Origin of the sequence: Croceivirga radicis (assembly GCF_002072105.2) — a bacterium.
Lineage (GTDB): Bacteria > Bacteroidota > Bacteroidia > Flavobacteriales > Flavobacteriaceae > Croceivirga > Croceivirga radicis.
The window spans coordinates 1-57,671 of sequence record NZ_MTBC01000009.1 but is presented as its reverse complement, the minus strand read 5'-3'; the positions used below and the strand labels follow the sequence as shown (position 1 = coordinate 57,671).

Here is a 57,671-nt window from a genome sequence, read left to right as displayed (position 1 = left end):
GGATCTCTTATCATAGGCCTAATTTGTGGTATTGTAGTAGTAATATCCATCGAAACTTTAGATAAGAAATTTAAGATTGATGATCCTGTAGGTGCAATTTCCGTACATGGCGTTTGTGGTTTCTTAGGAACTGTTCTTGTAGGAATTTTTGCCTTAGATGGTGGATTAATCTACGGAGGTGGCGCCAAACTACTTTGGGTACAAACTTATGGCTCTTTAGCCTATATCTTATGGGCCGTGGTAACAACCTTTATCTTATTGTTTATCCTTAAGAAAACTTTAGGCCTAAGAGTTTCTGAAAAAGAAGAGGTAGAAGGCTTGGATATTCACGAACATGGAATGGAATCTTACCCAGAGCACATCTCTAACTCTAACGATTAAATATAAAGGGAAACGGAGCGTTTGGCAGAACGCTCCGTTGAACTAACCATTTTCAATTTAACATTAAACTAAAATTTAACCGACCACTTTGAACGGGTGGTCCTAACATTAAACTTTATGAAAACGATTATTTCCACAAAATACATAAAAAATACAGTTTTAGCCGCTGCCGCTTTATTTGCAGTTAGTGCAACAGCTCAGGACGCTGACGATACAAGTTCTCCATTTTCTCTATCGGGTAGTATAGACACTTATTTTAGAACTGCGCTTACTACTTCTGATGCAGACGGAACGTATGCTCCAGAAGGTGCGTCTACCTCTTTTGCAAACCAGACTGGCTTTGCTTTGGGTATGGCAAATCTAATTGGTACGTACGAAGCAGGAGACACTGGTGTTGTAGTAGACCTTGTTTTTGGACCAAGAGGTACCGAGGCCACTTTTGAAAATGACGTATTGAACGGTATTATAAACCAAGCTTATGCTTATTGGAATGTTTCCGATAAGACTACCTTAACCGTTGGTAGGTTCAACACCTTTTTAGGGTATGAAGTAATTGCACCTGCAGCTAACTTTAACTATAGCGTTTCTTACCTTTTCTCTAACGGTCCTTTCTCTCATTTAGGGGTAAAAGCAGATTTTGAATTATCTGACGATGTAAGTTTAATGTTGGGCGTAATGAACCCTTGGGACACTAATGATATTAGCTTGACTGGTGAATATTCTTTAGGCGCACAACTTGGCTTATACGATCAATTTTTCAACTTTTACTATGATAGTGGTAGAAACGGTGGTCTAGGCTTTGAAGTAGACTATACTGGTGGGTTTGATTTATCCGATAGCTTTTTCTTAGGCATTAACGCGGCATACAATACAAATTCTGAGACTGAAACTGGTTTCTACGGAGCTGCATTGTACCCACAAATAACAGCTTCTGAAGATTTTGCAATAGGTTTAAGAGGAGAATACTTTGCCTACACTGCAGATGGTTTTGATGATGTACCTGTTATTGGACTAACATTGACAGGAAGTTATTCTAAGGAAAACCTTATTATAAAACCAGAGATTAGATTGGATAGCTGGGGCAATGATTTCGAACCATTTACAGATAATGATTTAGCTCCATCTAGTAGCTTAGCAACCTTTGCAATTGCTGCAATCTATTCTTTTGATTAAATAAATATCATTGAGAACTACTTAACCAACTAACTCAAGAACACGTTCAGTGACATTATGCTAAAAGTCCGGCTTAACCACCGGGCTTTTAGTGTTTTTTAAAATCCTTTACTCCTGCCGCAACCTTGGTTTTCATATAATTTTGCCTTGGCACCAAGGGGCAGGAGTATTTTTTATTATATACACAATAAGGGTTGTATGCCTTATTAAAGTCTATAATTATGGTGTCTCCTTTTGGCAAACGCAAATCTATATACCTGCCACCACCATACGTTTCTAGCCCATTGGTTTCATCTAAAAATGGAAGAAATAAATAATCTTCATAACCTTCTTCTTCCATTAAATCTAAACTTTGATAAATTTCCAGTTGATGCTGCTTTCCATTTAGTTGAAAATGCGCGATAGCATATAACCTTTCCAAGGTTTGCCTATCTGTAGTTGTAGGCATTAAAATAGGTTCTGAATCTGGGGTAAATACTAAAGAAGCGGTAACAATATAATTGGTATCAGGTTCATAAAACTCCAAACCTTCAAAATCCTTACGATACCTATCTGGCAAAGGAGAAACATCTGGGTCTTTAAACTCTTTATTTAGATTTTCTTGAAATGTAAGAATTGATTTAATAGCTGGATCAATAGCCTGGACAGATCCCAAATCACCCCCGACATCATGATACTTCTTCTTTTGACCACAAGAAACAAATAACACTAAAAAAACTAAAACAATTTTATTCATACCTTAAAAATACAGCCTTTCAAACTGTCCTTTAAACCAATAGTTAGCTTATTCTTTTATTAATGGTGAATAATTGGCATCACCCAAATATTGCTCTAACAACGCATTAAATTCTGGAGTTATACGTAATAAGGCCGTATTTTCTAATTGGTACAACCCTTCTTTATCCTTATATCCATTTTTAAGCAATTCTTCCAAATAGTAAATAGCGGTTCCAAAATCTTCGTTTTTAGCACTAATACTAATAACTTTCAGGTAGCTATTATAATCTTCCGGTGCTGTTATTGTTTTTAGCATATGTACCAAAAGTAACGCCTCTATATCGTCTGCGTATCCATGTTTAATAATGTCTATTTGGTCATCTACCAAGGCATTAACATACCCTATCAATCTTTTTGCAGACTGTACTTTTAAGGGATTATCACTAGACAATTCTTTTTTAAGTTCGCTCAATTTAAAATTCCACCAACCTAAATTATTGTAATTATAGGTTTGTAAATCTTCTTCTACATAATAGGCAAAATCTTCTTTTTTTAATCCCTCATTAAATAAGATACCTTCTTGCATGCGCTTTAACATCCTATACTCCTTGTTCTTTCGTAGTTCTTTTCTTAGGTTTTTCACCGTATCAATGTCTACCAGGTCCCTATAAACCTCTTCCATTTCCAGTAAATCCCTATGCGCAACTAAATAGTTACCCGCTTTCTTTTTTAGTAAGATTTGATTTAAATCTGTTTCAAACTGAGCGTTAATTAACATGGAATCTTTATAGGTCTTGTCTTTTTTCATCAAAGCCATGTCAAAATAAGATAACGCCTTTACCACTTCTTGCACTTCCAAGGCCCCCTCACTACCATCATAGACAATTAGGTTATTAGGAAATTTTCTCGCATTTAGCACTTTTTCGTCTACTAACATTTGTGCATAACTATAATGTTCTCTTGTAGTTAGACCAATAAAATGAGATTTGCTCTCAACACTCAACAAATCCATATTGGCCAGCGTACCATTGATACTAAGTACACCATCTACATTTTTAATAAACACCGGGACCAAGCTTGCAAAACGCCCTCCATGACTTATACCCCCTGCATAAAAGCGCTTAACATCTATAGGTAAAATAGTAAAGACCAAATCTAAAGCATTCTTTACCTTTAAAATATTATTGGATATAGATGCCGTATCTCTCAAAGAATTAGGAGCCACCAAAATGTAGTTTCTTTTTTCTGCGGCAACAGAAAGCCTTTTCAATGTTCCTGCCGCGTCTTTTTCCAAATCCGTAACCAATAGCAGTGGCCAAGATTTATTCATTTCAAAAGAAGTGGGCAAATACAAAGAAACGGACTCTTTTAAAGAATCATTTATTACCAAAGACTCTATAACCTTACCTTTAATTAAAGTAGTCTTATTTTCTTGGGCCAAAGAAAAAGTTAGCACCAACAAAAATGTGCAGAAGATGTAGTTTTTTATCATACGTTTTAAACCGCAAAAATCTAGCCAAACCATTATTTATTGTTTTTTAGGATTGATCAAAGAATTGGAACCTGCTACCTTAGACAATACAATGTGTGTTCTGGCCTCGCCATAAACAATTAAACGGTCTATAAAATTTTCTAAATGCATTTGGTCTTTGATTACCACCTCCATTATAATATTCTCGTTACCGGTTATACGATAACAATTGATTACTTCCTCATAAGATTTAACTTGTTCTAAAAAAGGCTTTAGCTTACCAACAAATGCCCTAAGCGTTACCATGGCTTTTAATTGATACCCTAGTTTGGCGTAGGCAATTTTGGCTTGGTAACCTGTTATTACCCCCAAATCTTCCAGTTTTTTAATACGTTCTGCCACAGCCGGTGAGGTAAGGCCTACTTTACGACCAATTTCTGCATAAGAAGCACGGGCATTTTCTTGTAAACAGTTTAAAATTTCTTTACTTAAAGGGTCTAGTTTAATTTCCAATCTTAATTGACGTTAAAAATTTAATTTATAAAGCAAATTAATAATTCTGCTTTAATTTTTAAAGATATACATCGATAATCTAGCAGTATCTTTAGCATACTAAATTACTAGGATAAAGATGAGCTCACAAGCGTATAGCAACTTACCGGTATACCAAAAATCACTAGCACTTAAGGATTTAAGTGCTGCCGTAGCACATTATTTTGCAAAAGATTATAGCAACTATAAACTATCTAGAACCGCAAGTTTAAGAGATGTAATTGCCAATTCTTTAATTACAGACACCTCTTTGATCATAGCATCCATTGAAAATGCATCCAATGCTACTTGCTCTGCCAGTAGAGCCAGAAATGCCAGTCAGATAAATATAATCATCAGAAATTTGTTATCTTATTGTAACGGTCTTGAAAAAGATGGGGTAAAGGAAAGAGAATATTTGAATTTGCTACGTTTTGAACTTAAAGCTTTTAGAAAATCGTTTAAGGTTTGGCGTAAGTCAATTTTAAAATAAGTATTTAAAAAGCTGCATTAAATGCAGCTTTTTAAATTTAGTTTTCAATTACATGTTTCTTCTATATTGCCCCCCAACATTGAACAATGCGTTTGTTATCTCTCCTAAGGAACAATATTTGGTTACCTCCATTAAAGTTTCAAAGGTGTTTTTATTCTCCATTGCGGTTTGCTGTAGCTGGCGCAACCATTCTTTAGCTTCTTTTTGATAGGTAGCCTTCAAATTATTCAAAGTATCTATCTGTTGTACTTTCTCTTCTTTAGTTGCCCTAATAACCTCTTGGGGTAAAACCGTTGGGCTGCCTTTAGAACTTAAAAAAGTATTTACACCTATTATTGGATATTTACCAGAATGTTTAAGATTTTCATAATGCAGACTCTCATCTTGTATTTTACTTCTCTGGTACATAGTTTCCATAGCGCCTAGCACCCCTCCTCTTTCTGTAATTCTATCAAACTCCAATAAAACCGCTTCTTCCACCAAATCTGTTAATTCTTCAATAATAAAAGAACCTTGTAATGGATTTTCGTTTTTAGCCAAACCTAATTCTTTATTAATAATTAACTGTATGGCCATGGCCCTACGTACAGATTCTTCTGTAGGTGTTGTTATTGCCTCGTCATAAGCGTTGGTATGCAGCGAATTACAGTTATCATAAATAGCATATAAAGCTTGCAAGGTGGTTCTTATATCATTAAAATCAATTTCTTGGGCGTGCAGGCTCCTACCCGATGTTTGTATGTGATACTTTAACATCTGAGCACGTGGACCAGCTCCGTATTTTTCTCTCATTGCCTTGGCCCAAATACGCCTTGCAACCCTACCAATTACAGCATATTCCGGATCTATTCCATTAGAAAAGAAAAAAGAAAGATTAGGGCCAAATTTATCTATATCCATGCCCCTACTTAAATAATATTCCACATAAGTAAAGCCATTAGACAATGTAAATGCCAATTGTGAAATTGGATTAGCTCCTGCTTCTGCAATATGGTAACCAGATATGGATACAGAATAAAAATTACGTACTGCTTTAGCAATAAAATATTCCTGGACATCTCCCATTAACCGGATAGCGAATTCCGTAGAAAAAATACAAGTATTTTGCGCTTGGTCTTCTTTCAAAATATCTGCTTGCACCGTGCCCCGTACCTGTTTAAGAGTAGCTGTCTTTATTGTTTCATAAACATCTTTTGGTAATACCATATCCCCAGTTACCCCTAAAAGCATTAACCCCAAACCATCATTACCATTGGGCAAATCTCCTTGATAAGTTGGTATTTTGGTTCCTTTGTCTTTATATAGGGCGGCTATTTTAGCTTTTACTTGCTGTTCTAAGCCCTTCTCTTTAATGTACTTTTCACAATTTTGGTCTATAGCAGCATTTAAAAAGTAACCTAACAACATTGGTGCGGGACCGTTTATTGTCATACTCACAGATGTTAAGGGGTTACTTAGATCAAAACCAGAATACAACTTTTTAGCATCGTCCAAACAACAAATAGAAACACCAGCATTACCAATTTTACCATAAATATCTGGCCTATAGTCCGGGTCATTACCATATAGGGTTACAGAATCAAAAGCAGTAGATAATCTTTTGGCCGGCATTTCTTGACTTACATAATGAAAACGCCTGTTGGTTCGTTCTGGCCCACCCTCACCAGCAAACATACGGGTAGGGTCTTCACCCTTTCGTTTAAAAGGGTATATACCTGCAGTATACGGGAAACTTCCTGGCATGTTTTCTTTATATTTCCATAACAGTAAATCTCCCCAGGCCCTGTATTTTGGCAACGCTATCTTTGGAATCTGGTTATGGGACAAAGAGGTGGTATGCGTTTCCATTTTTATTTCCTTATCTCTTACCTTAAAAACAAACTCAGGACCGGCATATTTCTGTTTTGTTGTTTCCCAATCACATATCCACTGCCAATTTCTAGGATGCAAATCCATCAAAACCTTATCAAATTCTGCAATTAAGAGCTGTAATAATTCTTCGTTTTCTAAAGTTACCGCTTGCTCTAATGCTTCCTTTTGCAGTCCAGATAGCTCTATAAAAGATTCTGTATTATTAGCCTGCTTAGTTAATCCAATAATAGTAGTATACAAACCGTAAAGCCGTTGGGCTATATTAGATTGATAAGTTGCTGTATCATCTTGCTGTCTGCTGTTTTCCGCAATTTCAGAAAGGTATCGCCCACGTGCAGGTGGAATAATAAAACGTTTTTCTGAATCTGATACCGATAATGAATCCGGTACGTTAAATTCTGCACTGGTCCTAGTATTTAGCAGTTCTAGGACAGCTAAGTACAACCTATTCATTCCCGTGTCATTAAACTGCGAAGCTATGGTTCCAAAAATGGGCAGGTCTTCTTGGTTAATATCCCAAAGATTTTGATTTCGCATGTATTGTTTGCGCACATCTCTCAAGGCATCTTTAGCTCCTCTTTTGTCAAATTTGTTTATGGCAACAATGTTGGCAAAGTCTAACATGTCAATTTTTTCTAATTGTGTTGCCGCCCCAAATTCCGGTGTCATTACATAAAGGGATACATCGCTATGATCTAAAATTTCGGTATCTGATTGCCCAATACCAGAAGTTTCTAAAATTATTAAATCGTACGCTGCAGCCTTTAGTACCTGAATAGCATCATCTACGTGTTTGGACAACGCCAAATTGGCTTGCCTTGTAGCCAAGGAACGCATATAAATCCTATTACTATTAATCGCATTCATTCGAATACGGTCTCCCAATAGTGCCCCACCCGTTTTCTTCTTGGAGGGATCAACAGAAATTATAGTTATTTGTTTATTGGTATTATTCAAGAGAAATCTTCTAATAAGTTCATCTACCAAACTAGACTTACCCGCACCACCCGTTCCCGTAATTCCAAGAACCGGAACCTCTTCTTTAATCATGCTTTTGGAAAAAACAGCTTCAAAAGCATCTGGTCTGTTTTCTGCCAATGATATTAAACGAGCTATAACATTAACATCTTTGTCTTTTAACCTTTGGGCTAGTTCCGTTGTCTGTTGAATGGTCAAATCTGGTACCGAAAAGTCTGATTTTTGAACCAAATCGTTTATCATTCCCTGTAAACCTAGCTGCCTACCATCATCTGGGGAATAGATACGCGTTATACCATAATCCATCAAATCTTTAATCTCTTCTGGAAGAATAACGCCTCCACCGCCCCCAAAGATTTTAATATGACCAGCACCTTTTTCTTGCAACAGATCAAACATGTATTTAAAATACTCATTATGGCCACCTTGGTAAGAGGTCATTGCTATAGCATGTGCATCTTCTTGTATTGCACAATTAACCACTTCTTCTACACTGCGATCATGGCCTAAATGGATAACTTCTACCCCGGTTGCCTGTATAATTCTTCTCATGATATTGATGGCCGCATCATGGCCATCGAATAAAGAGGCAGCTGTAACAATTCTAATTTTATTGTTGGGCGAATATGCCGTAATTTGCTCCATAATTTAAGAATAAATAGGCTGGCTATTGATTTACGATAAATTCAATTTAACGCCAATTTTATTCAAATATATCCAATAATCATTTAAATATGCGGCTTCGTTTTTAGAATACCGCAATTTTATTCAGAAAAAGAATGAATTTAACCGTACTTATTCATTGTCCAGACCAAAAGGGCATCATCAGTGCCGTTACCAATTTTCTTCATGAAAAAGGAGGCAACGTGGTTTATTTGGACCAACACGTAGATAAACAAGCAGCAATTTTTTTTATGCGATTAGAAGCTGAATTTGAAAACGGATATACACAGCAACTTTTTGATTCTGAATTTAAAGACACCCTAGCTCCCCGTTTTAATATGAAGTGGCAGAGCCATTTAAAGAAAATAAAACCTAGAATGGCTTTGTTTGTTTCTAAGTACAATCATTGCCTGTATGATTTGTTGAGTAGATACCATTCTGGCGAATTAGAAGCTGAAATTCCTTTTATTCTAAGCAACCATAAAGATTTAGGGTTTATAGCAGAACAATTTGGCATTCCATTTTACCATGTTCCTTTTTCTAAAGAAAATAGAGAAGAAGCAGAGGCGGAACAATTAAAACTCTTAAAAGAACATAAAGTTGATTTTATTGTTTTGGCCAGATATATGCAAATTGTTAGTAGTACAGTAATTGCACAATATCCTAACAAAATTATAAATATACACCACTCTTTTCTGCCTGCCTTTGCAGGTGCCAAACCGTACCATGCCGCTTTTAAAAGAGGGGTTAAAATTATTGGGGCAACAAGCCATTACGTAACCGAAGAATTAGATGCTGGTCCTATAATAGAACAGGACGTAGTACCGGTTTCCCACACCCATACCATAAAAGATTTTATAGCTAAAGGTAGAGATTTGGAAAAAATTGTTTTGGCAAGAGCGGTTAAGTTGCATCTTAAGCACAAGACAATGGTATACAACAATAAGACCGTGATTTTTACTTAAGTCTAAAAAATCTTATTTTTTACCCAAAATTATACTGATAATCAACAATATAAATCAAATTAATGCGTTACTTTATTAGACAAAACAATTATAACATATTACTAAAGTTTAATTAACCTTAAACCGTAATAGAAAATTGAATTTTGTCTCGAGTTATTTGAGTTAGCATTTTTTTGAGTTAGTTAGTTTAAAAACCGGTGTAATACACCGGTTTTTTGTTTTTATGTTGTTAAGTAAGCCAAAACAACCTGATTAAACTTTTCTGGTCTTTCTATATTCACCACATGCCCTGTTTCTTGAAAAACTTCTAATTTTGTTTGCTTATGCTGTGCAACCATTTTCTTAACAGCAGGTAAAAAAAGATAATCTTCTTCTCCCATAACATAAAAAGTTGGTAGATTAACATCTACTGTTCTAAACCATTTGAGCAACGGATTTACTTCAGAGGTTAATTTGAACCATCTAATAAACTCTTTTTGATATAATTTTTTGGCTTCTTTTACAAAAAGGTTTCTAGACTCCTTATGGTTTTTATTTGGCATAATAACAAAGGCAAAAAACTTGTACAACCATATATAAGGCACAACGGATTTTAGTAAAACCCCCATTTTCATTAAAAACTGACTTCTAAAATTAAGTTTCATGACGGCTCCACCCAAAACCATCTTATCTATTCTATGCGGTTGTTTTTCTGCTATGTTCCTTATTAATATTGTACCTAATGATATACCTACAAAGTGTGATTTCTGGATTTTTAGATGGTCTAATACCTCAAGAATATCATCTGTGATAACTTCAAAAGTATATTTTTCCTTAAACGCTTCCGTTAGATGAAATTTAGACCTACCATGCCCTCTTAGATCTATAAGCAAAACATTAAAGTGTTTCTTAAAATCTTTAATTTGTTTATACCATATAGTAGAGCTTCCGCCAGCACCATGTACAAACGTAACCCAGGGTGTATTGTTAGACTTTATATATGTATTGTAATTGAGCAATTTTCTAATAAAACGGCAAGTTAATCTATTCTGTTGAAAACATATGTTTTGTTCAGTTTCAATATTTATATATTATTCTCAATTAAAACACAATATCTTTAATAATTATTAAATTTTACGGACAACATTAACTCATTATTAACAATTCTTAAAAAAAACAAAAGAATTTTAATAATCAAAAAAATCTACATTTGCGGCTCAACGGCTAATCAATAAAATGAAAATGGAACTTTTTTTAAAAGTTTTCTATCAATTGCTATTTCCCATATTTGAGATAGAATTAAAAACCACTACATGTTTACTAACAACACTCAACACAAACCCATACGGTAGTCCCAGTATAAAAATTGATGGTAATGCATTGGCAACAGATGTGTTAAACTACTTTTTTTTAGTTTGCGCTTTAAATGGATTTGCTTTTGGCATTTGGTTATTGGTAAAATATTTTAAGTCAAAAGAAGACACAACAATCTTCTTAAGTCTTGTACTTTTAAGTTGCGCCAGTATAGTTTTAGAGTTATTTATGTTTTCTTGGGATGGTATAGCCTACAATCCAAGAATACCTTTTTTCAGAGTAAATATTTTAGGTTTTACACCACTTCTATTTCTCTATATTAATAGAAGGTTTTACAAGCAAATCAATTGTAAATCCAAATTTTGCCTATTACATTTTATTCCTTTTTTGATTGCATTAATGGGTTTTAGTTGGGTACTGTTGGCAAGAGAAAGCTATATAACCCAAGAAATAACATCAGTTTTAAACAATGTTTGGCTGCGATCCCTGTATGTTGCAATTTATTTAGGATTGCTGATTTACAATTTTTTTCGTCTTAGAATACAGATTGAAAGAAAAGACATTAAGCTTTTACTTGCACTTATTGGTACGCTATTTATCATCTGGATATTTTTAAGCCTAAAAGCGGAATTACAATACAACCTAAACTATGCTATAACTATTAATCTTATTGCCTCTTTGTTTTTAAGTTGCTTTCTCATTCTGCTAATTGGCCAACTTTTTATGAATGCTTCCCATGTTTTGGATAACAAAGTAGGTTCACAAGTAACAAAATATAAGAATAGCCCATTGACCAAAGACATGGCCATAGATTTAAAAACAAGACTTATAACGTCTATGGAGGTAGAAAAACTTTACTTGGATTCTAATCTTAACCTTCAAACCCTAGCAGAAAAACTAGATACGGACAGGTACAGCATATCTCAGGTAATCAATGAAAACTTTAATAAGAATTTTTATGAGTTTGTAAACGACTACCGAATCAGCTATGCCAAAACAATGCTAGAGAACAAAATAAATCAAGATATAGTAATTAGCGATATTGTCTTCCAGGTAGGTTTTAACAATAAGGTATCTTTTTACAAAGCCTTTAAAAAAAGGTTAAACAAAACTCCTTTAGAATACCACAAAACACTATAGTATTAAGGATTTATTAATTTTTCCTTTATTTTTTGCCAAAATCACAATTAGCTATTAATCTATTTATTTACAGTAACTTAAATGCAACAGTAAAGGTTAATATGTATCGGAAACCGTTCACTTAGGTCGGAAAATACCCATTTTACTGTTTAATCTAGTTCTTTTGATCCAAACAGATATTAGAAATACTTTAACTAAGGACTTCGCCTTTTCAAAAACATTATTGGTTTTGATTTTCATTTAATTATTGAATTAGCTATCACAAATAAATGAAGGCGGGTCCTTTTTTATTCATTTCAATATCTCATTAATATTTCTAACTCAAACTCAAAATGATCTAGATGAGAACAAAATTGAAATTTATTTTGACGCTCCTCACGGCGTTTACTGTGCATCTATCTTTTGCGCAGCAAGCAATTTCAGGTACAGTGACGGACCAAGATGGCCTACCATTACCTGGAGTAAACATTATGGTTAAAGGGACCACCAATGGTACCCAAACCGATTTTGATGGTAATTACACCATAACAGCCAGCAATGGCGATGTATTGGTTTATACCTATATAGGTATGACGGATGCAACTAGAACTGTTGGTGCCAATACCACAATAAATTTGGCCATGCAAGAAGATGCACAAGCCTTGGATGAAGTTGTGGTAACGGCTTTGGGTATTTCTAGAGAAGAAAAGTCTTTAGGATATTCTTCTCAACAACTAGAAAGCGAAAGTATTGCAGATGTACCTACTACTAACGTTGTTAACGCACTTTCTGGTAAAATTGCAGGTGTAAACATTACGCAATCTTCAGGAGATATAGGTTCTTCTTCAAGAATTACGGTAAGAGGTGTCTCTACTATTTTTGGTAACTCACAGCCTTTAATTGTTGTAGATGGTGCCGTTGTAGACAACAACACTTACAATGGTGGAAATGCTGGTACAGATGTTCCAAACGGCCTGGCAGATATTAATCCACAAGACATTGAAAGCATAAACGTTCTTAAAGGTGGTGAAGCTACTGCACTTTATGGAATGCGTGGTACAAACGGGGTATTGGTTATTACCACAAAAACCGGAAAAAAAGGTAAAGCTTTAGGTATAAGTATCAATAGCACAGTTTCTTTCTCTAACCCTTACATATTCCCAGATTACCAAAATGAATACGGTCAAGGACACAGTCCAGATTTGTTTCATTTTATAGATGGTTTTGGTTATGATGAAGGTTTAGCTGGTGGTGATGGTGGTACTGACGAAAGCTGGGGACCTAGATTAGATGCAGGTTTAGAATTTGTACAATTTGGATCTTACATTCAAAACCCAGATAACCCACAACCACTACCATGGGTATCTTACCCAAATAGCGTTGTAGACAATTTTTACCAAACCGGATTATCTACGGATAACACCGTTGCACTATCTGGTGGTACAGAATCTACTTCTTATCGCCTATCCCTTGGTTTAACAGATGCCACAGGTATTGTTTACAATACAGATCTAAAAAAATATAACATTGCAGGTAATGTTTCTTTCGATTTAAATGAAAAATGGAGCGCTGGTTTTAGTGCGCGTTACACTAAAAGTACGTCTGACCAAAGAAATGGTGTTGGATACGGTGAGGTATCCAATCAGGTGGGACAGTTAGTATGGTCTGCTAGACAGGTAGACTGGTCTCTTTTAAAAGATTGGAGAAATTTGCCTTTAATCAATACCGTGGACGACGGTAGAGAAAGACTTACTCCGCTTAACTGGAACTTAAGATATAACAACAACCCTTTTTGGGCACTGGACAATAACTTAAATCCTTGGGAGCGTAACCGCTTTATAGCAACCGCCAATATTGGTCACCAATTCAACGATAAATTCAGATTTGACGTTAGTACTGCCATCGATTATTTTGATGATACTAGAGAAAAACAATTCAAGTACGGTACTGTAGATTTTAGAAATGGTTACTACCAATTAGAAGAAAGAAATAGATATGAGGTTAACTCACAAGCTATGTTTTCTTATGATGACAGGTATGGTGCGGATGACCAATGGAAACTAAACCTTTTGGTTGGTGGTCAAATAATGGTAAACAAATATTCTTATTTTGGAGGTATAGCCCAAAACTTAGTAATAGACAACCTATTTAACCTAGCTAACTCAGATGGCGCACCTGTATTGTCAGATGATAGCAGCCAACAACGTATCAACAGTTTATATGGTACAGGTTCTTTAAGCTATAACGATAACATTTACTTAAACTTTTCTGGTAGAAATGACTGGGCTAGTGTATTACCAATCCAGAACAATAGTATTTTCTACCCTGCAGTTTCAACTAGTGTATTGGCACATGATATTCTTAACATAGAATCTCAGCAATTAAATTTCTTAAAATTAAGAGCTTCTTGGGCACAAACTGGTAGTGCAGGTCCATTAAGTGCATATAGTGTAAACCCAGTCTATGAATTGTCTGGAAACCCACTTAACGGCAGTACACCTACAGCTTTTGTTCCTAATACCGCTTGGAACAGCGATATTAAAGCACAAACGGAAACAGCAATTGAAGCGGGTATTGAAACAAGATTGTTTCAAAATAGGGTTAATCTTAATTTAACCTATTACAACAAGAAAAACGAAGATGTAATTATGCCATTAGACGTTTCTTCATCATCTGGTTTTACCAGTACATGGAAAAATGCAGCCACCATTACCAACGAAGGTGTAGAGGCATTTTTGGGCATAGACATTTTAAGAAGTGCTAAAGACAATGGTTTAAATCTTGGTGTGGACATCAACTTTGCTAAAAACGTAAATGAGGTTTCAGACATTGAAGGTTCTGGTGTTATTAACCTTTCTGCCGGTGGTTTATGGAACGTAAATACACAAGCTAGAAACGGAGAGTCTATTGGAGCTATTTTTGGTCCAGCATTTGCTCGTGACGAGGCGTCTGGTAAAATTATTTATGAAAATGGTCTTCCTGTTATTGGAGACAATAAAATTTTAGGAAACTCTCAACCAGACTGGGTAGGTGGTGTTGGTATAAACGCCTCTTTCAAAGGATTTAGGTTCCGTACGTTATTTGATGCTAAAATTGGTGGAGAAGTTTACTCTCAAACCAATACTTGGGGTATGCTATCCGGTATCTTAGAAGAAACGGTAATTGGTAGAGAATCTGGTATTATTGGAGACGGTGTAATGTCTGATGGTGCAGGTGGTTTTGTACCTAACAACGTAGTTGTTCCTGCAATAGATTATTATTCTTCTGCATTTAATCAAAACATAGCAGAATCTTCAGTTTACGATGCAACATTTGTAAAGTGGAGAGAGCTTTCTTTAAGCTATGATATTCCAAGACAGTTTTTCGAAAACATAGGCGTACAGTCTGTTAATCTTGGGGTTAACATTCGTAACCTAGCCGTGTTATACAGAAAAGCACCACACATTGATCCAGAAACAGCTTTTGGAACTCAAATTGGTCAGCAGGGATTAGAATATGCTCAAACTCCTGCAACAAGAACAATTGGTGTAAGCTTAAATGTTAACTTCTAAACATTACATTAAATGAAAAATATATATAAAACTTTATCCATCTGTTTGCCTTTAGGCCTTACTATGTTAATAACAGGATGTGATAGTAATTTTGAAGAAATAAACACAGACCCAGATAAGCCAACAGAAATTTCTGCAGACTTACAATTGGGATTTATTGAGCGTTCTCTTGTAAACGAAGTGTATGATTACTTTGTTTCTGGTGAATGTGCGGCAACATGGCCACAGCATATTTCTAAGCCTATTTATAACGATGCAGATCGTTATTATCCAAGACTTGGAGCAATCAATACGTTTTGGAACACCATGTACGTAAACGTTATTGCTGAAGCTGATGAAATGTATAAGTTAGGTGGGGAAGCAGAAAACCCTGCTATACAAGGAGCAGCGCTTACCTTAAAGGCAATGGCTTTACAATATTTGACAGATTCTTTTGGAGACATTCCAATGTCTGAGGCCAATGCAGGTTTGAGCGATGGTAATTTTACACCTGCTTATGATAGCCAGGAAGCAGTTTATCAGGGAATATTCTCCATGTTAGACGAAGCTATTGCAAAGTTTGCCACTGGTGAGGGTGCGTTAAGTAGCTCTCAAGATTTAATGTACGGTGGTGACCTTGATAAGTGGTTAAAATTTGCCACATCGGTTAAGTTTAGAGCTTTAATGAGAATTTCTGACACTTCTCTATTTAATTCTTCTGAAGTACAATCTTTGATTAGCTCTGGCAATCTAATCACATCAAATGATGACAACGCTTTTATTGCTTTTGAAACAGAAAACGCTCCTAATGCCAATCCTTATTATGGTATAGTACAAAACGGTCGTCAGGCAGAGTGGTGTATGGGAGAAGCTTTGGTTGAATTTATGAAAGGCCAAAGCGACCCAAGATTAGCAGTGTATGCCAAAGAAAACGCAAATGGTGAGTACGTTGGTAAACCTGCAGGATATATTAACCCAGGTATATCTGGATTTGGTGCCGGTGTTGTATCAGAAATTGGAGACGCCTACATGGCCGCAGACGCTCCATTATTTTTAATGACGGCAGCCCAAGTAAATTTATTAATTGCAGAAGCCATAGAAAGATTTGGAGCTAGCGGAGATGCCGCAACCTACTTTCAAGCAGGTATAGATGCTTCCTTAGAACAGAATGGTTTGGATGCAGGTTCTTTTACTCCTTCGTATAACGGATATCAATCCATTGCTGAGCAATTATGGGCAAGTACCTTCTTACAAGGTTATGAAACTTGGTCTGAGTGGAGAAGATCGGATATTCCCGCAAATTTATCTTTAGCTATAGACCCACAACCAGGGGTTAATAGCATCCCTACACGTTATGGCTATACTAATGATGAAAAGTCATTGAATGCAGACAACGTAGCAGGTGCCGTGGCTAACCAAGGTGAAGATGCACTAACAACAAAGCTTTGGTGGGACGTTAAGTAATTGATAAAAACTAATTATTCTATAATGAAAAAATATAATTTATATTCCCTATTGATTTTCTGTGTAGCGCTAGTCTTCACAGGTTGCGATGGCGAGGAAGAGTCAGAGGTGTTACAGAACCGTAAAATTGCCGGTGTAGCAATAAACGTTAGTGGTTTTGGTAAAGTTCAGGGAGAACCTGAGGATTATGACAACATAGACGAAAGTGCCGTAAGCATTCTTGCTAATGAATTGAGTATGGAGGTTACAGAAGGTTCTGTAGAGGATGCCTCTTTAATTTCAAATTTTGAAGTTGTAAAAACTTTTAATGGTGGAGACGAAGTTCTTGTGGATACGTTTGATGCCCTGCCATTTACGGTAAACCTATCTGATATTAGTGAATTTGTAGCTGGATTAACAGTAACAGAAGATGATTTAAAAATTGGTGATCAGTTTAGATTTACGGTAAAGGTTAACCAAACCAATGGAGAGTCTTACTATTTTCAAGGCCAATCTTTTAATTTAACCGTAAACTGTTTTGCAGATTTAAACGGAACTTACACCGTTACCAATTCAGTTTGTGGTTCTGGTTCTAGCGGTTCCATACCTCCTATCCAGATTACAGAAACTCCAGATGGTGCTTGGGAACTGCAAACTGCAGATGGTGGTTTGTTGCAATATTGTACCTCTAATACGGCATTGGTCAACGGCGGAAAGATTTCTGTAGTATGTGGCGTAGTACAACCTTCTTCTGATGTAGATTTCTGTGGAGATTACGGTATTGGTTGTATCCAAGGCGGTACTTGGAACCAAGAAACCGGTGTTCTGGAACTAATCTTGAACGATGATTTCTTTGGTAATGGCGAATACACCGCAACCTACACCATGCAGTAAAAAACTTAACTAGTATTCTCTATTTAAAAAGTAGTTAATCCTAGTTTAGTTATTATAGTTTGAATGAGAAAGCCGCTCTTTAATGAGCGGCTTTTTTTATAGCTATCACTCCAAAATTGTTTCTTAACAAGCTAATCTGTTAAATTTTAGACAAATAACCTTAATATTAGGTAAAATTGACCATAGACAAACATCTAAAACTATGCATGCATCGTATATTTGGTATTGTAAAAAATTATAACTATGGAAAATCAATTTTGTAAAGTAGGAACTGTTACCGCAATAGGTAATGACCCTCAAAGTTTATCCATCTTACAGCTTAGATATGAGTCTTTCTTAGAAAAAGCAGCTCAATTTGCCGGTATAGATAGTAAGCTTACAGAATTTTTAGAATCTAAAGCTAACGGGATTAAAAAACTATTAGAAGAATTATAGCATTACAGTTTCTCCATTTGTTCTTTCATTTGGAGCTGTAGTTCTATTGCCTTCTGTTTGGCTACCGATGCAAAATCCCTCTCGTTAGATGCATACAAAATTCCCCTAGAAGAATTTACCAAAAGACCAACATCCTTGGTCATTCCAAAACGGCATACTTCTTCTAGACTACCTCCTTGCGCCCCTATGCCGGGCACCAACAAAAAACTATTTGGTACTATTGTTCTTATTTCCGCTAAATATTCGGCTTTAGTGGCACCTACTACGTACATCAGGCGTTCTGCATTCTTGTAATTGGTAGAGACCTTTAAAACTTCTTTATAGAGTTGCGAATTACCCACGCTCTTGGTTTGCAAATCAAAAGCACCGGGATTAGATGTTAATGCCAATAAAATAGTGTGCTTATCTTCAAAAGCCAAAAACGGCTCTACACTATCCCTACCCATGTAAGGCGCTATGGTTATACTATCAAAATGTAAGGTCTCAAAAAAGGCCTTTGCATAACGCGTACTCGTGTTACCAATATCGCCCCGCTTGGCGTCTGCTATGGTAAATTGCTCAGGATAGTTGGTATTTAAGTAATCCATGGTTCTTTGTAAACTTTTCCAACCAGGAATACCATAGGCTTCATAAAAAGCAATATTAGGCTTATAGGCTACACAATGGGCTTGCGTAGCATCTATAATGGCCTTGTTAAATTCAAATATAGGATCTTCTTCTTTGAGCAAGTGTGCCGGTATCTTATCCATATCGGTATCTAGACCAACACACAAGAAAGATTTTTTACGTTTTATTTCTGAAATTAATTGAGCAGTTTCCATTAAATGGTTTCAGAGGCTTCTTTTAATTTTTCCGTATTGTTGACCAACATCAACTCATCAATGATTTTTTGGATATCTCCGTTTATGATGTTTTGCAAATCATACAAGGTTAGGCCAATTCTATGGTCCGTTACCCTACCCTGTGGATAATTGTAGGTCCTAATTTTAGCAGAACGGTCTCCACTACTAACCTGGGAGTTACGCTTGGCAGCATCTTCAGCTTGTTTCTTTGCCAATTCCAAATCGTACAAACGGGCACGTAGTACCTTAAATGCCTTATCCTTATTCTTGTGCTGAGACTTTTCGTCTTGGCACTGCGCCACCAATCCCGTGGGTAAGTGGGTTAAACGTACCGCAGAGTATGTAGTATTCACAGATTGCCCACCTGGTCCAGAAGAACAGAAATAATCAATTCTAACCTCTTTTGGGTCTATTTGCACATCAAATTCTTCTGCTTCTGGTATTACCATAACCGTTGCCGCACTGGTGTGTACCCTACCTTGTGTTTCGGTCTGTGGCACCCGTTGTACACGATGCACCCCTGCCTCAAATTTCAAAGTACCGTAGACATCTTCTCCCGTTACCTCAAAATGAATCTCTTTATAACCACCGGCAGTACCTTCGTTTAAATCTATAATATTGGTACGCCAACCTTTACTTTCACAATATTTAGCGTACATCCTATATAAATCTCCAGCAAAAATACTCGCCTCATCACCGCCTGTTCCGGCACGTATCTCCATTACAACGTCTTTCTCGTCTTCTGGATCTTTGGGTATTAGTAAAAATTTTATTTCCTCTTCTAGTTGTGGTAACTTATTTTTAGCTTCATCCAACTGCATTTTGGCCATCTCTGTCATTTCCGCATCACTGCCATCTGCAATTATCTCTTCCGCTTCAGAAATATTATTGCTGAGTTCAATATAAGTTTCGCGTTTATCTACTAGCTCTTTAAGGTCTTTATATTCCTTATTTAGCTTTACGTAACGTTTTTGGTCTGCAATAATATCTGGCTGTATAATCAAATCGGCAACCTCATCAAAGCGTTGCTTTACAATATTCAATTTATCGAGCATAGTTCAATCTTCCTTAGGGCTACGAATTTACAACAATTTATAGCTTTAAAAAGTAGTTTAATTGTTGTCTAAAATAAATGTTGAGCTAAGGGTTATAATAGAAGCATCTAAACCATTGTTTCTGGTATAGTAGGCGTATCTTAGATTAATTGATTTTAGACCAAAAAACCAAATTTTACCTGCCGCCAAAACATCTTTATACTGTAACCCTAAACCATATTGCTTGGCCGTGTAGCTAGACAAGTCAAAATCTGAGGTATAAAAATCCATTGTAGACACCGCCTCTTCTTTTTGATAAAAGTAACGCACCCCACTCTGCTGGTAATAACGGTAGGTAGGATATATTGTAAATTTATCGTTCAATTTAATTGGCGCCTCTACTTGTGCCGTGTTACCAGTTAAACCCCAATCATCCCAATAATACCGATAAAAACTACGCAACACGAGCCAATCATTTACATAATAATTTAATCTACCACCAATGGGGAGCTTAACACGACTATTGGGCAACTGCTCCACATCATCTGCCAACTGGAAATTTTCTTGAAAAAAGTCTTCCTTATCTTGAAAATAAATTCGTTGAAAAGGCGTACTAAGCAAACCTTCTTGAAAAACAGCATCTACAGACAAGCTAAATTGTAAACGCTGGGAAAGAATCTGCGAAAAGCCAAAATTTAGCGAATAAGAGTTTCTATTCTCATTTTCAAATGCGGTAAAATCTGGCTCATAACCAAAAATACCATTACTATAACCTGGTCTTAATTCTATTGGGTATTGTGGTTTCCAGCTATCTAAAAACACCTGTCCACCAAGTGAAATTTCGGTATTTCGCTCATTAAAAAGTTGTGTGATGCCACCGCCAAAACCTATGGAAAAATAATCGTATTCATTGGATACATAAGCATTTGCATTCCAAATAAAGTTTCTAGAATCGGAATGATGGCTTATAGATGGATTAAAATAGGCTAGGATGTCGTTTTGAGATGCGCCACTGCTTGCCTGGAAAGGACTACCTTCTTGCCTACCATCAAAAGGATCTATATTGCTAGTTGATGCAGAAGAATAGGCAGATATGCCTGCATCAATGGTTACAATAGCATCTTCCTTTAGTGGCATGCGCAATACTATTGTAGAAGTTGCATCTGTTAGTTCTTCCGTTCCTTCGCCACCGGTAACTGCGGCATTTTGTCCATCTTGACTGTAATAACTAAATAGTGTTTCTAGCTCTGCTTGCTCTAAAATGCGTTTTTTATACGTAGTATTGGTTTGTTGGGCTCTTACCCATAATCCAAAAAACAACGCGATTAAGAAAAGATGGTTTTTCATTAAGTGGCAGGTTATTTTATTCTATTTTTTTCTAACAATTACTTTTAATTAAACATTTAGATTGCTTAAAATTATAATCTTAGATGCAAACTTAGCGCAGTAACCAAATAACCTAGACCATGGAAGCTGAAATTAAAAGTAAAATTTTAAGCTATACTTAGTTGCAGCCACATCCGCCTCCGGTTTTACCGCCATTAGCACCAACCGCACCTTCCCTATATACTTGAAATGTAGTTTCTAACCGTTCTGAAGAAAATGCCCCTAACTGCATATCAGGGTCGTTTAAATACACTTTTTCGTATTCCTTTACGGCAACACAAGAACTTACAAAACCTAACAGTGCCAATAATAGAAGTAATTTTTTCATAACTATATTAGTTGCTATCCAACACAATGCCAGAACTTTTGTGCACTTTATTTTCATTGTCCACTACAACTACTTCTACACCGTCTATTTGATTAATCAAATGAATACCGCTATCCCTTCCCATAATAAATACTGCAGTTGCCAAAGCATCACACAATTCCGCTTTTTTCGCAAAAATACTCACGCTGTTGACTCCTTTAGACGGATAACCCGTTCTGGGATCAATAATGTGCGAATACCTTTCTCCCTTAAAAGTAACATACTTTTCATAATTACCAGAGGTAGCTACGGAAGATTCTATAACCGGCAACCAAGAAAACACCTTATCTTTTGCTAATGGATTTGTAATACCTACCACCCAGTTTTTTCCTGAAGCTTGCGTACCCCAAGTGGTTAAATCTCCAGAGGCATTTATAATACCACCTTCTACACCTTTTCCTACCAATAACTCTTTTGCCTTATCTGCCGCATATCCTTTACCCAAGGCTCCAAAGCCAATCTTCATCCCTTTTTTAGCCAAAAAAACCGTCTGTTTTTCTTTATCCAGAATAATATTTTGATAGCCAACTTTAGCAATGGTATTTTCAATTTCTGATGCTGTTGGCATGGTCGTCATTTCACCATTAAAATTCCAAATTCGGTCAAAAGCCGCATAACTAACATCAAACGCACCAGAAGTTAATTCTGATAGTTTAATTGCTCTTTCTAACAGAGCAAACAATTCCATACTAACTGGAACAGGCTTGATTCCGGCATTTTTATTAATAAGACTGGTTTCAGAATTTGGCTTCCATGAAGATATTATGCCTTCTATACGTTCAATTTCGGCCGTGGCTTCGTTAATGTAGATGTAACCTAAATCTTGGTTATCTGCCACCACGGTAATTTCAAACTTGGTCCCCATTAAGGATAGACTCTTTTTTACTGCAACCAAAGACTCTTGCCCGCGAACTGACGAGAATAACAACACCATCGATATGAGTAAAAAAAACTTTTTCAATTAGAGGGACTTTAAATGCTCTATGTACGATTCAACATCCATACCATTAAATCCAGTTGTACCAACAACCGTACCATTTGGCCTTAATACGACAACCAGTGGAAAATATCCTTTTGAATTGTATTTTTCTGCCAGTGTTTTATTCTGGTTTAAAACCTCGGCTTTTAGTTTGTTTTTCTTTTTTTTTGGAAAATCTGCGCGGTAGAGCACCCAATTTTTAGCTGCCGCCTTCTTAAAAATTGGGGTAGACCAAATTTTTCTATCCAATTTAATACAAGGTGCACACCAATCTGAACCGGAAAAAACCAAAAGGATGTTCTTTTGTTCTGAATTTGCCTTGCTAGTAGCGGCTGCAAAATCCGTTTGCCAATTCTGGGCCAGTAAGCCCAAGGGTAATAACAATGCTATGTAAAAAATACGCTTCAATTGCCGTGCTATTCAAATACCCTAACAATAGACCCTTCTACTGTTGTGTTAAATATTTTAAGTGGATTGCTGGTAGTGGCCAAGTTCAAGGAGGTACCATCTTGTGCAAACTTAGAGCTATGGGTAGAACAAATAAAAACTCCACCATCAGTATCTGAAAAATAAATACCTTCTGTTTGCTCGTGGCTACAAATTTTACTTGCAGCAACAATATTACCTTCTAGGTTACGCGCAACCACAATATCTAGATATTTTAAGTCTGGGTTGGATTTTACAAAAATAAAACCTCCATTTTCTGCCAATGGGGCTGCTGCATCAGAATTCAAATCCACCGTAAAATCTACCCCATCAGAGACCTCAAAAACTTCTTGGTCTCCACTATCATTGGAGCAGCCATTGATACAAGGAAATAAGACAGCAAATGCCGCACCGGCCCCAATACTTTTTAAAAATTCTTTTCTTTCCATAGCACAATTGTTTTACTAAAAAAATAACGTCAAAAACAAAAGAATCGTATGGCTAATAGGTAAACGTTCCAAATTCACTTGCTATGGTAAGTTGTTTGGTCTCAGATGCAGAAACCTTGCCTATAATTTGGGCATCCACATTAAAAGAATTAGCAATAGCTATTAAATCATTGGCAATAGATTGGTCTACATAAAGCTCTAATCTATGCCCACAATTGAATACTTGATACATTTCTTTCCAATCTGTACCGGATTGCTCTTGTATTAATTTAAATAGCGGAGGAACAGGAAATAAGTTATCCTTTACCACATGCAAATTGTCTATAAAGTGTAAAATTTTGGTTTGGGCGCCTCCACTACAGTGCACCATACCATGTATTTGTTCTGCAGTATATTTTTCCAAAATCTTTTTTACGATTGGTGCATAGGTACGTGTTGGCGATAATACCAATTTACCTGCATCCAAGGGAGCATCTTCTACAGAATCTGTTAATTTTTTGTGACCAGAGTACACCAATTCCTGCGGCACCGAAGCATCATAACTTTCTGGATACTTCTCTGCCAAATATTTTTCAAATACATCATGGCGGGCAGAGGTTAACCCGTTACTACCCATACCGCCATTGTATTCCCTTTCGTAAGTAGCGGTACCATAAGAAGCAAAACCCACGATTACGTCACCAGCTTTTATATTAGCATTATCAATAACTTTTTTACGCTCTAGACGTGCCGTTACGGTAGAATCCACTATTATAGTGCGCACCAAATCCCCAACATCTGCCGTTTCTCCACCGGTAGAATGTATGGTAATGCCATGTTTCTTTAAATCGGCTATTAGTTCTTCCGTACCATTAATAATTGCAGAAATTACTTCGCCTGGAACTAGGTTTTTGTTTCTTCCAATAGTAGAAGACAGCATTATATTATCCGTTGCACCAACACAAATTAAATCGTCCACATTCATAATTAATGCATCTTGGGCAATACCCTTCCATACGCAAACATCTCCGGTCTCTTTCCAATACATGTAGGCTAAAGAAGACTTGGTACCGGCGCCATCTGCATGCATAACCAGACAATGATCATCACTCCCTGTTAAATAATCTGGTACTATTTTACAAAAGGCCTTTGGAAATAAACCTTTATCAATATTCTTAATAGCATTATGCACATCTTCTTTAGAAGCTGAAACACCTCTTTGTGCATATCTTTTACTGGGATTGGATGACATAAACTGGAATTTTGGCAAAAATAAAGAATCCAATTATAGTTTTGGCACCTCTGACAAACAATCCTTTGCCCATATTTTAGACGAAGTGTTTTGATCCATGTTTCCTCCTGTAATAACCACGAGTACCTTTTGAGGCTTTTCTTGGGTTTGCAACCATTGTACAACACCACCCATGGTCATAGCACAAGTAGGTTCCAACCTAATCTTTAGCAAATGGGTTAGCCATTGGGTCCAGTAAACAATAATCTCCTCTTCTACTTCAAAAAAGGCATCTAGCTGCTTTAAATATTCAAAAGTTAGGTCTCCTACCGCCATGGTCATTGCACCGTCTGCAAGTGTATTGGGAATGTTAGGTAACTTTTGAATGCTATTTTTCCGTAATGATTCTGCTGCATCATTGGCATTTAAAGGCTCTACACCCATAGATTTTATGGTGTTATTAAACCCCTTTGTTGCAATAAAATTACCAGAGGTTAAACCACCACCTCCACATGGGGTAAAAACAGCATTGATTCCCTGTACTTCTTCCAAAGCTTCCAGAACCGCAGTTCCTTGTCCACAAATTACTTGCTCATGATTAAAAGGCGGCACCCAATAAACCCCTTCTTCTTTTGCCGCTTCCTTAACTAGGGCATCTGTAACATTTCTATCTTTACTCAACACTACGGTTGCACCATAATTCTTGGTTGCTTGTATTTTAACCGCACTGGAATATTCTGGCATGTAAATAGTAACAGGAATTTTAAATTGCTGACCTGCATAAGCCACAGCCTGCGCGTGATTACCAGAACTATTGGCAATTATTCTTTTGGGATGAATACCTTGTTCTTTAAGCCACGCTAGTGTATTTAGCGCACCACGTGCTTTAAAAGCGCCTACTTTTTGAAAATTCTCACATTTAAAATAGATTTCGTGTCCCAACCAAGAATTTAACAAGGTAGAAGACATCACCGGAGTTCTATTTATAAATGGAGTAATACGGTTTTTTGCCGCCTGTATATCTGAGAAGGAAAGGGCCATGCTTCTTTTTTATTCAAAAATAGGCATAACCCTTGGTATACTTTATTTTATAAATAACAATTCACGGTATTTGGTCAACGGCCACAAATCGTCCGAAATTAATTTTTCCAATCCATCTAAATGGGTACGAATTTCCGTTAAAAAGGGTTTAATGCCGTTACAATAACTCTGTGCCTTTTTAGCAACCGTTCCCATATTATCTGCGCGTTCCATGGCCTCTATCATTTTATCGGTTAGTTTTTTAGCTGCCACCATGTGCTCTGCCATGCTTTCCAAAATGTTTAATTGGGGCTCGGTAAACGATTTATGTGCGGCGCCATACACCTCTTTGAGGCCGCCTATGTTTTCTAATAATTCGTTTTGATAGCGAACGGCAGCCGGCACAATATAGTTGTACACCAATTCCCTTAAAATTCTACCTTCTATTTGAATATGATGCACGTAATTACCCAATTCTACTTCTTGGTGTGCTTTTAATTCAATAGCACTCATAACACCAGTATTGGCAAAAAGCTCTTCGCTCTCTTTTGAGGTAAGCACCTGCAATGCCTCTGGGGTGTTTTTATTGTTGCTTAGTTTTCTATTCCTTGCTTCTTCTTGCCAATTAAAACTGTATCCATCACCATCAAAACGAATCCGTTTTGAGGTTTTAATGTACTCCCTAAGTACGTTAAAAACCGCTTCGTCTTTTTTAAGACTCTTTTTGTCAATTAGCGCATCTACTTCCTTTTTAAATTCTTTAAGCTGATTGGCCATTATAGTATTCAAAACTGTCATGGGCTTACCGCAGTTCATTTTTGCCCCTACACCACGCATTTCAAACTTATTACCTGTAAAAGCAAAAGGCGAAGTTCTATTACGGTCTGTATTATCTAGTAAAATTTCAGGTATTTTACCTACCACATTCAACTTAAGTTCAGTTTTTTCCTGTGGCGACAATTTTCCTTTAGAAACCCCCTCCAACTCGTCCAGAACGTCTGCCAACTGCTGCCCAATAAATATAGATATGATTGCAGGTGGCGCCTCATTAGAACCCAAACGATGATCATTACTGGCAGAGGCTATGGATGAACGCAAAAGTTCTTCGTACCTATCCACGGCCTTTATAGTGTTCACAAAGAAGGTCAAAAATTGTAGATTCTTCATGGGGGTGCTACCGGGACTCAACAAATTAACACCGGTATCCGTACTTAAAGACCAATTGTTATGTTTACCCGATCCGTTTATACCCGCAAAAGGTTTTTCATGAAAAAGCACTTTAAAATTATGGCGGTCCGCAACCTCTTCCATAATATCCATTAACAATAGGTTATGGTCTACGGATAAATTAGCTTCCTCATATACCGGAGCCACCTCAAATTGGTTGGGGGCAACTTCGTTATGCCTTGTTTTTACCGGTATACCCAGCAGCATACTTTCTTTCTCCAGCTCGCTCATAAAAGCCAACACCCTACTAGGAATAACCCCAAAATAATGGTCATCTAACTGCTGCCCTTTGGCAGCAGAGCTGCCTAATAAAGTTCTACCGGTAATTAAAATATCTGGTCTAGATTTAGCCAATGCCTTATCTATTAAAAAATATTCTTGTTCCCAGCCTAAAGTAGCATATACCTTCTTGACATTTTTATCAAAGTATTGCGCTACCGCGGTAGCAGCTTCGTCTACCGCATTTAACGCACGTAACAAAGGGGCTTTATTGTCCAAAGCTTCTCCCGTATAGGCTACAAAGATGGTAGGGATACAAAGCGTAGTTTTATAAATAAATGCAGGTGATGTAGGATCCCATGCCGTATAACCACGAGCCTCAAAAGTATTGCGTATACCACCGCTAGGAAAGCTACTGGCATCTGGTTCTTGTTGTACTAGTTGGCTACCGCCAAACTTTTCCATGGCCCTTCCGTTCTCTTGCAAATCAAAAAAGGCATCGTGTTTCTCTGCAGTAGAACCTGTTAAAGGTTGAAACCAATGTGTATAGTGCGTTGCCCCCATAGACATGGCCCATGCCTTCATACCTTCCGCAACCTGATCGGCTATTTTACGATCTATTTTACTTCCCGAAAAAATAGCCGCCTGCACCTTATCATATGCATCTCTTGTTAAAAATTGAAGCATTTTTTCATCATTGAATACATGCTTACCAAAAAGAGTAGACCGTCTTTCCATTTCAGAAATAACAAAAGGCGTTCTATTATTGCTCTCCGTTACTGCTTTAAACCTCATATAACGTATTAATAATTCTAATTTAACATTTCATTCATTAAGTATTTCTCAATAAGAATTGATTTTTTTGAATGATTATCAATAAGCCCCCTATCTTAATGGGGGGTATCATAATTTTTACAAAGATAACTCCTTTTTACCCTACCTAAAACAGTATAATTCATTATAAATTTTATTTTTGTTACCTAATATTATTAAAGACATAACGACCAAAATTATGAGCAAGGCAAAATTAGAATACCTTTGGTTAGATGGTTATGAACCAACCGCTAACATAAGAAGTAAAACTAGAATTGAAGAAGACTTTAGTGGCAAACTAGAAGATTGTCCTACTTGGTCTTTTGATGGTTCCTCTACAAAACAAGCAGAAGGCGGATCTTCTGATTGCTTATTAAAACCTGTAGCAATTTATCCTGACCCTGCAAGAAGAAATGGATACCTTGTTATGACTGAGGTTTTAAATCCTGACGGAACACCACACGCCTCTAACTCTAGAGCCACTATTGATGATGCCGATGATGATTTTTGGTTTGGATTTGAGCAGGAGTACTTTATCATGGATACCGCAACCCAGTTACCATTAGGTTTCCCAGTTGGAGGTTATCCTGGCCCACAAGGTTTATACTATTGCTCTGTTGGCGGTAGAAACACTTGGGGTAGAGATTTAGTTGAAGAGCATGCAGATTTATGTATTGATGCTGGTTTACAGTTTGAAGGTATTAACCAAGAAGTAGCTGCCGGACAGTGGGAATTCCAATTGTTTGCGAAAGGCGCCAAGAAAGCAGGAGATGAAATCTGGGTTGCTAGATATTTACTACAAAGATTAACCGAAAGTTACGGTTACTACATAGAATACCACCCAAAACCAATTAAAGGAGATTGGAATGGTTCTGGTATGCACGCAAACTTCTCTAATACCGTTTTAAGAACTTGTGGTTCTAAAGAAACGTATGAGAAAATTTGTGAGGCGTTTAGACCTGTAACAAAAGAACATATTGAAGTTTATGGTGAGTACAACGACCAGCGTTTAACTGGTTTGCACGAAACCGCTTCTATCAAAGATTTTAGCTACGGTGTATCTGACCGTGGTGCATCTATCCGTATTCCAATTTTAACTGTGGAAAAAGGTTGGAAAGGATGGTTAGAGGACAGAAGACCTGCTTCTAACGCAGATCCATACAAAGTAGCCGCTAGAATCGTTAAGACTGTTAAGTCTGCCGATGTTTAAGATTTAGTTGTTGATTATTTATTTAAAAAAGCCCTTACTTATTGGTAAGGGCTTTTTTTATGAATTTAAGTAGTATTTAGGAGCAACTAATTAGGATACCGTTACATAAACAAAAAATATGTAGGTAAGCAATAAAACAATGCCATCTCTCCAACCCAAACGCAATCCTTTAGGTATAAATACCAAAGGCAATATCATAAAAGACACACCCAGCATCCAGAATATATCATTGGTCAACAATCCTTGATCCAAAACCCGTATTGGCGTTATGATTGAGGTAATACCCAAAACAGCCAATAGGTTAAAAATGTTAGAACCGATTAGATTACCCAGAGATATTGCCTTCTCCTTTTTTAACACCGCAATTATAGACGCCGCCAATTCTGGAATACTGGTACCCACAGAAACTATGGTAATACCAATTACACGATCGCTAACCCCAAAAGAAGAAGCCAACCCAACCGCACCTTTTATCAAAAGTTCTGAGCCACCCCATAGCGCCACACCACCAACTCCCAACAAGAGTACTATTTTATATAAAGGCAATGGCTTATCATCGTCTGGCAACTCATCTACTACGGCAGGTTTTTGAAAACGCAACAAATACACCAAAAACACAAAAAGAAGCGCTACCATTATAATACCCTCATACTGTTGCAATACACCATCAAAATAGATGAAACCCACAAATAGTAACGAAGCCAACATCATAACGGGCCAATCCGTAGTGTAAAAACTTTTACGCACATCTATACTACCCAACAACACGGTTACCGCCAATACCAACCCCAAATTCGCAATATTGGAGCCCACTACATTGCCTAGAGCTAAATCTGGCAGCCCATCTAGGGCAGATTTTATGCTTACTATGAGTTCTGGCGCAGAAGTTGCAAAAGAAACCACCGTCATCCCAATTACAATTTTAGGTATAGCCAAACGCAAGGATAAAGCAACGGCCGATTTTAAAAGCCAATCGCCACCCAATATTAACAAGGCCAAGCCTAGAACCACAAATAAAAAGTAAAGCATATGCCAAATTTTTCGGCAAAGATAACCTAACCCCAGCGGATTCATAAAACTACATATTTAGTTAAATAACTATTTTTATAGTTGCAAAACTAATTTTATAGTTATACTTTTACCTTAAAGCTAAAATAAATGGAAAAACTTACGAATAAGGAAGAAGAAATCATGAAGGTATTGTGGAAGTTAGAGAAGGCCTTTGTAAAAGAAATTTTAGAAGCCATGCCTACCCCAAAACCCCACTACAACACCCTTTCTACCATAGTTAGAAACCTTCAAGAAAAAGGGTTTGTTGCGCATGAAGCTTTTGGAAAAACACACAGATATTATCCTACTGTAACTAAAGAAAATTATAGAAACTCTTTTGTAAACACGGCTATTGCAGGTTTTTTCAACGATTCTTATAAGAATGTGGTTTCTCATTTTGCCAAGGAAGAAAAGATTTCCGTAGACGAGTTAAAAGAAATTATCGCCTTAATTGAAAAAAACAACTAGATGGAGATAGTACTAGCTTACATTTTAAAATCTAGCGGCATACTCCTAATACTAATTGGAGCCTACTGGTGTTTTTTAAGAAACGATACGTTTTTCCAGACCAATCGTTGGTTTTTATTATTGGGCATTCCTTTAGCCCTTTTACTTCCATTTGTACAATTTACCAAAGTAGAGACCGTTACGCTTACTTACACAGAACCGCAACTTTATACCACAACTACAGAGGTTCTAACAACAGATAATACAGGTTTTAATTGGTTTATTTTATTAGGTATTATATATGCATTGGGCGTACTCTATTTTTCCGTGAGATTTACCATTCAACTTGCACAAATAGGTAAATTAAAAAAGAATTGCCAACTAAGTCGAGAAGACGTTTTTAAACTATATACAAGTAAAACACCAATAGCCCCTTTCTCCTTTTTTAAAAACATTTTTTATTCGCCACACGCTTACTCTACAGAAGAACTCAAGAATATTATTACTCATGAAAAGGCGCACGCCAAGCAAAACCACTCATGGGATTTAATGGTCTTGCAACTTTGTTGTATGGTATTCTGGTTTAACCCGCTTTTGTGGATCTACAAACGTATGGTACAACAAAACCTAGAATATGCCGCAGATGCCTATGCAATTTGCCAGACAGAAAACTTAAAAAATTACCAATACCTTATGCTGAAACATTCTACAGGATATACAGCTGGGACATTGACCAATCCATTTTTCAATTCATTAATCAAAAATAGAATACAAATGCTACATCAAAAATCATCTACAAAACGAAGTCAACTAAAAGTATTGCTAATTATGCCATTAATTGCCATTTTTCTAATGGCCTTTAATGTAAAAACTAAAACAGTATATAATTATGAACAAACCCCTAAGACCGCCATCAATGATACCATACAAGAGGTAAAAATTGAAAATATAACCATAACCATAGATAAATATAGTTCTGACGACGTATTACAAAAAGACGCCCAATTTTTAGCCGAGAATGGAATCTCTCTGAAATACAAAGGAATTAAGCGTAATTCGAACGGTGAGATTACTTCCTTAAAAGTAACCTATGACAATGGCAAAGGGAGTAAAGGCGTGTACCAACAAGCAAATAGCGCAAACACCATTGCGCCTTTTAAAATAGTGATATCCTTTGGAAGCGACAACAGTGCCAACATAGTTGTTCTACAAGAAGATAACACCCTTATTGAAGAGGTAGGCTACCAACAAAACCGTTCAATTTATAATACAGATACCAATGAAAAGCTTATAGAAATCATTACCACTAAGGGAGTAGAAAAAATCTTAGTTGATGGTAAGGAGGTATCCAGAGACGAACTTAGTAAAATTGGCAAACTAGAGGAAAAGTTTATCAATACTATAGAAGTGACGGAATCTTTGGACCACGACACAGAAATAAATGAGGTTAAAGTAGAGGAAGCTAATGGGGATTATAAAAAAATTACCTATTTGAAACAAAACTCTAGCCCAACCAACAAAATATATTTGGTTTCTGAATCAAAAGAGTCTCAAGTATCTGATAAAACCATGTTTAATGGTCTAGAGCAAATTGGGGAACACAACGACATAAGGGTACGTAAACAAGAAATTAATAATGGAAATGATGTAATCATTATTAAAGAAACCGTTACGGGAGAAACTGTAGACATAATGGATGCAGCCACCAGCAAACAAGAGGGTTTACACATTAGCAACAACGGTAATACAATAACCTTGATAGGCCCAGAAGAAAATAATGCCCAACAAGAGAAAGAACAACCTTTATATTATATAAATGGAAAAAAAGCCAATAAGGAAGAAATGGCTAAACTATCTCCTAAGAACATTGAAAGCGTTAACGTTATTAAAGGGAAAAAAGCTATTGAAAAATATGGTGAAAAAGCGAAAAATGGTGTTATAGAAATCTTCACTAAAAAGAAAAATTAGTCACATTCATCAATCAAAAAATTGTCTTTTGAGCCGACCTTTTTTAAGGTCGGTTTTTTTTATCCCCCAAATAGAAAGGCCAAAATAAACCGTTTTTGCAATAGAAAGACCCTTGTAATTTGTAAAAAACCCTTAAATAGCCCTTGAAAACCTTCACTTAAGGCCAATTTACCCCCATTTTACTTACAATTATCAATACACTTCAAGGAGGTCACATAAATATTGACGGCAGATTGATTTTTATTCTTACATATTTGTATTCAATTGTATTTTTTAACTTCAATTTATTTGCAAACATGATATAACTCATTTTATATTGAAAACTCAATCAACAAAACAGGAGTTTATAACCATCAAAAAACAATCAACATGATAACCATTGTAAAATTAATTGTGACCCTTGTACTTACTTTAGTAAGCGCAGCCATGTAACCGCTCACAATTGTAACCAACCGATTTCCTAACCAGAAATCACTTTAATTATTTTCTAACTCTTTAAATTTTTAACCTATGCTTACATTCTTAGGAATACTCGTTATTGTCTTTGGTCTAGGAACTTTAATTGCCAAAACCTTATTTAAAAACCTAACCACCCTTAATTGGTTTACTACCAGAAAAAGCCTTCAAATTGTTTTAGTAGGGCTTGTACTTAGTATTGTTACAGGAGCGTTTTTCTATGCCGAGCCTGGTACCGCATATGCGGTGCAATACCCTTGGGGTGGCCAAAAAGCGGTATTTAGGCAAGGTATTAACAGCAAAATGTGGGGTAGACTTATACCCATACAGTTTGAGCTACCTATAAAATATGTAATACCTAACGGAGAAGGAGATTTAGGTGAGCAAAGTGAATATGCCAATGTAGATAAAGCCAAGTATTGGGCGTTTAGCGATGCCGTTAAAGCTAGAATAGCAACATCTGTTGTTATTAGCATAAATACAGAAGACGAAACACAGTTCTTATCCGTAGCCGATAGAAACAAAACAGAACGTAATCTAATACGCTCTAGAATAATACCAAACATTGACCAGAGTATTAAAAACACCTGTAAATTAATGGATGCACAAGACTATATTTCTGGGCAAGCGTCTGACTTTGACCGCTATTTTAAAGACCAGCTAGAAAATGGCATGTATGTTCTAGAAGAGTATACTACAAACCAAAACAGGGAAATTATTGGCGATTCTAGCACTGTACGTACCGTTGTGAATAAAGAAAGTAAACAAAAACGCTTTCGTATTAAATACAAAGACGGTTTACCTGTTAGGGAAAAAGGCAACTCTTTAAAAGCTTATGGCCTAACAGTTGTACAGGCGGTGGTTACCGAAATAGACTGGGAGCAAACTTTTGATAAGCGTTTGCAGCTACAAAAAGAAGAGGTTGCCCAAACCCAATTAGAAAAGCAACAAGCGGAGCGGGAGTTTTATAGGGCCCAAAAAGAGAAAGCGCGTGGCGAAGCAGAAAAAGCGGCAGAACGTGCTAGATTGGAAAAAGAGCAAATACAAAAGACCATTGCCGCAGAAACTGAAGCTAAAGTAGCCGAGTTTAACCTAATCAAAGAGAAAAAACAATTTGAAGTGGAAAAATTTAAGGCACAGAGCAAGAAAGTTGCTGCCGATGCAGAATCGTATCAGAACGCCAAGCTCGTTAGCGCAGGTCTTACCCCACAAGAAAAAGCTGAATGGGAATATAAGACCGCTGTTGGAGTAGCTGGACAATTAAAAAGTCTAAACTTACCAGAGATTTATATTGAAGGTAACCAAGGCAAGAGCAGTAATGGTAATTTATTGGAGTCGCTCATTGGAGCAGATTTAGCCAAGACCATGATGCAAAAACAGGACTAAACACCACCCATACTATGCAAATAAAAGCCCGGAAAAACCGGGCTTTTTTAATTGGAAAGTAAGCGAGAATGCTAGCAGATACCAATCCGAACTTACAATCACTAGACTTTTATAACCGTGTCTTTCAATTGTTGTACTTTGGTCCTGTTTAAATTAGGAATAGATACCAACAAAAAAAGAATACCGTGTATAAATTTTTAGCCAAGCTCAATAAACAACTCCTCCCCTCCTACTCCAAAAAACAATTAGATTTAACTAAGGCTTCTAAATTTCAATTGGCAATTATTGGTTGGCGTTATTACGTTACTTGCCGTGCGCTAGATTAGTATTTAATTAATGATTTCACCGGTACATGATTTAATTTTGATTCACCTTGCAGAAAAGATAGGTGTATTAAAAAATTACATTGTACAATTTCACCCCCCAATCGTTTCACCAACTCACAAACTGCTGCAGCGGTACCACCGGTAGCCAATACATCGTCATGGATTAGTACTTTTTCGCCTTTCTCAATGGCATCTACGTGAATTTCCAAGGTATCCGTACCGTATTCCAAATCATAACTGGCGGCTTCCGTAGCGTAAGGCAGTTTTCCTTTTTTACGTACAGGCACAAAGCCAGCGCCTAATTTAGAGGCCAACATTGGGGCAAAAATAAATCCGCGACTGTCTACTCCTATTACCTTATCAACTTGCTTGCCTTCTAAAAAACCTGCTAATGTATCACAGGCGTTGTTCAAGGCATCTGGGTTCTTTAAAAGTGGAGTTATATCTTTAAAGACAATTCCTTCCTTTGGAAAATCGGCCACATCACGAATAAATGATTTAAAATCCATTTTTTTGCGCTCTATTTTTGCAGTAAAGGTAAAAAGAAATATATTTGCACCCCTTAAATAAGGCCGCGTGGCGCAACTGAATAGCGCATCTGATTACGGCTCAGAAGGTTGCAGGTTTGAATCCTGCCGCGGTCACTTAAAGCAGAAGTCCATCATTTTTATGATGGACTTTTTTCATTTTTGAAAAACATGAAGCTACACTTTAAACGTTTGGAAGAAATGAAAATGCCATTGCCTTGCAAATGAATTTTCCATGTTCATGGGAGGACTCAAAGGAACACCTAAGGTAATTCTGCCGGGGTCACAAGTTAAATGAAAAGCAAACTAAAAAATTTAGCTTGCTTTTTTCTTTTCTAGTTTTATTCCAATTCAACTTAACATATAGACATATAGCATGTCTTATTCAGAAAGGCATAGCATCCCTATTGCCATACAGCCTTAAGCGCTATTATTAAAAAGCAAGCATTACTGCTTGCTTTGCGTAACTACTTTTAAAGTAAACTTTTATTCCGTTACTACGTGCAATGGCTTTTTTCTTTTAAGCGTATTAGGCACCTTAAAAAGCTGCATAAAGGAAAGCGTTAACACTAAAGAGGTAGCAAAGCCCATGATAGCTACGGTAAAATAAACAATTCCCTTAAACTCTAAATTACTAAACCATTGTGCAGAAAGTTGGGCAAGAAAAGCCGGATTTACCTCTGTAGTATAAACGGTAAAAAACAAAGTAAAAATTAGGGTAGCCATAAAACCGGTTATAATACCTGTTTCAAACCCTTTACGATAATTAAATGCCTTACCCTCTTCTAACTTTCTATATTTGATTGCCTCATAAATACCAAAGCCCGTTATTATTCCATTAAAAAGACTGTAAAAAATATTGGTATGCCAATCAAATAAGGCCAATACCAAAAAATAAGCTATTAGGGATCCACTAGTGGCCAATCCAAAGCGGATAGGCAGTGTAAAATTTTTCATGATTTCTTTAATTTAAGATTAGTAATAAAATTGATAGTACTAGAAAGATGAATGCAGGTAAGGATTTCTTTATTGGGTCGTTCACTTTAAAGTGCATAAAAATTGCACCTGCCATAAGTAATGCCATGGGGAGAGCTCCATAAAATGTTAAGCCAGAAACCCAAATAGAGGCCAATAACAGACCTGCCGCAGTAAGTTTTAAACCTCCTATCAAATACATAATAGGTTCACTTAAACCATAATTGGCAAATTCATCTTTCATAGAGTCGGCGTTGCCGCCACGCCATTGGGTTGGTTTGTGAAAACGAAACACCCAAACATTAACAATGCTTATAAAAATAAACACCTTAATCGTAATTAATATATAATCCATACTTTAACTTTGTTGATTTGTAATATGTTAGCAATTACTTAATGCAATTATTTCTTAAGGGACTTTTACTTTTTAACTCGTTGAGTTTTTTGTTTTTTGGGCTATCCTGTTTTTTTTCACCTTTTATCAAGATAGAATTTGAACGTTATAACTTGGCTTCCTACAGAATTAGCACAGGCTTTTTCCAATTAGTAGGTGCTTTTGGCCTTTTAATTGGCCTTTACTACAACCATTTAGCTTTATTAAGTGCCTTATGTTTGGCCGTATTACTGTTTTCCGGATTTATAATGCGAATCGCGATTAAAGATTCCTTGCTTTTATCCCTACCCTCTTTACTCTTTGCACTGCTTAACTTGTTCACATTTGTTCTACTATTTATTTTTGTTTAATATTTTCATTATAAACTTAAACATTTAAAAATATACTATGTGTTAATTAAGAATTAATTTTCTTCTAGACTACCGTATTTTACTTAAAAAAGTAGTTATTAATTAAAGTATTATTCCATACTGGTTCAAATCACAAAATAATATTAATTAAACAAAGACAATTTGCTTTCTTATTTTTTTGTTTATTTATTTAGATTTTTAATTAAACAATAAGATATGGATTTATTACTTAAAGCAGAAGAGTTTGAGAAAAGACCAATGAGTCACATGTCTACTAGTGATCGTGTAGAAGCTTCCAGAGAGGCCAAACAATTGGTTTTAGCTATTAATGAAATTTACAAGAAAACAAAAGATAGCAAGCTAATGGATGCAATGAAACGTATTACCGTTAAAAAACGAAAAATAGAAAAACGATTAAAAGGGAATCCCCTGGTCTAAACAAAGAAGATATGTTCGGTTTATTTAAGAAAAAATCTGAGAAAGAAAAATTACAGCAACAATATGCCAAATTAATGAAAGAGGCACATACCCTTTCTACATCTAACAGAAAACTAAGCGATGAAAAAGCGTATGAAGCCAATGAGGTTATGAAACAAATAGAAAAGCTTTCATAAATTTTGGAGTATTGTATGTTAATATGTTGTAGCTGTTTTTAGCTTTGCAATCATAAATTTTGAATTTATGATTCGTAATAGATTAAGGATTTGGTTGCTACCCACTTTCATTTTATTAGTTTGCTTGGCTAATGCCCAACAGTATAATTTTTCCACTGTTTGGAATAATTTAGGACCAGGAGTTAGAAAGAACCAACTAATAGAATTTAGAGATTTAAAGGGTAACACCGCTACCCTGCCCCTGGTGTTAATTAAGGGAGAAAAGCCAGGTAGAACCTTGACTATACTAGCTGGCGTTCACGGCTATGAATACCCTCCAATTATTGCTGTTCAAGAATTTTTAAAAGAAATAAACCCTAAGAAATTATCAGGTAACCTAATTGTTTTACCGATCAGTAATATGGGGAGCTTTTACGGAAGGTCACCTTTTATTAATCCCAAGGATGGTGTTAACCTAAATAATGCATTTCCTGGTAAAGAAAAGGGTACGGTTACCCAACAAATTGCTTTTTACATTACAAATAACATTATTCCCGTTAGCGATGTCTTTTTAGATATACATGGCGGTGACGCTAGTGAAGATTTAATACCTTTTGCTTGTTTTTATAATAACCAAAACCATGCTGAGGCAACGGCTATGGCAAGGAATTTAGCTGAACAAAGTGGTTTTACCAATGTGGTTTCTTATCCCTATACTTTACAAGAAACCGAACCCGCTAAGTACGCTTTTAAACAAGCCGTACAAGATGGCAAAGTTGGTGTAAGTTTTGAAGCAGGTAAATTGGGTACCGTTCAAGAAGAGGCTGTAAAACTTAATAAGAAAGGTATTTACAATGTTCTAAAGACGATGGAAATGTTAGCTGTTAATGAACCAGAATTAACCTTGAACACCTTACGGCATTACAACAATCAATCTTACATAAAAGTACCCCAGAACGGGATATTTTACAGTTCTTTTATTGCAGGAGACAGGGTTACCAAAGGACAAGAAGTGGGCTATATTACCAACGAATTTGGGCATACCCTTACTAAAATAAATGCCACGGCAACAGGAATAATTCTGTACAAAATTGGTACACCACCTGTGTTAAAAGGAGAAACCCTAATGTGTATTGGTATACTGGCAGATGCTAATTAATCCTTGCAATTTGCACAAATACCTGTTAAGAGTAATTGTGCCTGCTCCACGCTCTTATCTGGTAGTGCCGGTATTTTTATTTCGTAAGCAACACATTCTACCATTCCACAATTAGTACATTGAAAGTGTGGATGTACATCTACATGCTCTTTATGGTTGCAATCTTTGCATTTGGCATAGTGCTTTAATCCATTTGCACCTAAAAAAGAATGTACTTTGCCCTCATCTTCCAAACGGTCTAGAATTCTATAAATGGTGGAACGGTTCATTTCTTCCTTAAACTTCTCTACCAAATCTAACACCCCAATTGCATGCTCATAGGTATCAAAAAATTGCGTTACCAACCGTACCGTTTTTGTGGTTCTTACTACTCCCATATCACAAATTTAATGCAAAACAGTTGCAATTACAATCACTTTGAGTACTTTTGCAATTCAATTGCAATAAAGAGGAATGAATATTACCTTAAAAAAACCAGATACTTTGGGCGCTTTAGCTAGTGCATTATGCTTGGTGCATTGTATAGCTACCCCATTTTTATTTTTACTGCCCATCGGCATTGAGTCCGGTGTTGTTCCTAACTGGTGGAAGCAGTTAGATATTTTCTTTTTAATTATCTCTTTTCTGGCAGTTTTTCAGGCAACAAAAACAACCGCTGCACCAAGAATAAAACCTGCCTTATGGTTGAGCTGGTTTGCTTTAACTTTTTTATTGTTGAATGAAAAGTTTGAGGGTTTTCCACTACCCGAAATAGCAACCTATGTTGTAGCCATAAGTTTGGTAATACTACATCTATACAATAGAAAATACTGCCAATGTAAAACCGATACGTGCTGTACCAAAAATGGATAAAGAGAAAATAGAGATTATAGGAGACAATCATATTGGATTCAGTGTAGATACCCCAATGGTTGCAGGCGCTTTTGACAAAACCGATGATCAAAAGATTACAGCTATACAGCACCATTTTGGCAAAATAATGGAAGAACTAGGATTAGACCTTACAGACGACAGTCTGTCTGGCACACCTTACCGTTTTGCGAAAATGTATGTAAAAGAATTATTTTATGGTCTAAATCCGTCAAACAAGCCAAAACTCTCCGTTTTCGAGAACAAATACGGTTATAACAAATTACTGGTAGAACAAAATATTACCATAGATTCTTCTTGTGAGCATCACTTTTTACCCATTACTGGGCACGCTCACATTGGCTATGTACCAAAAGAAAAAGTCATAGGTCTTTCTAAAATTAACAGATTGGTAGATTATTATGCCCATAGACCCCAAGTACAAGAACGTTTATCCATGCAGCTCTTAAAAGACCTGCAAAACATATTGGATACGGAAGATGTAATTGTCATGATTACCACCAAACATCTCTGTGTGTCTTCCAGGGGTATAAAAGATAAAGATAGTTTTACCACCACATTAGAATATGGTGGTTGTTTTAAAAATGATAGAAAAAGAGAAGAATTTCTAGGAATATTACAACATGTAGCACTTTAAAATTAAATCTAAAACTATCCATCAGATGTATGCTACATACTATCTTTAAGCTTCTTTTTTAGCACAATTGTATGATAAGTAGTAATAGCCTCACATATCAATATCCTAGCAGTTCTTCCGTTTTGGCTTTTCCTAATCTAAATTTAGATGAGGCAGAAAGTCTTCTTATTTTGGGGAAATCTGGTGTAGGCAAAACAACCCTTTTACATCTTTTGGCAGGTTTGCTAAATCCGGCTACGGGTAACATTACCATAAACCACACCAATATCACTACCCTATCCGCCAAAGCGCTAGATGCGTTCAGAGGTAAGCAAATAGGTATGGTTTTTCAGAACAATCATGCGTTAAGGTCATTAACCGTATTAGAAAATCTAAAAGCACGCTTATACTTTACAAAAAAAACAAGTAATAAAAATGCTCTTGTAGAATTATTAAACGTATTAGGGATTGCAGATTGCCAGAACAAAAAAACAAACGAATTAAGTATTGGTCAATTACAACGCTTGGGTATCGCGCTGGCAGTGGTACATCAACCTAAATTAATATTAGCGGACGAACCCACCTCTAGCTTAGACGATACCAATTGTACTAAAGTAATGCAGTTATTACAAGAACAAGCAACTGCAAATAAGGCGAACCTCATCGTGATTACACACGACCAGCGTATTAAGGCGAACTTCAAAAACGTACTATCGCTATGAATACCTGGAAAATAGTACTTAGCAACCTAAAAAATAAACCGCTTTACACATTTCTTAGCGTTTTTTCGCTATCTATAAGCATTGCATTACTCTTAGGTGTACTACAATTAGATGCCTCGGTACAAAATCAGTTTAAAAACAGCTTGGGTAATGTAGATTTGGTGGTCGGCGCAAAGGGCAGTCCCCTACAATTGGTGTTGTCTTCTGTTTTACATGTAGACAATCCCACCGGCAACATTTCGTATCCTGAGGCTATAAAACTAACGCGCAATCCTTTAATTAAAAACGCTGCTCCTATTTCTTATGGCGATAACTATAAAGGCTACCGTATTGTAGGGACCACCCCAGCGTTTGATTCCTTTTACGCTGCTGAAATAGCAACTGGTACTAGCCCTATAAATTCTATGGAGGCTGTGATTGGCAGTGAGGTGGCACAAAAACTGGGATTGCAACTGGGTGATACCTTTAAAAGTGCGCATGGGCTTACAGATGAAGCTATAGCAGCACATGATGCCGAATTTAAAGTGGTTGGTATTTATAAGAAAAGTTATAAAGTTTTAGACCGATTAATCATCACTACCCTAGAAAGTATTTGGGATGTGCATGACCATGACGAACATGAAGAACATGAGCATGAAGAAGCACACCAACACGAAACTAAAGAGGTTACTTCCCTGTTGCTTTCTTTCCGAAGTCCGGTAGGCTTGCTTACCACACCTAGAATGATTAACGAAAAAACAAACATGCAGGCGGCATTACCTAAGTTTGAGTTGGACCGACTGTTTAAATTTACAGGAATTGGTATACAAGCCATTTCTTGGATTGCTTATATCATTTTAATCATTTCTTGTATTACCATCTTTATTAGCTTGTATAAAATGGTGAAAGAGCGCGCGTTTGACCTTGCTTTAATGCGCACCTACGGTGCTAGTAATCTTAAAATAAGTACCATTATTGCTTTGGAGGGTATATGCATAGTGGTTTTATCGCTATTAATTGGCTTTGCTTTAAGTCAACTTGGTCTTCATTTCGTCTTTACTATCTTAAAATCTAGCTTACAGCAAGACATTATGCCCACCTTACCGCTGCAATCTTTTTTATACACCGTAATACTAATATTGGCTGTAATTTTGATAGGTATTGCAATGGCAATAGTGCCACTGTTTAAAATGAATATCTCTAAAATTTTAAGTGATGAAAAATAAATTGATGTCCCTTCTTTTACTGTTGGCCTCCACATACACTTTTGCACAGGTAGAACTAACGTGGAAAGACTTAGCGGATATTACCTATACCGAAAAATATTACCCCGATTATGGTTCTAATTTCTTATACCCAGACTTTAGTAAAAGTATAGAAGAACTACAGGGCAAAGAAGTATCTATTGTAGGTTATTTTTTAGATATAGACCCTAGCGGAAACTTGTTTATCTTATCTAAAAATCCAATGGCGTCTTGCTTTTTCTGTGGTGCCAGCGGACCAGAAACTGCCATGGAAATTCAGTTTAAAAACAAACCCAACTTTAAAACTGATGACATTGTGGTTATTACGGGTAAACTAAAGCTAAATAAAGACGATGTAGAACATTTTAACTACATCCTAACAGAAAGTACTGGACTAAAAATGAAATAAATAGCACGTTTAAAAAAGCATCAATCACCAAAAATGAACAGAAGAAAATTTTTCCGTAACACCTCTTTAGGAGCATTAGGAACATCGTTATTAGCGCCTTTTAACTCATTAGAAGCTGCAGAAACCGCCGCTAGCTTTAAAAATAAAAAAGCTAAGAATATTATTCTGCTAGTTAGCGATGGTATGAGTACGGGTACCTTAAATATGGCCGATTTACACCTTACTAGAAAAACTGGCGTAGGTAGCCATTGGATGAATCTTTATCGAGAAAACAAAGTAACCCGGGCTTTAATGGATACGGCTTCTGCCAGTTCCGTTGTAACGGATTCCGCAGCTGCTAGTTCTGCTTGGGGTGGTGGTGTACGGGTACCTAACGGTAGAATCAATATTGATGCTAATGGCGAAGCCAATCTACCCATTTGGCAAAAGTTTAAATCTGCAGGTAAAAAAGCGGGCTGTGTAACCACGGTACCTATTACGCATGCTACACCAGCTGGTTTTTGTATTAACATTAAGTCTAGAAATGACCAAGACACCATTGCAGAAAAATATCTAGAACAAGATTTTGATGTACTTATGGGAGCGGGTAACGAACACTTTGCTGCTGACAAGCGTAAAGATGGCAAAGACCTGTACCACGCATTTGCTGCCAAAGGTTATAGCGTTGTTAAAGACAAAAAGGCTATGCAAAATGCTAGCAGTCAAAAACCCTTACTAGGCGTTTTTTATGACAGTGGATTACCCTACGCCAAGGACCAAGAAAACACCAAAGAATTAGCCAATAGTGTACCCACCCTGGCAGAAATGACCAAAAAAGCAATTGACAATTTAAAGGATACTGAAAACGGATTTGTACTACAAGTAGAAGCTGGCAAAGTAGACTGGGCGGCACATGCCAATGACATTACCGGACTATTGTATGACCAAATAGCATTTGATGAGGCTATAAATGCAGCTATGGAATTTGCAGAAAAAGATAGTGAAACACTCGTTATTATAACTACAGACCATGGCAATGCCAATCCCGGGGTAATATACGGTAGCAACGCCAACACCAATTTTGATTCTATTCAGCATTACAAATTCACCAATTCTTGGATATTAAACGGTCTTGGTAAAGAATCTTCTATAAACACGGTAAAGGAACGTATAGCCTATGCCAATGGTATTGCAATTGATGATGAAGCGGCAAAACTACTACTATCCTACTACAAGAATTTAAATACTGATGCGGGCTGGTATAACCCTAAAAAATTACCCTTTAGACCTTTAGCCGAGTTGCAAAAGGAGCATAATTCCGTGGGATGGATAAGCATGCAGCATTCTGCAGACTACGTAGAGTTAGCCATGTATGGCCCAGGTAGTGAACTACTTACACCGTTTATTAAAAATACCGATTTACACTACCTGATGCTTAATACAACAGAAGTGCAAAATAACTTTTAATAAAAGCAAACAAAATCCTAAATTCGCAAATCAGTCGCATTAAGCAACTATGACCAAAGAAATCAAACATAACCTTTCTTATGTATTTCTAGCCCTTTTCCTTACCGTGAAAATGGCAGGTCTACACGTTTTTACCCATACGGATGAGGCAGACGCTACAGATGATTGTGCCATTTGCGAGGTGGTATTCTTAGACACCCACACTCCTGTACTACCAGAAAATGGGTCTGAATGGCAGTTAGATGTACCAACCATAAATTATCTTCAATTAAAGGTAACCTCTGCTCCCCAAAGTTTAAGCAACACCTTATTTTCTTACTTTCAATTTTCTAGGCCGCCACCACACCTCTTGGCCTAACCCTTATTTAAGCTAACATTTTTGGTGTCCCTTTTTAGCGTAAACACCCTGTGTTTTTGTTGGCATCTAAAAACCTATTTATTTCCTAGCCCCCTAGGAAAACCAAACTTTTATTTTAGAATAACATGTCTATTAGACAGCTCATATTTGGGCTGGGTATGGCAATTACCTCTATACTCAGTGCTCAAAACAAGCCTTCCATACAAGGTACGGTTATAGATGCCCATACCTTAGAGCCTTTATTTGGTGTAAACCTTATTGCCAAAGATGGTTTTGCTACCACAGACCAAAATGGCACCTTTTTACTAAAAACTAAGTATGATTCCTTTGTTGCTAGCCATATTGGTTATGCAGACAAGGAATATACAATCACATCTGATACCAAAACGCCCATTATTCTAAAATTAAAGCCCATTAGCACCGAGTTAGATGGTGTTACTTTAAAAGGTAAATCCCAACAGCGGCTTGCTCAAGAATCGGCTACGGTAAGCATAGCAGTAGATGAAGAATATTTACATGCCAATCGGGAAAATAGCTTAATGCAAACCCTAAAAAAAATTCCAGGAGTTAGTACCATGACCATTGGTTCCGGGCAATCCAAACCTACCATAAGAGGACTCGGTTTTAACCGTGTTAGTGTGGTACAAAATGGCATAAAGCACGAAGCGCAACAGTGGGGCAGCGATCATGGTTTAGAAATTGACCAGTATGGCATTGATGAAATCCGAATTATTAAAGGACCAGCCTCTTTGTTATTTGGCTCAGACGCTATTGCTGGTGTGGTAGATATACAACCCCCTAAACTACCCATGCCCAATTCCTTTTCTGGGGAAGTAACTATCCTGGGGGAAACCAATAATGACTTACTAGCTTTTTCTACAGGTATCCAAGGTAGAAAGGACCAGTGGTACTATCGTGGTCGCATAACCTATAGGGATTATGCCGATTTTAAGGTACCAACAGAGCAGATTAATTACGAGAATTACATTTTTGAACTGCAAGACAATAACCTAAGAAATACTGCAGGCGAAGAGGCTAACAGTAGTTTTAGTTTTGGATATGTAGGTGAAACATTTAGAACAGAAACCTTTGTTAGCAATGTTAACGCCAAAAACGGATTCTTTGCTAATGCCCATGGATTGGAAGTGCGTAATTCTTCTATTGATTATGATACCTCCAATAGAGATGTAGACCTCCCTTTTCATAAAGTAAATCACATCAAAATTACCAACAACACTACCCTTCAACTTGATAACCACACCTTAAAAATAGATTTTGGTTACCAAAATAATCAAAGAGAAGAACAGTCAGAGCCTGTACCCCACGGTTTTATGCCTACGCCACCAGATAGTAAAGAGCGTATTTTCACCAAAAACACCTATACCTTAAATGCTAAAGATGTTATAGTTATTAATAACAAACACACATTTTCTGCAGGGTTAAATACAGAGTTACAAAACAATAATATTGGCGGATGGGGATTTTTAATTCCCGCTTATGACCGTTACAGTATTGGCGGTTACCTATTTGACCATTTTGAAGCAACACCCAATCTACATTTGCAAGCAGGTATCCGGTATGACTATGGATTAATTACAACCAAAACACATACAGATTGGTTCCAAACACCACGGCAAAATGCAGACGGTTCTACCTCTACTATCTTTTTACAGCGCGCTACCAATTCTAGATTAAATTTTAGCAGTTTTAGTGGCGGTATTGGCGCTAGTTATTTAAAAGAGCATACTACTTACAAATTAAATATTGGTAATAGTTTTAGAATGCCTTTAGCCCACGAACTTTCTTCTGATGGAGTTAATTACCACATGTACCGCTATGAACGGGGCAACCTTAGTTTGGACCCAGAATCTTCGTACCAAATAGATGCAGAAGTGAGTTATGCAAAGCAAAAATTCAGCTTTGGCCTAAGCCCTTTTGCAAACTATTTTGATAATTACATCTATCTAAACCCTACCCCTAATTATTACGAAACCTTACAAATTTACGAGTATACACAAGCAGAAGTTTTTAGAATAGGAGGCGAAGCTAGCATAGGCTATCAGTGGTTTAAAAATTTTAATGTTTCCGCCTCTGCAGAATATGTTTATGCAGAACAGACCAGTGGTCCAAAAGAAGGGTTTACCATCCCTTTTTCACCTCCCTTAATTGGTATGTTCAGCTTTACCTACGGCAAAGAACAACTAGGAATTTTTACAGATATCAATTTTACTACCGATGTACGTATAGCAGCAGCGCAAAAAGAAATTGTACCACCAGAAGAAATCACAGACGGCTACCAAGTTATTCATATGTCCTTAATGGGGAAAGCACCGCTCTTTAGCAAAAGTAAACCCATACAAATACGCCTAAAACTTAATAACCTTTTTAACACAGAATACTATGACCATACCAGTTTTTACAGACTTATAGATGTGCCAGAAGCAGGCCGAAATATTGCTGTTTCACTAACACAACAATTTTAAACTTTAATCAATTATAAATACTTAATTACTTTTTTATGAAACCTAATTTTAAACACCTAGCCCTTTTATTTGCAGCTATTATTACCCTACATTCTTGTAGCGAAGATGATGAAGACAACCTTAACGAAGCAGCACCCGTAATTGCCAATTTTGAATTTGGAGAAGGAAGCACCCATAGCGATGAACCTGTGGCTTACAAAGGTTCTGATATCCATTTAGAAGCAGAGATTACCGCAGAAGCTACTGTAGCTAGCATTACCCTAGACATTCACGGGCACGATTTAGAATTGAAAGAAGGGGAAGTAGAATGGGATTTTGAGCAAGTTTTTGACGGTGCAGAATACATAGCGAAAAATCCAGAATTTCATGAGCACGTAGATATTCCTATGACTGCACCTGCTGGGGAGTACCACATTTCTCTTACGGTAACAGATGCCAACGGAAACAGCACCGAAATTGAAGGCCATATAGATATTATGGAGCCTATTACTACTTCTGAAATGTCTATTGATGAAACGGTAGCCCGTGGCAGCGATTTTCATGTAGAATTTATGATAGATGCGGTTAATGGTATCCATAACGTAACCGTAGATATACATGCTCACGGTTTAGAAGTTGCAGAAGGTGAACAAGAGTGGGATTTTGAACAGGAATACGAAGAAGGTTTGCATGGCGAAACTTCTGCTGAGTTCCACAAACATATAGATGTACCTGCTACGGCACCAGCTGGGGAATACCACATGTTAATTACTATTGAAGATGAAAACGGTAATACTTCTGTTATTGACACACATATTGATGTAACTGTATAAACGCAAATAAGCCCAATACCTCCTTTGGTGTTGGGCTTTTAAATATAATTTGAAATGAAAAGAATACTATCTATACTAGGTACGCTAGCCTTGTTAGCTACCACGGCGTGTTCATCAGATGACAGCACAACAATAGATGAAGAGAAACCAACCATAAGTGTAAATTTTACTGGTGGTTTTCCGCAAGCCTGCGAATCTTTAAAACGAGGAGAAACCTATACCTTTAGTGCTAAGGTTACAGACAATGATGCACTTGCTGCCTACAGCATAAACCTACACCATAATTTTGACCACCACACCCATGACGACCAAGGGGCAACCTGCGATTTATCGCCGATTAAAAGTCCCGTTAACCCAATGCTCATTGTAGAAAATTACACCATTGAAGAAGGTCCAAAAGAACATACTTTTAGTATTGAAGTAACCATACCGGAAGATATAGATGTAGGGGATTACCATTGTGGCTATTCCGTAACTGACCAAACGGGCTGGCAAAGCAGAACATCTATAGACCTTAAGATTATTGAATAATTATGAGTTCAATGTAAGGAGTCAGGTTATCTTTTAAATAATTCTATGCCAATAAAGACTTGTTAGTCTAATATTTTTATAACCTTGTAAAGCATTTCTTTTTAAGACACTTTCAATGAAATTGATTTATACATTTTTAGTTCTTTTTGTTTTAGTAAGTTGTAAAAAAGCACCAACCCAACTCACCAAAATAACCGCAAAGACCACCGTTGTAGACAGCACAGTGGCCAGCACCACTACCATTACAGATTTTGTAGCGCCATATAAAAAACAATTAACTACTAAAATGGAACAGGTTTTAAGTTACACTCCTATAAACCTAACCCGAGAAGATGGTAAACTACAAAGTACCTTAGGTAATTTAATGGCAGATATGTGTTTAGATATTGCCAACCCACTGTATCAAGAAAAGACCAACAACACCATAGATTTTGCCATGTTCAACAACGGTGGTATTCGCGCACCCATTCCAAAAGGAGCGGTAACCATGCAACATGCATTTCAATTAATGCCTTTTGAAAATGAATTGGTGGTGGCTACCCTTACGGGAGATAAAGTAGCGGAATTGGTATCCTTTTTTATTGAAAATAATCGTGCCCATCCCCTATCAAAAGAAATCAACCTAATATTAGATGGTAAGGATTATACCCTTATGATCCATGGTAAACCACTAGAGCGTACTAAAACCTATAATGTGCTAACCTCTGATTATTTACAAAATGGAGGAGACCATATGGATTTCTTTAAAAATCCGGTAACCCTTACACCACTAGATTATAAAGTGCGAGATGCCATAATTGACTACTTTAAAAAAACAGACACCTTAAAAGTTAGTTTAGACAACCGGGTAATTAGCAAACAATGAAAAGAAGAAATTTTACAAAACAATTAGGCGGTGCTGCGGTACTTACCGCTTCTGGTTTAACCCTACCCGCTTTTAAGAAAAAGAGTCAAAGGCAAATTACCATTTTACATACCAATGACACCCACAGCCATATAGAACCCTTTGAGGCTACCCATTTTAGGTACGCCAACCAAGGCGGGGTCGCCAAAAGAGCCACCCTAATTGAACAGGTTAGAAAAGAAAACCCTTATACCCTTTTACTGGATGCCGGTGATATTTTTCAGGGTACGCCTTATTTCAATTATTTTGGTGGCGAGCTAGAATTCCGGTTAATGAGCATGTTAAAATATGATGTAGCAACCATAGGAAATCATGACTTTGATAATTCAATAGATGGCCTATACAAGCAGTTGCCCCATGCCAAATTTGATTTTGTATCTGCCAATTATGACTTCTCCAACACCGTTTTAGATACACATGTTAAACCCTACAAAACCTTAATCAAGAACGATATTAAAATTGGGATTTTTGGGTTAGGTATAGAATTAGAAGGCTTGGTGGGTAAAAAAATGTACAAGGAAACCAAATACCTAGACCCTATTGAAATGACCCAAGAAATGACCCAAAAATTGAAGCAGACGGAGAAATGTGATTTAATTATCTGTTTGTCCCATTTGGGTTATCATTATAAAGACAATGCTAACAAAATATCAGATTTAAACTTGGCAAAGGCCACAAAAGATATTGATTTGATTATTGGTGGGCACACCCATACTTTTTTACCCAAACCAACGCTGGTTAAAAATCTGGACAATAAAAATGTCTTGGTAAACCAGGTAGGTGCTTATGGCGTTAATTTGGGTAGGGTTGATTTTTATTTTGATGAAATGAACAATAATGAAGCTAATGGAACTTCCATTCTCATTTAAGGTGTTATTAAATTGAAAAGCTACGAGGTTATTATTGTAGGTGGTAGTTACGCCGGTTTATCCGCGGCAATGGCTTTGGGTAGGTCTTTAAGGCACGTTTTGATCATAGATTCAGGTAACCCTTGTAACAAGCAAACGCCACACTCCCACAATTTTATAACACAAGATGGCGAAACACCCAGCAAGATAGCGGCCAAGGCAAAAGAGCAAGTTTTAAACTACAAGAATGTTCAGTTTATAGAAGATGTGGTAGTAAACGGTAAAAAGCTGCCCAATGGTTTTGAAATTCTAACAAAATCATTGCAAAAGTTCACGAGTAAAAAATTGGTCTTGGCTATGGGCATTAAAGATGTTTTACCGAAAATCAAGGGTTTTGAGGCTTGCTGGGGAATTACTGCCATACATTGCCCCTATTGCCATGGATATGAATTTAAAAACGAAAAAACCGGCATTTTAGCCAATGGTGATCAAGCTATGCACTTGCTGCCCCTGGTACATAACCTTACCAAAAACCTTACGCTTCTTACACAGGGCAAACCAGACATTACAGAGCAACAAAGAACCAAACTAATCAAGAACAATGTGGGTATACGCACACAAGCCATAGTAGAACTTATCCATGAGAATGGTCATTTAAAAACCATACTATTTGAAGATGGTTCCATAGAACACTTTACCGCCCTGTATGCACAAGTTCCTTTTAAACTACACTCCAATTTTCCGATGGAAATGGGTTGCCAATTGGACGAAACTGGTAGATTACAAGTAAATCCATTTCAACAGACCAATATAAAAGGTATTTATGCCTGTGGAGATTTAACCAGTAGAATGCGTTCCGTGGCCTATGCTAGTGCTACGGGAAATATAGTAGGTGCCATGGTAAATATGGAATTGGCCAATGAAGTTTTTTAACTACTCTCCAGCGTTACGAACACCTTGCTAAAGTCTTGCTTGGCCAAATCACTTTTATGGATAACGTAAAAAATATCACCGGCGTCTCCCCATTGCATGTCTCCAGAAGAGGTTACGGTAAGTAAAATTACCCAGTCTTCCGGATTTCCTTTTAGGGCTAAAGAAGCCTGTAATTCTGGCGCTTCGTGCTGGGTAAAGCCATGGTTGTTCATAGCATAGTTATACGTATTTAGCTCATTTAATGGTTTTTCAAAAGTATCATACAAATCGTCTAGCAAATCTTCATCATCCTTTAAACTTTCAGAAGGGCCTTCAAACAGATGGGTATTTACATAACTGGCATACAAACTAGGTGCACTGTTCATTATTTTCGCATCCACCTTAAAACCTTGGTACGCGGTTCCTACCATTTCAAAATAATCATCTTCCTCAAATTGAAATCGGTTTCCTGAGGCTAATTCTTTATTATTTGCCACGTAAATTACCTTGCCAGGATGCTTATCTCCCCCATAAATATTGTGCATGGTTTCTAGAAAAAAGAACAAGCTGCCTGTTCTAGGCAAATAGTCTTGTAGGTGCGCAATTGCCTCACAATTTACTTGCCCTATAAATTCATAGACATAATCTGGCTTCTCCGCTCTCCAATTTTGTCCAAACCTAGGATACGGAATACGTATGGGTAAATCTGGCATACCGCCAAACCTATGGTTACCAATTTCCTTGTAATCCTCTTTCTGGGTATGGGTAAATCCAATTGCTTTTTTAACCAAATGCGCCAAGGGGGTTTTATAGGTATTTAGTTTATTCTTTTCTATTACGCTATACACCTCTGCTATTAAATCCAAGTCGTATACAGACCAATAGGCTAAATCGTTCCAAGGTGCCAAACCACTACCATCTGCTCCTAGATATTCAAAATTTAGCAAACGTTTTTTATCTGCTATGTTTAATTCAATATTTTCTATTGCATTAAAGGCTTCCGGCAACATTTCTAATGGGTTACCATCTAGTTTTATATCTTTTAATTTAGGTTGATGGGCCAAACTTTCTGGTAAGGTCTTTAGCAAATTGTGTTCCAAGCCAATATGCGTAAGCGTTGGCAATTGTATGTGGGTTGGTATGGCCTGTATTTGGTTTTTGGCCACGAACAAATAGTTAAGCTTAGGCAAATTAAAAACACCATCTGGCAGGTTGGTCAGCAAGCAGTTGTTAATACTCAAGTGTTCTAGGTTTTTCAAATTCCCCATTTGTGTTGGTATTTCTTTTACTGAAGCACCGTTAAGATGAAACCGCTTTAATGCCTTAAACGTTCCAATTTCTTCCGGGATTTCGCTTAGGGGTAATTTCTGCTTTTCATAGTATTGCGACCGTTGTGAAATACTTAAACTTTCAAGATTCTTAAAGGTAAAAAACTGCTTTGGCAAGGATAGAAATTCAGGGTTTTCTATAGCTATATGCCGCACAGTTTCTGGTTTTACCAATTGCAACTCTTCTAAAGAAGTAAATTGGTAGTTGCTCCAATCTAAGTTTTCAATACAAATTTTCTTAGCTAGATGTATAGGAAAAACCTTGTTGTGATAACTTTTGGTCATTTCGCCAGCCACCAATAACCAGCCTTCTTTAAATTCAACCGTACCATTAAAATCCAAACGATAATCAAAACCCTTAAATCTGGTATGCAAAAAAAGTGGTGCATTGGTCTTACCCTCTTCAACTACCATTCTACCTGTGGGCACCCCATTTTCATAGATGCCTTTAGCAGGAATTTGCAGAGTTATTTTACCATCGCCAGGATAATCGTCTAACAATTGTTTTTTGATGGCTTCTTTATGGTCTTTTGTTTTTGCCGCTAAATCCACCACAAGCATTTTTGAAAAATCCGGAATACTGGCCTTACACTCGTCTAGAATAAATTCGAAGGTAAAATCGCCAATTTTTAAGTATTCCAATCCATTTGCTGGCATCTGAGGCGTAAAGACTTTCTTTTCGGGTTCTACCGTTTCATAACTTTGGTTAAATTCTAGCTCCTCTTTTTCTTGGTCCAGCACATGTTGTTGCCAAGCAACTGCCCTGTCCTTTACATCACCAATAATTACAAGAGAACTAAAAGCTTCTTCTATCCAATTGGCCAAGGTATTGTCCTCAACTTTTTCATGAATGCCCCTAAATTCCAGATAAAATTCATCGTCTAACAACAGGCAGGCAAAGAAATAAATAATCTTAAAATGTGTATGCTGAAAAGCTGCATCGGTATGCGCCCTAACAACGTAGGTTTGGTAACCTTTGAAAACCATTTCTTCTGCATCTAATTTTTGCGATTTATAATACAGGGATAAACAAGAATCTTCAAATTTTTCTTGCCATGTACTACCTGAATAGGTATCCGATTCTAAATCTTCCCGCTTTAAAACCGCTACTTGCAAACTAGGCCACTGGTTGTCGAAAGATACATTTTTGGCACTGGCCCAAAACCCTATTCTATTCTGGGCATCAACCTCAAAAAAATCAGGATAAGAAAAGGTAAACAAGTTGGTAGTTGCTGTATTTGACATTAGAAAAACGATTTATCTATTTAATATCTGTAAATAAAGAGTAAAACAAAAATGGAGATTAAATGCTTACCGTCTTACCCTGATTTCCGGCAAATAAAAAAAACCGACTTAAGTCGGTTTTTTACATATAGTTCTTTTATTTTATTTTATGACGAAACACCAACAAGCAGCCTCTTAATTAAGGTGGTAGCTAAATACTACGGAACCTTTTGTTCTTATGCGCTTTTTCAGCTTGTAAGTACAACAAACAGTGCAAAGCAATCTATGAACGTATAGTAGCTAAGGGAAAAAGCAAAAAACTTGCTTTGATAGCGGTATGCAACAAGCTTTTGAAACAAGCGTTCGCAATAGTCAAATAAGACCTGCCCTAGGATGAAAATTACATGCCAGTCAGGATAAACGGATAAGGATAAGAACTCCTAATCGTAATAGCTAAAATCCAAAAAATGCAGGAATTTGGCCAAAATATAGATGTCTCAAATTTAAAGTAGAAAAAAGTTGGTTTTTATCTCAGTTCTTTGTTAGTAATTTTTATTTTAATTCCTCAATATGTGAAGGGGTTCACTAACTTCTTATTCTGCATTAGTTGAAATTGATTGTTCCTCCAGTTGAACTAATCTTTGAACCGTCATTCAGAGTTGCTTCAATCAGATAGTCTATTTGATTTGGTATATTGCTTGTATCAGACAATTTCATTAAATAATCCCTTGTACCTGGACTGTTCGATGGGATATATTCTGAAATGGGCTCAGCAGTGCCGAGAACAACCAACTGATTTGTTATATCAATTCTTTCGCTATTATTTAAATTGAGTAGTTCAACTTTAACACTCTCAATTTTATTCGAGTAAATAAATTCGTCATCACCGCATGGCACAACGGCCGCTTTTAACACTTTTACATCAGTTTTAATTTGTTCACTTGAAGCGATACTTTCGAATTCGGTAATCAGTAATTCAATAACTAAATCTTCTTTATTAATGGGGGCTTGCTCATCTATCTCTACGGGATTATTTCCGTCAAAAATCAATACTCTCGATTCTAAACCTGAAATCGTAACTTCATATGTATTCGTATTACAACAACCAATAATTAACTGAGCCAAGAGCATCAATGTTATTATATTTTTAATTTTCATTTTCTTCTTTTTCATTTCACTTTTTGTCTTATTCTGAGAAATTATTACCATTCATTATTGCTAACGCTTCGTGGATGATTAGTTGCGGGCTTTTCCAACGGAAAATGTCCGCTAGTAAGCTAATTTAATTGATTGCAGGAAATTATAACCCCAATAAATTAAACATCTGGTTGGCACCGGTTTATTTTTTAATTATAGGTCTTTCTAAATTCTACTGGTGACATTTGCGTTTTGTTTTTGAAAAGTTTCGTGAACGATGCTGGGTGTTCAAAACCTAAATTGTAAGCAATTTCACTTATTGAGAGAAATGTTGTTGATAACTCCTCTTTGGCTTTTTCAATCAATTTATTTTGAATATGTTGTTGTGTACTTTGTCCAGTTAACGATTTGAGGATACTACTCAAATAATTTGAAGATAAACTTAAGCTTTCCGCAACCTGCTGCACTGTAGGCAGCCCTCTTTCTACTAAACTACCCTCTTTAAAATACTCTGTCAATACGTTTTCCAGCTGACCTAAAATTTGATGACTTGAAATCTTACGAGTTATAAACTGTCGCGCATAAAATCGCTCTGCATAATTGAGAAGTAGCTCTAATTGAGCAATCACAATTTTCTGACTGTGCTTATCGATATTCGTTTGGTATTCTTGCCGGATATTCTTCAAGAGATTTAATATCAGTTGCTCTTCTTTTTTGGAAAGGAAAAGCGCTTCATTTACATTATATCCAAAAAAATCATGTTGCTTTATTTCTTTAGCCAAAGAAGTATTCCATAAAAAGTCCGGATGCACCAATAGCAACCAACCCGAAGGCTTGTGAGCTTTAATATTAGGATTATTTCCTAGATTGATGATTTGGTTTGGTGCAACGAATGTCATGACACCCTCATCAAAATCATATTCCTGTTGACCATAAAAGAATTTATGGGATACATTACGCTTTAAGCCAATTGTGTAATAATCCTGTCTCCATTTTAATTCTTCAATATTTGATGGGTATTGCACTTGACTATAATCTACCAAACTAATTAATGGATGTTCAGGTGCATCAATATTAGCTAATTTATGATAATCGCTTACCTTTTTGAAATGTTTTAAGACTTTCATTATTAAAATCAAAGAAAAGAATTTACACCAACATACCTCCTGACACTTCAATACGTTGTCCATTAATCCAACCTGCTTTATCAGAACACAGGAATGCCACTGTTCCACCAACATCTTCAGCTTCTCCTACTCGGCCTAGAGCAGTAATGCTAGAAATTAAAGCAGCCTTTTGTTCTTCTTTATTGCTTCCACCAGCAAAATCGGTTGCAATGGCTCCAGGTGCAATTACATTAGCGGTAATTTTACGCTGTCCTAGTTCTTTAGCTAAATAGCGAGTAAAGACTTCTATACCTCCTTTCATCATTGCGTATGCAGACATACCGGGTAAACTAAAGCGTGTTAAACCACTAGAAATATTAATAATTCTTCCACCGTTATTAAGATAAGGTAAAGCTGCCTGTGTTAAAAAATATACGCTTTTTAAGTGTACATTCATCATCTCATCAAATTGCTCTTCCGTTGTATCAGAAACTAAATTATAAGCACCTGTTCCCGCATTGTTTATCAAGAAATCAAAGTTTGTATCTCCGTTTTCTTTCAACAAATAGTTGGTCGCTTTATTGATGAATTCTTGTCCGCTTTTGGTTTTATTAGCATCAAAAGCAAAAGCAACTGCTTTTTGTCCAACCGATTCTATTTCTGAGATAACTTCTTTGGCTTTGCTTTTGTTCTGATAGTAAGAAAAAACAATATTTACACCATCTTTTGCTAGATTAATTGCAATATCACGACCTAATCCGCGACTTCCTCCTGAAATAATTGCTGTTTTCTGACTCATTTTTTATTGTTTTTAAATTAAAATACAAAGTTGAGTCTATACAGTCAATATTATTTTTCCAAATCTACTTTTATCTTTTCCAAATTTATGATATGAGTTTAAATGGGTGCCAGTATCTTTTTATATGGTATGTTGCGTGGGTTAGCACTTAACTTTACAAGTACACGACAAGTTGAAAATTCCTGCGGAATTTTCAGGATAAGCCTGCAATAGCAATTGTTTTTTAACTCAGTTCTTTGTTAGCCACAGTATTTTTTTCTTAATTCAAAAGCTTCATCATCCGTGTTATAACCGTGCAATAATAGCCCTTCGGTGCAGCCTATCCTTTTTTCAACAATTTGTTTAATAACGAATTTTTTGTATTCACCAGTCTTCTTAAATCGGGCAGGAACTAATTTTATCCTTCTTTTAGAATCAATATGGTCCAACTTTTCGCTTTGAACTAATTCAAAGATTGTTTGTTCCAACTCTTTAAATTGAACCTCACTTTCAAGTTTAAAATTGTATTTATAGATATCGGAATCCGTGGCAATTGAAATATAGTTTTTAATTCCCAGACTTTTTTGTTCTACTGGATTTTTATAAAACATATTAATTCTTTGACCATAATAGGCGACTATTCCAAATTTTATGTCCTTAATTTCATGATATAGTATATTTAAAGAATGGTTGATAACAATTGCCTCTTCATTAATTTCTAAATGGCCGTCTTTTTTAAAAACGATTCTTTCATAATCAAAATATTGGTAAATGTGGGAGCTTATAAATGGAATACTTCCTAATAATATGAATGATAAAACTATGTTGCTAATATCATCAACGAGAGGCATTTTATAATTTAAAAAAAACAAAAAAAATCCAATAGAAAAAAATAAAAGGCCAGCCCAAAACAACAGCTTTGTAATTGAAGCTTTGTACCTGATAATTTTATATTTATAGGCTGTAAATTTCAATTGTGTTTATTGTGGCTAACGTATTTGTGTATGATTTTTTGCGGGAAAAGGACGCGAGTCATTTTCCGCCATAACCGAAATATAATTAATAAGATTGAATTTCCGAGAGGAAATTCAGACGTAATGAACTATAGCCGTTGTTGTAAAACGTTTTTATTTTATTCCGAATGGTTTTGCTTTCAATTCGTTCAGCCAATCAGTTCCGTATTTTTTATTTAA

Annotated in this window: 56 protein-coding genes, 1 tRNA gene and 1 pseudogene (1 of these 58 running past the window's edge); 33 read left to right on the top strand and 25 right to left on the bottom strand. The window is 36.5% G+C overall.

The window, feature by feature from the left end; genetic code table 11:
• On the top strand, positions 1-381 hold the final stretch of the coding sequence (locus tag BUL40_RS12865) for an ammonium transporter (protein ID WP_080319577.1). It extends 903 nt beyond the left edge of the window; the window shows 381 of its 1,284 coding nt (coding positions 904-1,284); its start codon lies beyond the left edge, outside the window; the stop codon is at positions 379-381.
• 117 nt (positions 382-498) lie between these two features.
• Complete coding sequence (locus BUL40_RS12860; RefSeq protein ID WP_080319576.1) at positions 499-1,554, top strand: outer membrane beta-barrel protein; 1,056 nt, start codon at positions 499-501, stop codon at positions 1,552-1,554.
• Positions 1,555-1,642: 88 nt separating this feature from the next.
• Here the strand turns inward: BUL40_RS12860 and BUL40_RS12855 are convergent, their stop codons facing one another.
• From BUL40_RS12855 to BUL40_RS12845, 3 genes are read right to left on the bottom strand one after another with little or no spacing between them, the layout of a single operon-like run.
• On the bottom strand, positions 1,643-2,290 hold the full coding sequence (locus BUL40_RS12855) for a DUF1684 domain-containing protein (RefSeq protein WP_080319575.1): 648 nt from the start codon (positions 2,288-2,290) through the stop codon (positions 1,643-1,645).
• Between the two features lie 48 nt (positions 2,291-2,338).
• The gene (locus BUL40_RS12850; protein WP_141239672.1) at positions 2,339-3,763 is read right to left on the bottom strand and encodes an alpha/beta hydrolase; all 1,425 of its coding nucleotides are present in this window, start codon (positions 3,761-3,763) and stop codon (positions 2,339-2,341) included.
• Between the two features lie 36 nt (positions 3,764-3,799).
• Entirely contained in the window at positions 3,800-4,255 is a 456-nt protein-coding gene (locus BUL40_RS12845; protein WP_010517749.1) for an Lrp/AsnC family transcriptional regulator, read from the bottom strand.
• Between the two features lie 118 nt (positions 4,256-4,373).
• Here BUL40_RS12845 and BUL40_RS12840 point away from each other — a divergent pair, with 118 nt between their 5' ends.
• A complete protein-coding gene (locus tag BUL40_RS12840; protein ID WP_080319573.1) occupies positions 4,374-4,766 on the top strand; it encodes a hypothetical protein in 393 nt (130 codons plus the stop codon).
• 48 nt (positions 4,767-4,814) lie between these two features.
• On the opposite strand, the gene BUL40_RS12835 is transcribed toward BUL40_RS12840, so the two are convergent.
• A complete protein-coding gene (locus tag BUL40_RS12835; RefSeq protein WP_080319572.1) occupies positions 4,815-8,261 on the bottom strand; it encodes a methylmalonyl-CoA mutase family protein in 3,447 nt (1,148 codons plus the stop codon).
• A 134-nt stretch (positions 8,262-8,395) separates the two neighbouring features.
• Between BUL40_RS12835 and purU the strand changes: the two genes are divergently transcribed.
• Entirely contained in the window at positions 8,396-9,244 is an 849-nt protein-coding gene (gene purU, locus BUL40_RS12830; RefSeq protein ID WP_010517754.1) for a formyltetrahydrofolate deformylase, read from the top strand.
• 221 nt (positions 9,245-9,465) lie between these two features.
• Here the strand turns inward: purU and BUL40_RS12825 are convergent, their stop codons facing one another.
• The gene (locus BUL40_RS12825; RefSeq protein ID WP_080319571.1) at positions 9,466-10,242 is read right to left on the bottom strand and encodes an alpha/beta fold hydrolase; all 777 of its coding nucleotides are present in this window, start codon (positions 10,240-10,242) and stop codon (positions 9,466-9,468) included.
• Between the two features lie 217 nt (positions 10,243-10,459).
• Between BUL40_RS12825 and BUL40_RS12820 the strand changes: the two genes are divergently transcribed.
• The 5 genes from BUL40_RS12820 (at position 10,460) to BUL40_RS12800 (ending at position 17,958) form a co-directional block, all read left to right on the top strand.
• Positions 10,460-11,677, top strand: coding sequence for a helix-turn-helix domain-containing protein (locus BUL40_RS12820; protein ID WP_080319570.1), 1,218 nt, complete (start codon positions 10,460-10,462; stop codon positions 11,675-11,677).
• Between the two features lie 341 nt (positions 11,678-12,018).
• Positions 12,019-15,207, top strand: coding sequence for a SusC/RagA family TonB-linked outer membrane protein (locus tag BUL40_RS12815; protein ID WP_010517759.1), 3,189 nt, complete (start codon positions 12,019-12,021; stop codon positions 15,205-15,207).
• Between the two features lie 12 nt (positions 15,208-15,219).
• On the top strand, positions 15,220-16,650 hold the full coding sequence (locus BUL40_RS12810) for a SusD/RagB family nutrient-binding outer membrane lipoprotein (protein WP_080319569.1): 1,431 nt from the start codon (positions 15,220-15,222) through the stop codon (positions 16,648-16,650).
• A 24-nt stretch (positions 16,651-16,674) separates the two neighbouring features.
• Positions 16,675-17,523 (top strand): hypothetical protein, encoded by an 849-nt coding sequence (locus tag BUL40_RS12805; RefSeq protein WP_080319638.1) that lies wholly within the window; start codon positions 16,675-16,677, stop codon positions 17,521-17,523.
• A gap of 243 nt (positions 17,524-17,766) precedes the next feature.
• Positions 17,767-17,958: a hypothetical protein gene (locus BUL40_RS12800; protein WP_080319568.1), complete on the top strand. Its 192-nt coding sequence runs from the start codon at positions 17,767-17,769 to the stop codon at positions 17,956-17,958.
• A gap of 2 nt (positions 17,959-17,960) precedes the next feature.
• On the opposite strand, the gene pyrF is transcribed toward BUL40_RS12800, so the two are convergent.
• The 10 genes from pyrF to BUL40_RS12750 form a co-directional block, all read right to left on the bottom strand.
• A complete protein-coding gene (gene pyrF, locus BUL40_RS12795) occupies positions 17,961-18,779 on the bottom strand; it encodes an orotidine-5'-phosphate decarboxylase (RefSeq protein ID WP_080319567.1) in 819 nt (272 codons plus the stop codon).
• Positions 18,779-19,855 carry a peptide chain release factor 1 gene (prfA, locus tag BUL40_RS12790; protein ID WP_010517769.1) on the bottom strand — a complete coding sequence of 359 codons (1,077 nt, stop codon included), beginning with the start codon at positions 19,853-19,855 and terminating at the stop codon, positions 18,779-18,781. The genes pyrF and prfA overlap by 1 nt, the downstream gene beginning before the upstream one ends.
• 57 nt (positions 19,856-19,912) lie before the next feature.
• Complete coding sequence (locus BUL40_RS12785) at positions 19,913-21,181, bottom strand: DUF3570 domain-containing protein (protein WP_080319566.1); 1,269 nt, start codon at positions 21,179-21,181, stop codon at positions 19,913-19,915.
• 157 nt (positions 21,182-21,338) lie between these two features.
• Positions 21,339-21,548, bottom strand: a complete 210-nt coding sequence (locus BUL40_RS12780) for a DUF4266 domain-containing protein (RefSeq protein WP_080319565.1) — start codon at positions 21,546-21,548, stop codon at positions 21,339-21,341.
• 7 nt (positions 21,549-21,555) lie between these two features.
• Positions 21,556-22,452 carry an FAD:protein FMN transferase gene (locus BUL40_RS12775; RefSeq protein ID WP_010517772.1) on the bottom strand — a complete coding sequence of 299 codons (897 nt, stop codon included), beginning with the start codon at positions 22,450-22,452 and terminating at the stop codon, positions 21,556-21,558.
• Positions 22,453-22,548: 96 nt separating this feature from the next.
• On the bottom strand, positions 22,549-22,974 hold the full coding sequence (locus BUL40_RS12770; protein ID WP_080319564.1) for a thioredoxin family protein: 426 nt from the start codon (positions 22,972-22,974) through the stop codon (positions 22,549-22,551).
• Between the two features lie 8 nt (positions 22,975-22,982).
• Entirely contained in the window at positions 22,983-23,441 is a 459-nt protein-coding gene (locus tag BUL40_RS12765; protein WP_010517774.1) for a Rieske 2Fe-2S domain-containing protein, read from the bottom strand.
• A 52-nt stretch (positions 23,442-23,493) separates the two neighbouring features.
• Entirely contained in the window at positions 23,494-24,672 is a 1,179-nt protein-coding gene (locus tag BUL40_RS12760) for an AIR synthase related protein (RefSeq protein ID WP_080319563.1), read from the bottom strand.
• 33 nt (positions 24,673-24,705) lie between these two features.
• The gene (locus BUL40_RS12755; RefSeq protein WP_080319562.1) at positions 24,706-25,692 is read right to left on the bottom strand and encodes a serine/threonine dehydratase; all 987 of its coding nucleotides are present in this window, start codon (positions 25,690-25,692) and stop codon (positions 24,706-24,708) included.
• A 42-nt stretch (positions 25,693-25,734) separates the two neighbouring features.
• Complete coding sequence (locus BUL40_RS12750; protein ID WP_080319561.1) at positions 25,735-27,912, bottom strand: glutamine synthetase III family protein; 2,178 nt, start codon at positions 27,910-27,912, stop codon at positions 25,735-25,737.
• A gap of 217 nt (positions 27,913-28,129) precedes the next feature.
• Here BUL40_RS12750 and BUL40_RS12745 point away from each other — a divergent pair, with 217 nt between their 5' ends.
• Entirely contained in the window at positions 28,130-29,140 is a 1,011-nt protein-coding gene (locus BUL40_RS12745; RefSeq protein ID WP_010517781.1) for a glutamine synthetase beta-grasp domain-containing protein, read from the top strand.
• A 90-nt stretch (positions 29,141-29,230) separates the two neighbouring features.
• Here the strand turns inward: BUL40_RS12745 and BUL40_RS12740 are convergent, their stop codons facing one another.
• On the bottom strand, positions 29,231-30,169 hold the full coding sequence (locus BUL40_RS12740) for a calcium/sodium antiporter (RefSeq protein WP_080319560.1): 939 nt from the start codon (positions 30,167-30,169) through the stop codon (positions 29,231-29,233).
• A gap of 129 nt (positions 30,170-30,298) precedes the next feature.
• Here BUL40_RS12740 and BUL40_RS12735 point away from each other — a divergent pair, with 129 nt between their 5' ends.
• From BUL40_RS12735 to BUL40_RS15860, 4 genes are all read left to right on the top strand, one after another.
• A complete protein-coding gene (locus BUL40_RS12735) occupies positions 30,299-30,658 on the top strand; it encodes a BlaI/MecI/CopY family transcriptional regulator (protein WP_080319559.1) in 360 nt (119 codons plus the stop codon).
• Complete coding sequence (locus BUL40_RS12730; protein ID WP_080319558.1) at positions 30,659-32,605, top strand: M56 family metallopeptidase; 1,947 nt, start codon at positions 30,659-30,661, stop codon at positions 32,603-32,605.
• 510 nt (positions 32,606-33,115) lie between these two features.
• Entirely contained in the window at positions 33,116-34,447 is a 1,332-nt protein-coding gene (locus tag BUL40_RS12725) for a cell envelope integrity protein TolA (RefSeq protein WP_010517789.1), read from the top strand.
• Between the two features lie 185 nt (positions 34,448-34,632).
• The gene (locus BUL40_RS15860; RefSeq protein WP_080319557.1) at positions 34,633-34,773 is read left to right on the top strand and encodes an SsrA-binding protein; all 141 of its coding nucleotides are present in this window, start codon (positions 34,633-34,635) and stop codon (positions 34,771-34,773) included.
• Here BUL40_RS15860 and BUL40_RS12715 read toward each other — a convergent pair.
• Positions 34,770-35,282: an adenine phosphoribosyltransferase gene (locus BUL40_RS12715; RefSeq protein WP_010517792.1), complete on the bottom strand. Its 513-nt coding sequence runs from the start codon at positions 35,280-35,282 to the stop codon at positions 34,770-34,772. The two genes, BUL40_RS15860 and BUL40_RS12715, sit on opposite strands and share 4 nt — an antisense overlap.
• Positions 35,283-35,343: 61 nt before the next feature.
• Here BUL40_RS12715 and BUL40_RS12710 point away from each other — a divergent pair.
• Positions 35,344-35,417, top strand: a tRNA-Arg gene (locus tag BUL40_RS12710).
• A 369-nt stretch (positions 35,418-35,786) separates the two neighbouring features.
• On the opposite strand, the gene BUL40_RS12705 is transcribed toward BUL40_RS12710, so the two are convergent.
• Positions 35,787-36,257, bottom strand: coding sequence for a DUF4199 domain-containing protein (locus tag BUL40_RS12705; protein ID WP_080319556.1), 471 nt, complete (start codon positions 36,255-36,257; stop codon positions 35,787-35,789).
• Between the two features lie 7 nt (positions 36,258-36,264).
• On the bottom strand, positions 36,265-36,630 hold the full coding sequence (locus BUL40_RS12700; protein ID WP_080319555.1) for a DoxX family protein: 366 nt from the start codon (positions 36,628-36,630) through the stop codon (positions 36,265-36,267).
• A 41-nt stretch (positions 36,631-36,671) separates the two neighbouring features.
• On the opposite strand from BUL40_RS12700, the gene BUL40_RS12695 reads away from it, so the two are divergent.
• From BUL40_RS12695 to BUL40_RS12685, 4 genes are all read left to right on the top strand, one after another.
• Positions 36,672-37,019, top strand: coding sequence for a DoxX family protein (locus BUL40_RS12695; RefSeq protein ID WP_080319554.1), 348 nt, complete (start codon positions 36,672-36,674; stop codon positions 37,017-37,019).
• 216 nt (positions 37,020-37,235) lie between these two features.
• Complete coding sequence (locus tag BUL40_RS12690) at positions 37,236-37,457, top strand: hypothetical protein (protein ID WP_080319553.1); 222 nt, start codon at positions 37,236-37,238, stop codon at positions 37,455-37,457.
• 11 nt (positions 37,458-37,468) lie between these two features.
• On the top strand, positions 37,469-37,633 hold the full coding sequence (locus tag BUL40_RS15665; protein ID WP_141239671.1) for a Lacal_2735 family protein: 165 nt from the start codon (positions 37,469-37,471) through the stop codon (positions 37,631-37,633).
• A 67-nt stretch (positions 37,634-37,700) separates the two neighbouring features.
• The gene (locus BUL40_RS12685; protein WP_080319552.1) at positions 37,701-38,771 is read left to right on the top strand and encodes a M14 family metallopeptidase; all 1,071 of its coding nucleotides are present in this window, start codon (positions 37,701-37,703) and stop codon (positions 38,769-38,771) included.
• On the opposite strand, the gene BUL40_RS12680 is transcribed toward BUL40_RS12685, so the two are convergent.
• Positions 38,768-39,148 carry a Fur family transcriptional regulator gene (locus BUL40_RS12680; protein WP_080319551.1) on the bottom strand — a complete coding sequence of 127 codons (381 nt, stop codon included), beginning with the start codon at positions 39,146-39,148 and terminating at the stop codon, positions 38,768-38,770. The two genes, BUL40_RS12685 and BUL40_RS12680, sit on opposite strands and share 4 nt — an antisense overlap.
• A gap of 76 nt (positions 39,149-39,224) precedes the next feature.
• On the opposite strand from BUL40_RS12680, the gene BUL40_RS12675 reads away from it, so the two are divergent.
• The 13 genes from BUL40_RS12675 (at position 39,225) to BUL40_RS12615 (ending at position 50,926) form a co-directional block, all read left to right on the top strand.
• A complete protein-coding gene (locus BUL40_RS12675) occupies positions 39,225-39,623 on the top strand; it encodes a MerC domain-containing protein (protein ID WP_080319550.1) in 399 nt (132 codons plus the stop codon).
• Positions 39,616-40,278 (top strand): GTP cyclohydrolase I FolE, encoded by a 663-nt coding sequence (folE, locus tag BUL40_RS12670; RefSeq protein ID WP_080319549.1) that lies wholly within the window; start codon positions 39,616-39,618, stop codon positions 40,276-40,278. The genes BUL40_RS12675 and folE overlap by 8 nt, the downstream gene beginning before the upstream one ends.
• A gap of 71 nt (positions 40,279-40,349) precedes the next feature.
• Positions 40,350-40,979: an ABC transporter ATP-binding protein gene (locus BUL40_RS12665; protein WP_080319548.1), complete on the top strand. Its 630-nt coding sequence runs from the start codon at positions 40,350-40,352 to the stop codon at positions 40,977-40,979.
• Entirely contained in the window at positions 40,976-42,184 is a 1,209-nt protein-coding gene (locus BUL40_RS12660; protein WP_080319547.1) for an ABC transporter permease, read from the top strand. Before BUL40_RS12665 ends, BUL40_RS12660 begins: the two co-directional genes overlap by 4 nt.
• The gene (locus BUL40_RS12655) at positions 42,174-42,611 is read left to right on the top strand and encodes a hypothetical protein (RefSeq protein ID WP_010517812.1); all 438 of its coding nucleotides are present in this window, start codon (positions 42,174-42,176) and stop codon (positions 42,609-42,611) included. The genes BUL40_RS12660 and BUL40_RS12655 overlap by 11 nt, the downstream gene beginning before the upstream one ends.
• Before the next feature lie 33 nt (positions 42,612-42,644).
• Positions 42,645-44,057: an alkaline phosphatase gene (locus BUL40_RS12650; protein WP_080319546.1), complete on the top strand. Its 1,413-nt coding sequence runs from the start codon at positions 42,645-42,647 to the stop codon at positions 44,055-44,057.
• Positions 44,058-44,106: 49 nt separating this feature from the next.
• Positions 44,107-44,415, top strand: a complete 309-nt coding sequence (locus BUL40_RS12645) for a hypothetical protein (protein ID WP_080319545.1) — start codon at positions 44,107-44,109, stop codon at positions 44,413-44,415.
• A gap of 125 nt (positions 44,416-44,540) precedes the next feature.
• Positions 44,541-46,898, top strand: coding sequence for a TonB-dependent receptor (locus BUL40_RS12640; protein ID WP_080319544.1), 2,358 nt, complete (start codon positions 44,541-44,543; stop codon positions 46,896-46,898).
• A gap of 35 nt (positions 46,899-46,933) precedes the next feature.
• Positions 46,934-47,710: a DUF4625 domain-containing protein gene (locus BUL40_RS12635; RefSeq protein ID WP_080319543.1), complete on the top strand. Its 777-nt coding sequence runs from the start codon at positions 46,934-46,936 to the stop codon at positions 47,708-47,710.
• 54 nt (positions 47,711-47,764) lie between these two features.
• Entirely contained in the window at positions 47,765-48,241 is a 477-nt protein-coding gene (locus BUL40_RS12630; protein ID WP_080319542.1) for a DUF4625 domain-containing protein, read from the top strand.
• Between the two features lie 115 nt (positions 48,242-48,356).
• Positions 48,357-49,106: a 5'-nucleotidase C-terminal domain-containing protein gene (locus tag BUL40_RS12625; protein ID WP_080319541.1), complete on the top strand. Its 750-nt coding sequence runs from the start codon at positions 48,357-48,359 to the stop codon at positions 49,104-49,106.
• A complete protein-coding gene (locus tag BUL40_RS12620) occupies positions 49,103-50,014 on the top strand; it encodes a bifunctional metallophosphatase/5'-nucleotidase (RefSeq protein ID WP_080319540.1) in 912 nt (303 codons plus the stop codon). Before BUL40_RS12625 ends, BUL40_RS12620 begins: the two co-directional genes overlap by 4 nt.
• Before the next feature lie 12 nt (positions 50,015-50,026).
• Positions 50,027-50,926 carry an NAD(P)/FAD-dependent oxidoreductase gene (locus BUL40_RS12615; protein ID WP_080319539.1) on the top strand — a complete coding sequence of 300 codons (900 nt, stop codon included), beginning with the start codon at positions 50,027-50,029 and terminating at the stop codon, positions 50,924-50,926.
• Here the strand turns inward: BUL40_RS12615 and BUL40_RS12610 are convergent.
• Entirely contained in the window at positions 50,923-53,478 is a 2,556-nt protein-coding gene (locus BUL40_RS12610; RefSeq protein ID WP_080319538.1) for a DUF1963 domain-containing protein, read from the bottom strand. The two genes, BUL40_RS12615 and BUL40_RS12610, sit on opposite strands and share 4 nt — an antisense overlap.
• 197 nt (positions 53,479-53,675) lie before the next feature.
• Between BUL40_RS12610 and BUL40_RS15855 the strand changes: the two are divergent.
• Positions 53,676-53,837, top strand: a pseudogene (locus tag BUL40_RS15855) (IS110 family transposase); the annotation flags it as partial.
• Between the two features lie 223 nt (positions 53,838-54,060).
• Here the strand turns inward: BUL40_RS15855 and BUL40_RS12600 are convergent.
• From BUL40_RS12600 to BUL40_RS12585, 4 genes are all read right to left on the bottom strand, one after another.
• Positions 54,061-54,630 carry a hypothetical protein gene (locus BUL40_RS12600; protein ID WP_141239670.1) on the bottom strand — a complete coding sequence of 190 codons (570 nt, stop codon included), beginning with the start codon at positions 54,628-54,630 and terminating at the stop codon, positions 54,061-54,063.
• 173 nt (positions 54,631-54,803) lie between these two features.
• Entirely contained in the window at positions 54,804-55,721 is a 918-nt protein-coding gene (locus BUL40_RS12595) for a helix-turn-helix domain-containing protein (protein WP_080319536.1), read from the bottom strand.
• 22 nt (positions 55,722-55,743) lie between these two features.
• Positions 55,744-56,499 (bottom strand): SDR family NAD(P)-dependent oxidoreductase, encoded by a 756-nt coding sequence (locus BUL40_RS12590; protein WP_080319535.1) that lies wholly within the window; start codon positions 56,497-56,499, stop codon positions 55,744-55,746.
• Positions 56,500-56,738: 239 nt separating this feature from the next.
• Complete coding sequence (locus BUL40_RS12585; protein ID WP_080319534.1) at positions 56,739-57,452, bottom strand: hypothetical protein; 714 nt, start codon at positions 57,450-57,452, stop codon at positions 56,739-56,741.
• Positions 57,453-57,671 lie beyond the last annotated feature (219 nt).

Coding starts and splice junctions, on each gene's coding strand:
- BUL40_RS12680 (WP_080319551.1), bottom strand. CDS start 39,148: ATGGGAGTAGTAAGAACCACAAAAACGGTACGGTTGGTAACGCAATTT.
- BUL40_RS12625 (WP_080319541.1), top strand. CDS start 48,357: ATGAAATTGATTTATACATTTTTAGTTCTTTTTGTTTTAGTAAGTTGT.
- BUL40_RS12765 (WP_010517774.1), bottom strand. CDS start 23,441: ATGGAAAGAAAAGAATTTTTAAAAAGTATTGGGGCCGGTGCGGCATTT.
- BUL40_RS12655 (WP_010517812.1), top strand. CDS start 42,174: ATGAAAAATAAATTGATGTCCCTTCTTTTACTGTTGGCCTCCACATAC.
- BUL40_RS12815 (WP_010517759.1), top strand. CDS start 12,019: ATGAGAACAAAATTGAAATTTATTTTGACGCTCCTCACGGCGTTTACT.
- BUL40_RS12640 (WP_080319544.1), top strand. CDS start 44,541: ATGTCTATTAGACAGCTCATATTTGGGCTGGGTATGGCAATTACCTCT.
- BUL40_RS12620 (WP_080319540.1), top strand. CDS start 49,103: ATGAAAAGAAGAAATTTTACAAAACAATTAGGCGGTGCTGCGGTACTT.
- BUL40_RS12730 (WP_080319558.1), top strand. CDS start 30,659: ATGGAGATAGTACTAGCTTACATTTTAAAATCTAGCGGCATACTCCTA.
- BUL40_RS12805 (WP_080319638.1), top strand. CDS start 16,675: ATGAAAAAATATAATTTATATTCCCTATTGATTTTCTGTGTAGCGCTA.
- BUL40_RS12630 (WP_080319542.1), top strand. CDS start 47,765: ATGAAAAGAATACTATCTATACTAGGTACGCTAGCCTTGTTAGCTACC.
- folE (WP_080319549.1), top strand. CDS start 39,616: ATGGATAAAGAGAAAATAGAGATTATAGGAGACAATCATATTGGATTC.
- BUL40_RS12745 (WP_010517781.1), top strand. CDS start 28,130: ATGAGCAAGGCAAAATTAGAATACCTTTGGTTAGATGGTTATGAACCA.
- BUL40_RS12595 (WP_080319536.1), bottom strand. CDS start 55,721: ATGAAAGTCTTAAAACATTTCAAAAAGGTAAGCGATTATCATAAATTA.
- BUL40_RS12715 (WP_010517792.1), bottom strand. CDS start 35,282: ATGGATTTTAAATCATTTATTCGTGATGTGGCCGATTTTCCAAAGGAA.
- BUL40_RS12590 (WP_080319535.1), bottom strand. CDS start 56,499: ATGAGTCAGAAAACAGCAATTATTTCAGGAGGAAGTCGCGGATTAGGT.
- BUL40_RS12840 (WP_080319573.1), top strand. CDS start 4,374: ATGAGCTCACAAGCGTATAGCAACTTACCGGTATACCAAAAATCACTA.
- BUL40_RS12675 (WP_080319550.1), top strand. CDS start 39,225: ATGAATATTACCTTAAAAAAACCAGATACTTTGGGCGCTTTAGCTAGT.
- BUL40_RS12850 (WP_141239672.1), bottom strand. CDS start 3,763: ATGATAAAAAACTACATCTTCTGCACATTTTTGTTGGTGCTAACTTTT.
- BUL40_RS12800 (WP_080319568.1), top strand. CDS start 17,767: ATGGAAAATCAATTTTGTAAAGTAGGAACTGTTACCGCAATAGGTAAT.
- BUL40_RS12600 (WP_141239670.1), bottom strand. CDS start 54,630: ATGAAAAAGAAGAAAATGAAAATTAAAAATATAATAACATTGATGCTC.
- BUL40_RS12635 (WP_080319543.1), top strand. CDS start 46,934: ATGAAACCTAATTTTAAACACCTAGCCCTTTTATTTGCAGCTATTATT.
- BUL40_RS12755 (WP_080319562.1), bottom strand. CDS start 25,692: ATGGCCCTTTCCTTCTCAGATATACAGGCGGCAAAAAACCGTATTACT.
- BUL40_RS12695 (WP_080319554.1), top strand. CDS start 36,672: ATGCAATTATTTCTTAAGGGACTTTTACTTTTTAACTCGTTGAGTTTT.
- BUL40_RS12775 (WP_010517772.1), bottom strand. CDS start 22,452: ATGGGGACCAAGTTTGAAATTACCGTGGTGGCAGATAACCAAGATTTA.
- BUL40_RS12685 (WP_080319552.1), top strand. CDS start 37,701: ATGATTCGTAATAGATTAAGGATTTGGTTGCTACCCACTTTCATTTTA.
- BUL40_RS12855 (WP_080319575.1), bottom strand. CDS start 2,290: ATGAATAAAATTGTTTTAGTTTTTTTAGTGTTATTTGTTTCTTGTGGT.
- BUL40_RS12705 (WP_080319556.1), bottom strand. CDS start 36,257: ATGAAAAATTTTACACTGCCTATCCGCTTTGGATTGGCCACTAGTGGA.
- BUL40_RS12780 (WP_080319565.1), bottom strand. CDS start 21,548: ATGAAAAAATTACTTCTATTATTGGCACTGTTAGGTTTTGTAAGTTCT.
- BUL40_RS12740 (WP_080319560.1), bottom strand. CDS start 30,169: ATGCTTTACTTTTTATTTGTGGTTCTAGGCTTGGCCTTGTTAATATTG.
- BUL40_RS12650 (WP_080319546.1), top strand. CDS start 42,645: ATGAACAGAAGAAAATTTTTCCGTAACACCTCTTTAGGAGCATTAGGA.
- BUL40_RS12660 (WP_080319547.1), top strand. CDS start 40,976: ATGAATACCTGGAAAATAGTACTTAGCAACCTAAAAAATAAACCGCTT.
- BUL40_RS12835 (WP_080319572.1), bottom strand. CDS start 8,261: ATGGAGCAAATTACGGCATATTCGCCCAACAATAAAATTAGAATTGTT.
- BUL40_RS12700 (WP_080319555.1), bottom strand. CDS start 36,630: ATGGATTATATATTAATTACGATTAAGGTGTTTATTTTTATAAGCATT.
- BUL40_RS12820 (WP_080319570.1), top strand. CDS start 10,460: ATGAAAATGGAACTTTTTTTAAAAGTTTTCTATCAATTGCTATTTCCC.
- BUL40_RS12810 (WP_080319569.1), top strand. CDS start 15,220: ATGAAAAATATATATAAAACTTTATCCATCTGTTTGCCTTTAGGCCTT.
- BUL40_RS12760 (WP_080319563.1), bottom strand. CDS start 24,672: ATGTCATCCAATCCCAGTAAAAGATATGCACAAAGAGGTGTTTCAGCT.
- BUL40_RS12690 (WP_080319553.1), top strand. CDS start 37,236: ATGGATTTATTACTTAAAGCAGAAGAGTTTGAGAAAAGACCAATGAGT.
- BUL40_RS12725 (WP_010517789.1), top strand. CDS start 33,116: ATGCTTACATTCTTAGGAATACTCGTTATTGTCTTTGGTCTAGGAACT.
- BUL40_RS12610 (WP_080319538.1), bottom strand. CDS start 53,478: ATGTCAAATACAGCAACTACCAACTTGTTTACCTTTTCTTATCCTGAT.
- prfA (WP_010517769.1), bottom strand. CDS start 19,855: ATGCTCGATAAATTGAATATTGTAAAGCAACGCTTTGATGAGGTTGCC.
- BUL40_RS15665 (WP_141239671.1), top strand. CDS start 37,469: ATGTTCGGTTTATTTAAGAAAAAATCTGAGAAAGAAAAATTACAGCAA.
- BUL40_RS12785 (WP_080319566.1), bottom strand. CDS start 21,181: ATGAAAAACCATCTTTTCTTAATCGCGTTGTTTTTTGGATTATGGGTA.
- BUL40_RS12665 (WP_080319548.1), top strand. CDS start 40,350: ATGATAAGTAGTAATAGCCTCACATATCAATATCCTAGCAGTTCTTCC.
- BUL40_RS12860 (WP_080319576.1), top strand. CDS start 499: ATGAAAACGATTATTTCCACAAAATACATAAAAAATACAGTTTTAGCC.
- pyrF (WP_080319567.1), bottom strand. CDS start 18,779: ATGGAAACTGCTCAATTAATTTCAGAAATAAAACGTAAAAAATCTTTC.
- purU (WP_010517754.1), top strand. CDS start 8,396: ATGAATTTAACCGTACTTATTCATTGTCCAGACCAAAAGGGCATCATC.
- BUL40_RS12750 (WP_080319561.1), bottom strand. CDS start 27,912: ATGAGGTTTAAAGCAGTAACGGAGAGCAATAATAGAACGCCTTTTGTT.
- BUL40_RS12735 (WP_080319559.1), top strand. CDS start 30,299: ATGGAAAAACTTACGAATAAGGAAGAAGAAATCATGAAGGTATTGTGG.
- BUL40_RS12645 (WP_080319545.1), top strand. CDS start 44,107: ATGACCAAAGAAATCAAACATAACCTTTCTTATGTATTTCTAGCCCTT.